Source organism: Lysobacter sp. 05T417 (assembly GCF_056396405.1).
The window spans coordinates 341,732-399,402 of sequence record NZ_JBFTLK010000001.1 but is presented as its reverse complement, the minus strand read 5'-3'; the positions used below and the strand labels follow the sequence as shown (position 1 = coordinate 399,402).

Annotated in this window: 46 protein-coding genes, 2 tRNA genes and 1 pseudogene (2 of these 49 running past the window's edge); 22 read left to right on the top strand and 27 right to left on the bottom strand. The window is 67.0% G+C overall.

Annotated elements, in window-relative coordinates; genetic code table 11:
- A protein-coding gene (moeB, locus tag AC1DER_RS01785) for a molybdopterin-synthase adenylyltransferase MoeB (RefSeq protein ID WP_477243941.1) crosses the window boundary here: on the top strand, positions 1-668 show its 3' portion. It extends 496 nt beyond the left edge of the window; only the last 668 of its 1,164 coding nucleotides appear in the window; its start codon lies beyond the left edge, outside the window; it ends in the stop codon at positions 666-668.
- Positions 669-672: 4 nt separating this feature from the next.
- Here the strand turns inward: moeB and AC1DER_RS01780 are convergent, their stop codons facing one another.
- A complete protein-coding gene (locus tag AC1DER_RS01780) occupies positions 673-1,443 on the bottom strand; it encodes an alpha/beta hydrolase (protein ID WP_441816218.1) in 771 nt (256 codons plus the stop codon).
- Positions 1,444-1,445: 2 nt separating this feature from the next.
- Positions 1,446-1,757, bottom strand: coding sequence for a DUF1244 domain-containing protein (locus AC1DER_RS01775; RefSeq protein ID WP_441816219.1), 312 nt, complete (start codon positions 1,755-1,757; stop codon positions 1,446-1,448).
- A 147-nt stretch (positions 1,758-1,904) separates the two neighbouring features.
- On the opposite strand from AC1DER_RS01775, the gene folD reads away from it, so the two are divergent.
- The 4 genes from folD to tadA all read left to right on the top strand — a co-directional run bounded on the left by folD (position 1,905) and on the right by tadA (position 6,513).
- Positions 1,905-2,804 carry a bifunctional methylenetetrahydrofolate dehydrogenase/methenyltetrahydrofolate cyclohydrolase FolD gene (gene folD / locus AC1DER_RS01770; RefSeq protein WP_477243938.1) on the top strand — a complete coding sequence of 300 codons (900 nt, stop codon included), beginning with the start codon at positions 1,905-1,907 and terminating at the stop codon, positions 2,802-2,804.
- Positions 2,805-2,905: 101 nt separating this feature from the next.
- On the top strand, positions 2,906-4,363 hold the full coding sequence (gene guaB, locus AC1DER_RS01765; protein ID WP_477243936.1) for an IMP dehydrogenase: 1,458 nt from the start codon (positions 2,906-2,908) through the stop codon (positions 4,361-4,363).
- 93 nt (positions 4,364-4,456) lie between these two features.
- On the top strand, positions 4,457-6,022 hold the full coding sequence (gene guaA, locus AC1DER_RS01760; RefSeq protein ID WP_477243934.1) for a glutamine-hydrolyzing GMP synthase: 1,566 nt from the start codon (positions 4,457-4,459) through the stop codon (positions 6,020-6,022).
- Positions 6,022-6,513, top strand: a complete 492-nt coding sequence (gene tadA, locus AC1DER_RS01755) for a tRNA adenosine(34) deaminase TadA (RefSeq protein WP_477243932.1) — start codon at positions 6,022-6,024, stop codon at positions 6,511-6,513. Before guaA ends, tadA begins: the two co-directional genes overlap by 1 nt.
- Positions 6,514-6,570: 57 nt before the next feature.
- Here tadA and AC1DER_RS01750 read toward each other — a convergent pair whose 3' ends face one another.
- The gene (locus AC1DER_RS01750) at positions 6,571-7,056 is read right to left on the bottom strand and encodes a DUF2721 domain-containing protein (RefSeq protein WP_477243930.1); all 486 of its coding nucleotides are present in this window, start codon (positions 7,054-7,056) and stop codon (positions 6,571-6,573) included.
- Between the two features lie 82 nt (positions 7,057-7,138).
- On the opposite strand from AC1DER_RS01750, the gene orn reads away from it, so the two are divergent.
- Positions 7,139-7,696, top strand: coding sequence for an oligoribonuclease (gene orn, locus AC1DER_RS01745; RefSeq protein ID WP_441816225.1), 558 nt, complete (start codon positions 7,139-7,141; stop codon positions 7,694-7,696).
- Positions 7,697-7,708: 12 nt separating this feature from the next.
- Here orn and AC1DER_RS01740 read toward each other — a convergent pair whose 3' ends face one another.
- Complete coding sequence (locus AC1DER_RS01740; protein ID WP_477243927.1) at positions 7,709-8,599, bottom strand: mechanosensitive ion channel family protein; 891 nt, start codon at positions 8,597-8,599, stop codon at positions 7,709-7,711.
- A gap of 89 nt (positions 8,600-8,688) precedes the next feature.
- Positions 8,689-11,079 carry a phosphoenolpyruvate synthase gene (ppsA, locus tag AC1DER_RS01735; protein ID WP_477357595.1) on the bottom strand — a complete coding sequence of 797 codons (2,391 nt, stop codon included), beginning with the start codon at positions 11,077-11,079 and terminating at the stop codon, positions 8,689-8,691.
- Positions 11,080-11,228: 149 nt separating this feature from the next.
- Here ppsA and ppsR point away from each other — a divergent pair, with 149 nt between their 5' ends.
- The 5 genes from ppsR to AC1DER_RS01710 all read left to right on the top strand — a co-directional run bounded on the left by ppsR (position 11,229) and on the right by AC1DER_RS01710 (position 13,556).
- Positions 11,229-12,050 (top strand): posphoenolpyruvate synthetase regulatory kinase/phosphorylase PpsR, encoded by an 822-nt coding sequence (ppsR, locus tag AC1DER_RS01730; RefSeq protein WP_441816228.1) that lies wholly within the window; start codon positions 11,229-11,231, stop codon positions 12,048-12,050.
- A gap of 142 nt (positions 12,051-12,192) precedes the next feature.
- Positions 12,193-12,708 carry a DUF1249 domain-containing protein gene (locus tag AC1DER_RS01725; RefSeq protein WP_441816229.1) on the top strand — a complete coding sequence of 172 codons (516 nt, stop codon included), beginning with the start codon at positions 12,193-12,195 and terminating at the stop codon, positions 12,706-12,708.
- Between the two features lie 47 nt (positions 12,709-12,755).
- A tRNA-Ala gene (locus tag AC1DER_RS01720) sits at positions 12,756-12,831 on the top strand.
- A gap of 58 nt (positions 12,832-12,889) precedes the next feature.
- Positions 12,890-12,965 (top strand) — tRNA-Glu (locus AC1DER_RS01715).
- Positions 12,966-13,145: 180 nt separating this feature from the next.
- Positions 13,146-13,556, top strand: coding sequence for a DUF6197 family protein (locus AC1DER_RS01710; protein ID WP_477243923.1), 411 nt, complete (start codon positions 13,146-13,148; stop codon positions 13,554-13,556).
- A 15-nt stretch (positions 13,557-13,571) separates the two neighbouring features.
- On the opposite strand, the gene AC1DER_RS01705 is transcribed toward AC1DER_RS01710, so the two are convergent.
- From AC1DER_RS01705 to AC1DER_RS01695, 3 genes are read right to left on the bottom strand one after another with little or no spacing between them, the layout of a single operon-like run.
- Positions 13,572-14,144, bottom strand: coding sequence for a TetR/AcrR family transcriptional regulator (locus AC1DER_RS01705; protein WP_477243921.1), 573 nt, complete (start codon positions 14,142-14,144; stop codon positions 13,572-13,574).
- 46 nt (positions 14,145-14,190) lie between these two features.
- Complete coding sequence (locus AC1DER_RS01700; RefSeq protein WP_477243919.1) at positions 14,191-15,234, bottom strand: HlyD family secretion protein; 1,044 nt, start codon at positions 15,232-15,234, stop codon at positions 14,191-14,193.
- Positions 15,231-16,820: an MFS transporter gene (locus AC1DER_RS01695; protein WP_477243917.1), complete on the bottom strand. Its 1,590-nt coding sequence runs from the start codon at positions 16,818-16,820 to the stop codon at positions 15,231-15,233. Before AC1DER_RS01695 ends, AC1DER_RS01700 begins: the two co-directional genes overlap by 4 nt.
- A 336-nt stretch (positions 16,821-17,156) precedes the next feature.
- Here AC1DER_RS01695 and AC1DER_RS01690 point away from each other — a divergent pair, with 336 nt between their 5' ends.
- The 4 genes from AC1DER_RS01690 to AC1DER_RS01675 all read left to right on the top strand — a co-directional run bounded on the left by AC1DER_RS01690 (position 17,157) and on the right by AC1DER_RS01675 (position 25,735).
- Positions 17,157-20,459 (top strand): YadA-like family protein, encoded by a 3,303-nt coding sequence (locus AC1DER_RS01690; protein WP_477243915.1) that lies wholly within the window; start codon positions 17,157-17,159, stop codon positions 20,457-20,459.
- A 107-nt stretch (positions 20,460-20,566) separates the two neighbouring features.
- Entirely contained in the window at positions 20,567-22,351 is a 1,785-nt protein-coding gene (locus AC1DER_RS01685) for a S8 family peptidase (protein WP_477243913.1), read from the top strand.
- A 92-nt stretch (positions 22,352-22,443) separates the two neighbouring features.
- Positions 22,444-23,211 (top strand): protease inhibitor I42 family protein, encoded by a 768-nt coding sequence (locus AC1DER_RS01680; RefSeq protein ID WP_477243911.1) that lies wholly within the window; start codon positions 22,444-22,446, stop codon positions 23,209-23,211.
- Between the two features lie 130 nt (positions 23,212-23,341).
- Entirely contained in the window at positions 23,342-25,735 is a 2,394-nt protein-coding gene (locus AC1DER_RS01675) for a winged helix-turn-helix domain-containing protein (RefSeq protein WP_477243909.1), read from the top strand.
- Positions 25,736-25,762: 27 nt separating this feature from the next.
- On the opposite strand, the gene AC1DER_RS01670 is transcribed toward AC1DER_RS01675, so the two are convergent.
- From AC1DER_RS01670 to AC1DER_RS01635, 8 genes are all read right to left on the bottom strand, one after another.
- Complete coding sequence (locus AC1DER_RS01670) at positions 25,763-26,554, bottom strand: copper resistance protein B (RefSeq protein WP_477243995.1); 792 nt, start codon at positions 26,552-26,554, stop codon at positions 25,763-25,765.
- Between the two features lie 53 nt (positions 26,555-26,607).
- The gene (locus tag AC1DER_RS01665) at positions 26,608-28,437 is read right to left on the bottom strand and encodes a copper resistance system multicopper oxidase (protein WP_477243907.1); all 1,830 of its coding nucleotides are present in this window, start codon (positions 28,435-28,437) and stop codon (positions 26,608-26,610) included.
- Between the two features lie 126 nt (positions 28,438-28,563).
- Positions 28,564-28,998, bottom strand: coding sequence for a CopL family metal-binding regulatory protein (locus AC1DER_RS01660; RefSeq protein ID WP_477243905.1), 435 nt, complete (start codon positions 28,996-28,998; stop codon positions 28,564-28,566).
- Between the two features lie 91 nt (positions 28,999-29,089).
- Positions 29,090-31,204 (bottom strand): amylo-alpha-1,6-glucosidase, encoded by a 2,115-nt coding sequence (locus tag AC1DER_RS01655; RefSeq protein ID WP_477243903.1) that lies wholly within the window; start codon positions 31,202-31,204, stop codon positions 29,090-29,092.
- A gap of 9 nt (positions 31,205-31,213) precedes the next feature.
- A complete protein-coding gene (locus AC1DER_RS01650; protein ID WP_477243901.1) occupies positions 31,214-32,269 on the bottom strand; it encodes a glycosyltransferase family 4 protein in 1,056 nt (351 codons plus the stop codon).
- A 147-nt stretch (positions 32,270-32,416) separates the two neighbouring features.
- Positions 32,417-34,273, bottom strand: coding sequence for a hybrid sensor histidine kinase/response regulator (locus AC1DER_RS01645; protein WP_477243899.1), 1,857 nt, complete (start codon positions 34,271-34,273; stop codon positions 32,417-32,419).
- Entirely contained in the window at positions 34,255-34,464 is a 210-nt protein-coding gene (locus AC1DER_RS01640) for a hypothetical protein (RefSeq protein WP_441816284.1), read from the bottom strand. Before AC1DER_RS01640 ends, AC1DER_RS01645 begins: the two co-directional genes overlap by 19 nt.
- Positions 34,461-35,783 carry a sigma-54-dependent transcriptional regulator gene (locus AC1DER_RS01635; RefSeq protein WP_477357592.1) on the bottom strand — a complete coding sequence of 441 codons (1,323 nt, stop codon included), beginning with the start codon at positions 35,781-35,783 and terminating at the stop codon, positions 34,461-34,463. Before AC1DER_RS01635 ends, AC1DER_RS01640 begins: the two co-directional genes overlap by 4 nt.
- 271 nt (positions 35,784-36,054) lie before the next feature.
- Here AC1DER_RS01635 and AC1DER_RS01630 point away from each other — a divergent pair, with 271 nt between their 5' ends.
- Positions 36,055-36,408 (top strand): hypothetical protein, encoded by a 354-nt coding sequence (locus tag AC1DER_RS01630; protein ID WP_441816286.1) that lies wholly within the window; start codon positions 36,055-36,057, stop codon positions 36,406-36,408.
- A gap of 150 nt (positions 36,409-36,558) precedes the next feature.
- Here AC1DER_RS01630 and AC1DER_RS01625 read toward each other — a convergent pair.
- From AC1DER_RS01625 to AC1DER_RS01605, 5 genes and pseudogenes are all read right to left on the bottom strand, one after another.
- Positions 36,559-36,879, bottom strand: a pseudogene (locus AC1DER_RS01625) (CBS domain-containing protein); the annotation flags it as partial.
- Between the two features lie 160 nt (positions 36,880-37,039).
- Positions 37,040-37,666, bottom strand: a complete 627-nt coding sequence (locus tag AC1DER_RS01620; protein WP_477243894.1) for a response regulator — start codon at positions 37,664-37,666, stop codon at positions 37,040-37,042.
- Positions 37,667-37,806: 140 nt separating this feature from the next.
- Positions 37,807-41,244 carry an SbcC/MukB-like Walker B domain-containing protein gene (locus AC1DER_RS01615; RefSeq protein WP_477243892.1) on the bottom strand — a complete coding sequence of 1,146 codons (3,438 nt, stop codon included), beginning with the start codon at positions 41,242-41,244 and terminating at the stop codon, positions 37,807-37,809.
- The gene (locus AC1DER_RS01610; protein ID WP_477243890.1) at positions 41,231-41,932 is read right to left on the bottom strand and encodes a DUF4194 domain-containing protein; all 702 of its coding nucleotides are present in this window, start codon (positions 41,930-41,932) and stop codon (positions 41,231-41,233) included. The genes AC1DER_RS01615 and AC1DER_RS01610 overlap by 14 nt, the downstream gene beginning before the upstream one ends.
- Positions 41,929-43,257 (bottom strand): Wadjet anti-phage system protein JetA family protein, encoded by a 1,329-nt coding sequence (locus tag AC1DER_RS01605; protein WP_477243888.1) that lies wholly within the window; start codon positions 43,255-43,257, stop codon positions 41,929-41,931. The genes AC1DER_RS01610 and AC1DER_RS01605 overlap by 4 nt, the downstream gene beginning before the upstream one ends.
- Before the next feature lie 356 nt (positions 43,258-43,613).
- On the opposite strand from AC1DER_RS01605, the gene AC1DER_RS01600 reads away from it, so the two are divergent.
- From AC1DER_RS01600 to AC1DER_RS01580, 5 genes are all read left to right on the top strand, one after another.
- The gene (locus AC1DER_RS01600; protein WP_477243887.1) at positions 43,614-44,333 is read left to right on the top strand and encodes a MarC family protein; all 720 of its coding nucleotides are present in this window, start codon (positions 43,614-43,616) and stop codon (positions 44,331-44,333) included.
- A 552-nt stretch (positions 44,334-44,885) separates the two neighbouring features.
- Entirely contained in the window at positions 44,886-48,128 is a 3,243-nt protein-coding gene (locus AC1DER_RS01595) for a TonB-dependent receptor (protein ID WP_477243885.1), read from the top strand.
- 132 nt (positions 48,129-48,260) lie between these two features.
- Positions 48,261-48,995, top strand: a complete 735-nt coding sequence (locus AC1DER_RS01590) for a SapC family protein (RefSeq protein WP_477243883.1) — start codon at positions 48,261-48,263, stop codon at positions 48,993-48,995.
- Positions 48,996-50,015: a cupin-like domain-containing protein gene (locus AC1DER_RS01585; RefSeq protein ID WP_477243881.1), complete on the top strand. Its 1,020-nt coding sequence runs from the start codon at positions 48,996-48,998 to the stop codon at positions 50,013-50,015.
- A gap of 22 nt (positions 50,016-50,037) precedes the next feature.
- Positions 50,038-51,573, top strand: a complete 1,536-nt coding sequence (locus AC1DER_RS01580; RefSeq protein WP_477243879.1) for a tryptophan halogenase family protein — start codon at positions 50,038-50,040, stop codon at positions 51,571-51,573.
- A gap of 30 nt (positions 51,574-51,603) precedes the next feature.
- On the opposite strand, the gene AC1DER_RS01575 is transcribed toward AC1DER_RS01580, so the two are convergent.
- Both AC1DER_RS01575 and AC1DER_RS01570 read right to left on the bottom strand, forming a co-directional pair.
- Positions 51,604-52,401, bottom strand: coding sequence for a hypothetical protein (locus AC1DER_RS01575; protein ID WP_477243877.1), 798 nt, complete (start codon positions 52,399-52,401; stop codon positions 51,604-51,606).
- A gap of 182 nt (positions 52,402-52,583) precedes the next feature.
- On the bottom strand, positions 52,584-53,387 hold the full coding sequence (locus AC1DER_RS01570; protein ID WP_477243875.1) for an SDR family NAD(P)-dependent oxidoreductase: 804 nt from the start codon (positions 53,385-53,387) through the stop codon (positions 52,584-52,586).
- A gap of 172 nt (positions 53,388-53,559) precedes the next feature.
- On the opposite strand from AC1DER_RS01570, the gene AC1DER_RS01565 reads away from it, so the two are divergent.
- A complete protein-coding gene (locus tag AC1DER_RS01565) occupies positions 53,560-54,462 on the top strand; it encodes a GlxA family transcriptional regulator (RefSeq protein ID WP_477243873.1) in 903 nt (300 codons plus the stop codon).
- 25 nt (positions 54,463-54,487) lie between these two features.
- Here the strand turns inward: AC1DER_RS01565 and AC1DER_RS01560 are convergent, their stop codons facing one another.
- The 4 genes in view from AC1DER_RS01560 to AC1DER_RS01545 are tightly spaced (at most 50 nt apart) and all read right to left on the bottom strand, a layout consistent with a single transcriptional unit that may run on beyond the window.
- Positions 54,488-55,813: a sensor histidine kinase gene (locus AC1DER_RS01560; protein ID WP_477243871.1), complete on the bottom strand. Its 1,326-nt coding sequence runs from the start codon at positions 55,811-55,813 to the stop codon at positions 54,488-54,490.
- A complete protein-coding gene (locus AC1DER_RS01555) occupies positions 55,810-56,550 on the bottom strand; it encodes a response regulator (protein WP_477243869.1) in 741 nt (246 codons plus the stop codon). The genes AC1DER_RS01560 and AC1DER_RS01555 overlap by 4 nt, the downstream gene beginning before the upstream one ends.
- A gap of 50 nt (positions 56,551-56,600) precedes the next feature.
- A complete protein-coding gene (locus tag AC1DER_RS01550) occupies positions 56,601-57,146 on the bottom strand; it encodes a thioredoxin family protein (protein ID WP_477243867.1) in 546 nt (181 codons plus the stop codon).
- A 15-nt stretch (positions 57,147-57,161) separates the two neighbouring features.
- Positions 57,162-57,671 carry the 3' portion of a cytochrome c biogenesis CcdA family protein gene (locus tag AC1DER_RS01545; protein WP_477243865.1) on the bottom strand. The gene runs 207 nt beyond the window's last position, so 510 of the gene's 717 nt are visible here — the last part of the coding sequence; the start codon falls outside the window, past its right edge; the stop codon is at positions 57,162-57,164.

The window sequence follows — 57,671 nt, the reverse complement described above, 5'->3', positions numbered from 1 at the left end:
ACCTGGCTGCGGCCGGCATCGGCACGATTGTTCTGGCCGACGACGACGTGGTCGACCGCAGCAATCTGCAGCGGCAGATCCTGCACACCGAAGACCGCATCGGCGTGGCCAAGGTGGAATCGGCGCGCATCGCGCTGTCGGCGCTCAACCCGACCGTCACCATCGAGGCATTCCCCGAGCGAATCACCGCCGACAACGTCGAACGGCTGATTGCCGAGGCCGACGTCGTCATCGACGGTGCGGACAACTTTCCGGTGCGCTACCTGCTCAACGATGCCTGCGTGAAGCTGGGCAAGCCGCTGGTGTACGGCGCGGTGCACCGGTTCGAAGGCCAGGTCAGCGTCTTCGACGCCGGCCGCCACCGTGGCCAGGCGCCGTGCTATCGCTGCCTGTTCCCCGAGCCGCCCCCGCCGGAGGCTGCGCCCAACTGCGCCGAGGCCGGCGTGCTTGGCGTGCTGCCGGGCGTGATCGGCATGCTGCAGGCGACCGAGGCGATCAAGCTGGTGCTGGGCCTGGGCGATTCCCTGGCCGGGCGCCTGCTGGGCTTCGACGCACTGGCGATGAAGTTCCGCGAGACGCGTTTGTCGGCGGATCCGCAGTGCCCGGTCTGCGCGGCAGGACGCGAGTTCCCGGGCTACATCGACTACGTGCAGTTCTGCGCCGGGTGATGCGCTACAGCATGAACTTCTGCAGCGCCTGCTCGAATCCCGGGTCGGTGCCGATGGTGTTGTGATCGGCCTTGGGCAGGTCGATCACCTGCGGCGGACGGCCCAGCGATCCGATCAGGCGATTGGTGCTGGAGGCCGGGATCACCTGGTCGCGGCCGGCGCGGATCACCATCACCGGGCCCTGGTAGCCGTGCAGGTAACCGGCCGAGTCGAACCGGTCCTTCACGATCCAGCGAATCGGAAACATCCGGTAATGCGCCTGTGCGACCGCCGCCAGGCTGTCGAACGGCGCCACCAGCACCAGCCGGGACACGGGCCGCCTGGACGCCACGTAGCTCGCCACGCCGCTGCCGAGACTGGAGCCGATCACGCTGACGGCCTCGCCCGGATGGCGTGCCTGCACGTCATCGAACACGGCCAGCGCGTCGGCGAACAGGGCCGTTTCGCTCGGCGCACCCTCGTTGGCGCCGTAGCCGCGATAGGCGACCAGATAGATGCTGCGCCCCGGCAGCACGCGTCCGAGTTGTTCGCGCCGGTTTTCCACGCGCTCGGCGTTGCCGCCGAAATAGATCACCGGCTCGTGCCGGGCCGGGTTGACCACCCAGCCGCGCAGGCGGACGCCGTCGCGCTCGATGGCGAAGTCGGTCTGCGCCGCGTCGACGCGGGTGTCCTGCGGCAGGTAGATCAGTTCGCGCTGCTTGGCGAACAGCCAGGCGCAGATGCCGGCGTAGCCCAGGATCGGCAGTGCGGCCCAGCCGAGCAGCTGTTTGCGCATGCTCAGCCCTCGTGCCTGCGCCGCGCCGCTTCGAACGCGGCGAGCTGTTCGGGGGTGGCGTCCTTCTGGTGCTCGGCCTTCCATTGCGCGAAGGGCATGCCGTACACCGCTTCACGCGCCTCGTCGCGGGTCATGGTGATGCCGCGATGCTCGGCGGCATCGCGGTACCAGTCGGACAGGCAATTGCGGCAGAAGCCGGCCTGGATCATCAGGTCGATGTTCTGCACGTCGGTACGCTCGACCATCAGATGCTGGAGCAGGCGCCGGAAGGCCGCGGCTTCGATCTGGGTGGTTTCGAAATCGGTGTCGGTCATGGGGGTCTCCGTTGCGGGCGGAGCAGGGCAGTGGGGGGGTGTCGAATGGGTGCGGGTCGAACAGGCGCGCCTCGAACAAGCGCGCCTCGAATAAGCACGCGTCGAATAGGCGATAATGCGCGGCCTCGACTGTAACCCAGCGACCGCATGACCGCCTCGACATCCACTGCCCGCATCCTCGACGGCAAGCGCATTGCCGACGACCTGCTCGACAACCTCAAGGCCCAGGTCGACGCGCGCGTCGCCGCCGGCAAGTCGCGCCCGGGCCTGGCGGTGGTGCTGGTCGGCAACGATCCCGCGTCCAGCGTCTATGTCCGCAACAAACGCCGTGCCGCGGAAAAAGTGGGCATCCGTGCGATCGACTACGACCTGCCGGCCGACACCGGCAACGACGAACTGCTGGCCCTGATCGACCGGCTCAACGCCGATCCGGAGGTCCACGGCATCCTCGTGCAACTGCCGCTGCCCGACCGCCGCGACGCTACCGGGCTGATCCACCGGATCGATCCACGCAAGGATGTCGATGGCTTTCATCCGGAGAACGTCGGTCACCTGGCCTTGCGCCAGTTTGGCCTTCGCCCGTGTACGCCGCGTGGAATCACCACGCTGCTGGCCTACACCGACAAGGCCGTGCGCGGCCAGAGCGCGACGATCGTGGGCGTGTCCAACCACGTCGGCCGGCCGATGGCGCTGGAACTGCTGATCGCCGGCTGCACGGTCACCAGCTGCCACAAGTTCACCCCGCCCGACGTGCTCGAAGCTTCGATCCGCAACGCCGACATCCTCGTGGTCGCCGTCGGCCGCCCGGGCCTGATCCCGGGAGAGTGGGTCAAGCCGGGCGCGGTGGTGATCGACGTCGGCATCAACCGCCTCGATGACGGCCGCCTGGTCGGCGACGTCGGTTTCGCCGCCGCGGCTGAACGCGCCAGCTGGATCACGCCGGTCCCGGGCGGAGTCGGACCCATGACCGTGGCCACGCTGATGCAGAACACGCTGGAAGCGGCGGAGGCGGCCGATTCGGGTCGCGGCTGGTCACCGGTGTCTTGAAGCCCGGAATCTGAGTCGACCACAGCGTTCCAGCCGCGATGTGCGCATTAAGGTGGCCTTCCGGGTTACAATTCATTGCTTCATCCTCCCGGCCCCTGCCCATGCTGCGCATCCAGGCTGAAGCACTGACCTACGACGACGTCTCCCTCGTCCCGGCCCATTCGGTCGTCCTGCCCAAGGACGTCTCGCTCACGACCCGCCTCACCCGCGACCTCAACATCCGTCTGCCAATCCTGTCGGCGGCGATGGACACGGTCAGCGAAGCACGCCTGGCCGTTGCGATGGCCCAGCTGGGCGGCATCAGCATCGTCCACAAGAACATGAGCGTGCAGGCGCAGGCCTCGCAGATCGCCTCGGTCAAGAAGTTCGAGGCCGGCGTGATCAAGGAGCCGTTCACCGTCGGCCCCGACACCACGATCGCCGAAGTGCTCAAGCTCACCCGCGCCCGCAACATCTCCGGCGTGCCGGTGGTGGAAGGCGGCCATCTGCTCGGCATCGTGACCAGTCGCGACATGCGCTTCGAGAAGAAGCTCGACGATCCGGTCCGCCACATCATGACCAAGAAGGACCGCCTCATCACGGTGCGCGAAGGCGCCACCGACGAGGAAGTCCTGAACCTGCTGCACAAGCACCGCATCGAAAAGGTGCTGGTGGTCAACGACGGCTTCGAGCTGCGCGGGCTGATCACCGTCAAGGACATCCAGAAGAAGTCCGACAACCCCAATGCCGCCTACGACAGCAGCGAACGCCTGCTGGTCGGTGCCGCGGTAGGCGTCGGTGGCGACACCGAGGCGCGCATTGAAGCGCTCGCTGCCGCTGGCGTCGACGTGGTCGTGGTCGATACCGCGCACGGCCATTCGCAAGGCGTGCTCGACCGGGTCAAGTGGGTGAAGAAGAACTTCCCGCAGCTGCAGGTCATCGGCGGCAATATCGTCACCGGCGATGCGGCTCTGGCGCTGATGGACAACGGTGCGGACGCGGTCAAGGTTGGCGTTGGCCCGGGCTCGATCTGCACCACGCGCATTGTCGCTGGCGTCGGCGTACCGCAGATCACCGCCGTGGCGATGGTGGCCGAGGCGCTGCAGGACCGCATCCCGCTGATCGCCGACGGTGGCATCCGCTACTCGGGCGACATCGGCAAGGCGCTGGTCGCCGGTGCCTCCACCGTGATGGTCGGCGGCCTGTTCGCCGGCACCGAGGAAGCGCCGGGCGAAGTCGAGCTGTTCCAGGGCCGCAGCTACAAGAGCTACCGCGGCATGGGCAGCATCGGCGCGATGGAGCAGGGCTCCAAGGATCGCTATTTCCAGGACGCTTCGGACGCCGACAAGCTGGTGCCGGAAGGCATCGAAGGTCGCGTGCCGTACCGCGGCCCGCTGCGCAACGTCGTCCATCAGCTCGCCGGCGGCCTGCGCGCGACGATGGGTTATGTCGGCTGCGCGACGATCGAGGACATGCGCAAGAAGCCCAGCTTCGTGCGGATCACCAATGCCGGTGCGCGCGAGAGCCACGTGCACGACGTGCAGATCACCAAGGAACCGCCGAACTACCGCGCTGGGTGATTCCGGCGCCGTCCGGCGTTTGTTGTTACTGCCGCAGTAGACCGTCATTCCCGCGAAGGCGGGAACCCAGCGACTTTGCCCTGCCGAATTCCGATGACCGACATCCACAGCGACAAGATCCTGATCCTCGACTTCGGCGCGCAGTACACGCAGCTGATCGCCCGCCGCATCCGCGAGATTGGCGTCTACTGCGAGATCTGGGCCTGGGACCACGATCCGGCCGAGATTGCGAAGTTCGGCGCCAAGGGCATCATCCTCTCGGGTGGCCCGGAGTCGACGACCGAGCAGGGTGCGCCCGCCGCGCCGCAGGAAGTGTTCGATTCCGGTTTGCCGATCCTGGGCATCTGCTACGGCATGCAGACCCTGGCCGCGCAGCTGGGCGGCGCCACCGAGGCCGCCGATGCCCGCGAATTCGGCCATGCCGAAGTCGAGCTGGTCGCCCGTGACGCGCTGCTCGGCGGCCTGTCCGATCATGACGGCGAGCCGCGCATCGACGTGTGGATGAGCCACGGCGACCACGTCGCCAAGGCGCCGCCGGGCTGGACCGTCACCGCCGTCACCGACCGCATCCCGGTCGCGGCCATGGCGCTGGAGTCCAAGCGCTGGTACGGCGTGCAGTTCCATCCGGAAGTGACCCATACCAAGCAGGGCACGACCCTGCTGCGCCGCTTCGTCACCGATATCTGCGGCTGCAAGACGCTGTGGACCGCCGAGCACATCATCGAGGACCAGATCGCCCGCGTGCGCGATACGGTCGGCACCGATGAGGTGATCCTCGGCCTGTCCGGCGGCGTCGATTCCTCGGTCGTCGCCGCGCTGCTGCACAAGGCGATCGGCGAGCAGCTGACCTGCGTGTTCGTCGATACCGGCCTGCTGCGCTGGAACGAAGGCGACCAGGTGATGGCGATGTTCGCCGAGCACATGGGCGTGAAGGTCGTGCGCGTGAATGCCGCCGACCGCTACTTCAACGCGCTCAAGGGCGTCGACGATCCGGAGGCCAAGCGCAAGATCATCGGCAATCTGTTCGTCGAGATCTTCGACGAGGAGTCGTCCAGGCTCGCCAACGCCAAGTGGCTGGCACAGGGCACCATCTATCCCGATGTGATCGAGTCGGCCGGCAGCAAGACCGGCAAGGCCCACGTCATCAAGAGCCACCACAACGTCGGCGGCCTGCCCGAGAACATGAAGCTGGGCCTGGTCGAACCGCTGCGCGAGCTGTTCAAGGACGAAGTGCGGCGCCTGGGCGTCGAGCTCGGCCTGCCGCGCGCGATGGTCTATCGCCATCCGTTCCCGGGCCCGGGCCTGGGCGTGCGCATCCTCGGCGAGGTCAAGCGCGAGTACGCGGAGCTTCTGGCCAAGGCCGACCACATCTTCATCGAAGAGCTGCGCAAGGCCGACCTGTACGACCGCACCAGCCAGGCATTCGCGGTGTTCCTGCCGGTGAAGTCGGTCGGCGTGGTGGGCGATGCGCGCGCTTACGAGTGGGTGATCGCACTGCGTGCGGTCGAGACCATCGACTTCATGACGGCCCACTGGGCGCACCTGCCGTACGACTTCCTCGGCAAGGTTTCCAACCGTATTATCAATGAGTTGCGCGGTGTTTCTCGCGTTGTCTATGACATCAGTGGCAAGCCGCCCGCGACCATTGAGTGGGAGTGATGTCCTCGTTCCAGCCGCCTGCGGAATCTGATGCCGACGAGCGCTGGATGCGGCACGCGCTGGCGCTGGCCGACCGCGCCGAGCACGAGGACGACGAGATTCCGGTAGGCGCGGTACTGGTGTCGGCCGAAGGCGAAGTGCTCGGCGAAGGCTGGAACCGCAATATCACCGAGCAGGACCCGAGCGCGCACGCCGAGATCGTGGCGATGAGGCAGGCCGGTCGCCGCCTCGGCAATCATCGCCTGCTGGGTGCGACCCTTTACGTGACCCTGGAGCCGTGCGCGATGTGCGCCATGGCGATGGTGCATGCGCGTGTCGCACGCGTGGTCTATGGGGCGACCGATCCCAAGACCGGCGCTGCAGGCAGTGTGTTCGACCTGCTCGCCGATCCCAGGCATAACCATCGCGTGCAGGTGCAAGGCGGCGTGCTGGGCGAAGAGTCCGGCGCGCGGCTGACGGCTTATTTCCGGCGCAAGCGCGGAAAGGCCTGAGCCTCTCATCCGCCCTTCGGGCACCTTCTCCCGCGAGCGGGAGAAGGGAGCGACCCGTCAGTCGTTCCTGAGGTCGATCTTGTCCTTCGCCAGCTGCTCGTTGAGTTCCAGGTCGAGCATGTCCAGGCCGAGCTTGGCCTCCCGGCCCAGGCAGAGTGAGGCGGCGAACATCAGCAGCACGCCGATCATCGCCAGCCCGGTTGGCAGCAGGTCGAGCCGGTAGCCCAGGAAGGCGTCCACGGCGATGCCCAGGCTGGTACCGACGAAGGCGCTGATCGCCGCATAGAGCATCCGCACGGCCGCCAGCACCAGGTAGGAGCGGCGCCGGTGCGTGGCGATGCGCGATTCCAGTGCGACCCGGGCCGGCCCCTGCTCGGTCGCGCGGAGCACTTCGATCTCGCTGCGCATGCGGTCCACGACCCGGGCCAGGCGGTTGTTCGACGAGATCAGCAGCGAACTGGCGGCGGTCAGGAAGAACGCGGGCGTGATCATCGCCGAGACGACGGCGTAGTGCGACGGGTCGATCGCGACGGGTGCGGGCATGCGGGATTCCGTGACTGCGTTGCGGAGGGCGCCGGCGGGGGCTGCCTGTATGATGCTACCGACATCCCTTCAGTGCGAGCCCATGGCAGCGACCAACGACGAGCATCTGATCTGGATCGATCTGGAAATGACCGGCCTGGATACCGACAACGATTCGATCCTCGAGATCGCCACGCTGGTGACCGACAAGCAGCTCAACATCCTGGCCGAAGGGCCGGAGCTGGCGATCGTGCATCCGGTGTCGCGCCTGGAAGCGATGGACGAGTGGAACCGCAACCAGCACGGCAAGTCCGGCTTGTGGAAGCGCGTCGTCGAAAGCCGCGTGACGCTGGCCGAGGCCGAAACCAGCACGCTGGCGTTCCTGGCGCACTGGGTGCAGGCAGGCCGTTCGCCGATGTGCGGCAACTCGATCTGCCAGGACCGCCGCTTCCTGCATCGCCTGATGCCGAAGCTCGAACGCTATTTCCACTACCGCAATCTCGACGTCAGCACGGTCAAGGAACTGGCGCGGCGCTGGGCCCCCGAAGTGCTCGCCGGCGTCGCCAAGGACGCACGGCATACGGCATTGAGCGACGTGCACGATTCCATCGCCGAGCTGCGCCATTACCGGCAGTCGATGGGGAAGCTGGGCGGGCTGTAGGCCCGCCGGCGGCTACTCCGGCTTGGCCGGCGTCGGAGTCACGACTACCTTCACGCCCTGGTCCTGCGCCACGTGGTGGTACATGCGCACGTCGCGCTGGGGGTAGGGGATGCTGATGCCGTCCTTGTCGAAGGCGGCCTTGATGCGCTCGTTGAGATCGCACTTGGTGTTGAAGTGGTCGGCGTTGCTGACATGGCAGCGGATGCCCAGCTTGACCGCGCTGTCGGCCAGTTCGTAGACGACCACGTCCGGGGCCGGCTCGGGCAGGATCCGCTTGTCGGCATGCATGATCGCCAGCACCGCCGCGCGTGCCGCCTCGATGCTGTCGTTGTAGCCGATGCCCACGACCAGCTCGATGCGGCGCACCGTGTCGGGCGTGAGGTTGATGATCGGGGCGGTGGTGATCAGGCTGTTGGGCAGCACGATGGTCTGGTTGTCGGCGCCGCGCAGCTTGGTCTGGAAGATGCTGACCGATTCGACCCGGCCGCTCTTGCCACCGAGATCGACGATGTCGCCGACGCGAAATGGCTTGAGCGTCACCAGCATCACGCCGGAGGCGACGTTGGACAGCGAATCCTTCATCGCCAGGCCGATCGCCAGGCCGGCGGCGCCGAGCACGGCGAACAGCGAGGCCGGCGAGACCTTCAGGCAGATCTGCAGGATCGCCAGCACGAACACCATCAGGATCAGCACATAGGTGACGCGGCTGAGGAACTGCTGCGCGGTCGGTTCGACGTGCGCGCGCGTCAGTGCACGCGAGACGGCGCGGGCGAGCCACTTGGCGATCTGGATGCCGATGTAGAGTGCCAGCAGCGCCGCGCCCAGGCGCACGCCCCATTCGATGGCGACGTCGGTCCAGCCTTCGGACTTCTGCAATTCGTTGATGAGCTGTTCGGGAGTCAAGATTCACCTCCTGCAAAATGCGACGCCCCGCAATAGCGGGGCGTCAGGTTCAGTGCAAGTCTAACCGCAACCACGTTACCGGTTCGTGGTCACACCGCTTTGGACTTGTTGGCCTTGGCCTTGGCCAGGCGCAACCAGGTGTCGACAACGGTATCGGGGTTCAGCGAAACCGACTCGATGCCCTGGTCCATCAGCCACTCGGCCAGGTCCGGGTGATCGCTCGGGCCCTGGCCGCAGATGCCCACGTACTTGCCCTTGGCGCGCGCGGTCGAGATGGCCATGGCCAGCAGCTTCTTCACGGCCGGGTCGCGTTCGTCGAACAGCTTGGCGACGATGCCCGAGTCGCGGTCCAGGCCCAGGGTGAGCTGGGTCAGGTCGTTGGAACCAATCGAGAAGCCGTCGAAGATGTCGAGGAATTCGTCGGCCAGCAATGCGTTCGACGGGACCTCGCACATCATGATGATCTTCAGGCCGTCCTTGCCCTGCTCAAGACCGTTGGCCTTGAGTACCTCGACCACCTTGCGGCCCTCGTCGAGCGTGCGCACGAACGGGATCATGACCCAACAGTTGGTCAGGCCCATTTCCTCGCGCACCTTCAGCACCGCCTGGCACTCCAGCGCGAAGGCGTCGGTGAAGCTCGGGTCGACGTAACGGCTGGCGCCGCGGAAGCCGATCATCGGGTTCTCTTCGTGCGGCTCGTAACGGCTGCCGCCGATGAGGTTGGCGTACTCGTTGGACTTGAAGTCCGACAGGCGCACGATCACCGGATGCGGCGCGAACGACGCGGTGATGGTAGCGATGCCTTCGGCCAGGCGGTCGACGTAGAACGCGACGGGGTCGTTGCCGTAGCCGGCGATCTTGGCGTCGATCTGCTTCCTGGTCGCGGCGTCCTGCTGGCTGTACTCGAGCAGGGCCTTGGGATGGATGCCGATGTGGCTGGCAATGATCATCTCCAGGCGCGCCAAGCCGACACCGGCGTTGGGCAGCATGGCGAAGTCGAAGGCGCGCTCGGGGTTGGCGACGTTCATCATCACCTTGAGCGGGGCCTCGGGCATCTTTTCCAGGTCGGCGGTATGGCGCTCGAAGGGGAGGGCACCGTCGTAGATGAAGCCGGTGTCGCCCTCGGCGCAGCTGATCGTGACTTCCTGGCCGTCCTTGATCGTCTCCAGCGCATTGCCGGTGCCGACCACGGCGGGCACGCCCAGCTCGCGGGCGATGATCGCAGCGTGACAGGTGCGGCCGCCACGGTTGGTGACGATCGCGGCCGAGCGCTTCATCACCGGCTCCCAGTCGGGGTCGGTCATGTCGGCGACGAGGACATCGCCAGGCTGGACGCGGGCCATGTCGGCCAGCGAGCGCACCACGCGGGCAACGCCGGTGCCGACCTTCTGGCCGATCGCGCGGCCTTCGCAGATCACCGGGCCACGCTGGGTGAGCTGGTAGCGCTCGATCTGGGTGGCCTTGGCGCGCGACTTCACGGTCTCCGGGCGTGCCTGGACGATGAAGATCTTGCCGCTGACGCCGTCCTTCGCCCACTCGATGTCCATCGGGCGGCCGTAGTGCTTCTCGATGACCAGCGACTGCTTGGCGAGTTCCTGCACGTCCTCATCGCTGATCGAGAACGAGTTGCGCAGATCGGCCGGAGTCTCCTCGATGCGCACACGCTCGCCGGGGACGTCCGAATAGACCATGCGCTGCTGCTTGGCGCCGATGCTGCGGCGCAGGATCGCCTTCTTGCCCTGCAGCAGGGTCGGCTTGTAGACGTAGAACTCGTCCGGGTTGACCGCGCCCTGCACGACCATCTCGCCCAGGCCGTAGCTGGAGGTGATGAACACCACCTCGCGGAAACCGGACTCGGTGTCGAGCGTGAACAGCACGCCGGAAGAACCAACGCCGGAGCGCACCATCAGCTGCACGCCGGCCGACAGGAACACGTCCTCGTGCTTGAAGCCATGGTGCACGCGGTAGGCGATGGCGCGATCGTTGTAGAGGCTGGCGAAGACTTCCTTGACCTTGTGCACGACGTCGTCGGCACCGGTGACGTTGAGGAAGGTTTCCTGCTGGCCGGCGAACGAGGCGTCCGGCAGGTCTTCGGCGGTTGCCGAGGAGCGCACGGCCACGGCGACTTCGCCACCGCCGTTCTCGTCGCACAGCTGCTTGTAGGCGGTGCGGATGTCGGCTTCCAACTGCGGCTGCAGCGGCGCATCGATCACCCACTTGCGGATCTCGCCACCGGCCGCGGTCAGTGCCGGCACGTCCTCGACGTCGAGCGTGGCGAGCTTGTCGAAGATGCGCTGGTGCAGGTTGTTGTGGGCGATGAAGTCCTTGAAGGCCTCGGCCGTGGTCGCGTAGCCGCCCGGGACGGAAACACCGAGGCCTGCGAGGTTGCCGATCATCTCGCCGAGCGAGGAATTCTTGCCGCCGACACGGGCCAGATCGGTAAGGCGCAGTGCGTGCAGCCAGAGGATGTTCTCGTTCAAGCGGGCGGTCTCCAGGGGGCGGGGCGCATGCGGCGCAATGATCAGGATTTCAGTGATCACGATATGATCGCCTCTGCGTCGGATCCATACAAGCTTGATTCGACGGGGTTTTTCATAGTGTGAACGGCCAATTCAGACGGAGTCGGACCATGGCAGGCGTGAGACCGGTGTTCTACGTGTCAGACGGAACGGGCATCACCGCCGAAACCATCGGCCACAGCCTTCTCACCCAGTTCACCGATACCCGGTTCGTGACCGACCGGATCGCCTTCGTCGACAACGTCGAGCGGGCCCGGGAGGTGGCGGAGAAGATCCGTGGCGCGGCCGAGGTCCATGGCGTGCGCCCGGTGGTCATCAACTCCTGCATGGACGCCGACGTCAGCCTGGCGCTGGCCGAGAGCGGGGCGCTGATGCTGGACGTGTTCGCGCCGTTCATCGAGCCCCTGGAGCGCGAGCTCGAACAGACCCGCCAGCGCCACATCGGTCGCGCCCACGGCATGTTCGACTTCGAGACGTATCACCGCCGCATCAACGCGATGAACTTCGCCTTGACCCATGACGACGGCCAGGCCGTCGACTACTCCGACGCCGACCTGGTGCTGGTCGCGGTGTCCCGGGCCGGCAAGACGCCGACCTGCGTGTACCTGGCGCTGCACTACGGCATCCGCGCGGCCAACTACCCGTTGACCGAGGAAGATCTCGAGCACGACCGCCTGCCGCCGCGCCTGCGTCCGTACCGCAACAAGCTGTTCGGGCTGACGATCGATCCGGTACGCCTGCAGCAGATCCGCCAGGAACGGCGGCCCAATTCGCGCTATTCCCAGCTGGAAACCTGCAAACGCGAGGTTGCCGCCGCGGAGACGATGTTCCGCGCCGAACGCATTCCCACGCTCAGCACGACCCACACCTCGATCGAGGAGATCTCGAGCAAGGTGCTGACGACGCTGGGGATCCATCGCGACATGTTCTAAGCGCCGTTGCGGCGCCGATGCCTGGATTGGGGCCGGAAACGAGGCGCCAAAAAGCATCGCGATGAATGCTTACCGTAGGCCTACCGGCGCGCGTCGTCAACGCTGCCGCGCAGGCATTCCGGCGTGTAGGATCGGGTCCATGATGACGTCCCTGGCCACGCGCCCTGCACGCATTCCCCGGCTCAGCCGTTTCGGCTGGCTGATGGGCCTCTACGCGGAAAACCACACCCGCCTGCTGCGCATGTTCGAACCGGCCGGACTGGCCGTGGGCAGCTATATTTCCAGCGCCGGCGACCATCTGGACCTGCAGCTGGACGTGATCGAGCAGCACCGCTACACGACCGAACTGCGCCTGACCTACGCGATGCGCGACCCGATCACCGGCGAGCCCGATCCGTCGGCCTATCTGCGCCTGTACAACGACGCCCGCCAGCTGGAAGTGACCCACTGCTACGTGGGGCGACGCTGGCAGGACGCGATCGGGATGTACCCGCCGCCGGCCGAAGTGCTCGACCACCGGACGCAGATGAACACGTTTCTCGGAAAGTGGCTTGAGTATCTAGCGGAGCGGGGACATGGTGTGGCAACATTGCGCCCCGTTGACGCCGGCACAGCCGCTGGCGGACGCGAAGAAGAAAATCTGGCAGCGAACGCTTGACGACATCGCTGAACGCCCGCTAGAATTTTCGTCTTTCCAGCACACGTGGGGCCATAGCTCAGCTGGGAGAGCGCCTGCATGGCATGCAGGAGGTCGGCGGTTCGATCCCGCCTGGCTCCACCATCTCTTCGACGGGATTCCTCCGACGAGATGTGTGCCAAGAGTTTCACAACCAAGTTTTGTCCCCATCGTCTAGAGGCCTAGGACATTACCCTTTCACGGTAGCGACCGGGGTTCGAATCCCCGTGGGGACGCCAGTTGAAAACACTCAGGGCTGCCGAAAGGCGGCCCTGAGTGTTTCTGGCTGTGTGCTTGTGCGAATGCGATCTGCTTGTGCGAGTGCGTGCATCATGAGGCAACAGCAACGGGGCGCAGTTCTAGTGAATGATCCGCATCGAACCAGACATCCGGTCTTCGCATTCGCGCTGCTCGCAGTGATGGCGATCGTTGCATTGGCTGGCTGCGCTTCGGCGCCACAGCCGGCATACGAAGATCGCGATCAGCCCGTTTCCGTCCAGGACATCGAGATCCTCGACAAGGCCGACGCGCTGTTGAAGAGCGAAGCCGACTGGAGCCGCAAGGACACGCGCGAGTGCCAGCCCGATGCAACGACGCTGAGCCTGTTCTGCGCGCTGCAGAAGGCGAGCATCGGTGTGCTGGGTGCGTACGACCACAGGCGGGTCGCGCTGCAGGAAGTCCGCTTCGCGATCGAAGATGTCTCGGGTGGGCGCGAGTTCGAGCATCGCATGATGGATTTCAACAACCTTCCCGAAACCAGCTTCGCCGACGTGAAGAAGGTGCTGAGCATCGCGCGCGACCGCGTCTCGAAGCGCTTGCAGACGCCGTAGCCAAGCCGGCGCGGCTTAGTCGAGCCAGTCGATCGCGGCCTGCAGAATCTCCTCCGACAGCGCCTCATCATCCACCGCGCGCGCAAGCGACATCGCGCCAGACAGACAGGCCAGCGTCGCCAGTGCGCGATCGCGTCGCGCCTTGGCATTGCGCCCGGGCACATGTGCGGCCAGCAGTCCGACCAGCGATTCGACGCCCTGGGTGAACGCGGTTTGCATCGGCTGATCCTGGCGAGCCGAATCGGCGCCCAGCGATGGCATGGGACAGCCTTCGCCGGGATTGTCGCGGTGACGTGTCGACAGATATCCCTCGACGAAGCGCTTCAGTGGCGGCACGTCGCTTTCGCCAGGCTCCAGCAAGCGCGACCAGCGCCGCTGCTGCAGGTCATCGAACGCCAGCGCGCAGGCCTCGGCCGCGAGCGACTGCTTGGACTGGAAATGCTTGTAGAAGCCGCCGTGGGTGAACCCCGCCGCCTTCATCAGGTCGGCAACGCCTATGCCATCGACGCCGCGTTCGCGAAACAGCGTGGCGGCGACTTCGACGATCCTTTCCCGGCTCTGTTGCGCGGCTTCCTTCGAAACTCTCATGTCGTGCGCTTCCTGTTGGGGGCGGTTGCACTGTTGGATTGTCGCTTCAGATCGGGTCGGCCTTGCCGTCGCGTACGCGTACTGTCGCCGACATGCCCGGCCGCAGGCTGGCCAGTTCGGGCTGGTCGAGCAGGGCGATCCTGACCGGGATGCGCTGGACGATGCGGGTGAAATTGCCCGTGGCATTGTCTGGCGGCAGCAGCGCGAACTGTGCGCCGCTTGCAGGGGCCAGGCTGTCGAGGCGGCCATGGAAGGTGATGCCAGGGACGGCGTCGATGATGACCTCGACCGTGGCGCCGGCCTGCATGCCCTCGAGTTGCGTTTCCTTGAAGTTGGCCACCACCCACAGTTCCGTCGGCACCAGTGCGATCAGCTGAGTGCCGGCCTTCACGTATTGGCCGACGCGGGCAATGCGCTCGCTGACGCGGCCATCCACCGGAGCACGCACGACGGTGCTTTCGACGTCGAGTGCGGCCAGGGACACGGAGGCCTCGGCGGCGCCGATGTCGGCGAGCAGTTGCGGGCGCTGGCTCTCGAGCACGGCGATGCGCTGCCGGGCCGCCGCCAGGTTGGCCTGGGTTTCGGCGACACGGGCCACGGTCACCTGCTCGGCCGATTCGGTCTGGTCGAGCTGCGACCTCGAGATGAGCTGGTCGCTGACCAGCTGGCGCGCACGCGTGGCGTCGCGCCGGGAGCGCTCGGCCTCGGCCTGGGTCTGCTGCACGCCGGCTTCGGCCTGGTGGATCAGCGAGCGCTGCAGGCCGAGTTGCGCGTCCAGATTGCCCACCGCGGCCTTGCGCGCGGCGAGCGCGGCGTTGGCCTGCGCCAGGCGTGCCTGGAAGTCGCGGTCGTCGATGCGGAACAGCACGTCGCCGGCACGCACCGGCTGGTTGTCGTGGACGACGACCTCGGTGACATAGCCGGAGATCTTCGGGCTGATCTGGGTGATGTCGCCGCGCACATAGGCATTGTCGGTGTAATGCCGGTCCAGGCCCTGCACGACGCCGCCGGGCGACACCATGGTGGCGGTGACCGCCGTTGCGGTTCCGGCGACAAGCAGGCCGACGAGGGTGGCGGTTCGGAGTTTCACGGTGCGACTCCCTGGGGCGATCCCAGGCGGGGAAGGGGAGGGGAACGGCCGATCAGGATCGAGGCGAAGGCAACCACGGCGATCAGGATTGCGACCAGCGCGTAGGCATCGTTGATGGCCAGCAGCCAGGCTTCGCGGCGCACGTTTCCGGCGATCAGTCCGACGGCGCGGGCGCTGGCTACGGTTTCGTCGCCGATCCGGCTGGTGATGGCGCCGGCCAATGCCGAGAGGCGGTCGGATGCCTGCGGGTCGAGCCAGGACACGTGCTCGGTCAGCACGTTGGAATGGAATTTCTCGCGTTCGGTGACGAAATGGGTGACCAGGCCGGTGCCGAGCGTGGTGCCACCCAGCGTGGTCGCGTTGAAGGCCAGCGATGCGGTCGGCAGGTCCTCGGGCTTGAGCGAGCTGGCGCCGATCAGCAAGTCGAGAACCAGGAACAGCATCTGGCCGACGCCGAACAGGGCGAGGGTCCAATGCAACTGTTCGGCGCCGTCCTGGTTGCTGGCAAATGCGGCAAGGCCGGTGCCTATGGCGCACAGGAGCAGGCCGAGGATCATCGGCACGCGGCCATCCACGCGCTGCAGCACACGCCAGACCAGCGGAAACACCGCGACCTGCGGCAACAGGCACCACAGCAGCGCGGCCGAGGTCTGCAGTGGGCGGTAGCCCTGGGTCAACGCCAGCTGCTGCGGGACCAGGTAGACGGTCACGGCGAAGCTGGCGCGGAACAGCAGGTTCATCGCGATCGGGATGGCGAAACGCCGGTCGAGGAACTTGGCCGGGTTGAGAATCGGCGACGGCGAGTAGCGGCTCATGAAGAAGAACCCGGCCCAGGCGCCGATGCACAGCGCGGTCGCCCAGGCGATCGTCGGGTTGTCGAGCCAGAAGCGGCGCGTGCCCTGATTCAGCACCAGCATCAGCGCGGCCAGGCCCGCGGCCAGCAGCGCCATCGCGCCCCAGTCGGTCTTGAGCGCATTCCAGTTCAGCGCGCTGCGCGGAAGCCACGCCAGGCCCGCCAGGACCATCAGCGCGCTGAGCCAGAACTGCACGAGGAACAGTCCGCGCCAGCCCAGCAGCGATTCGACCAGGCCCGAAAGCACCGGGCCGGCGGTGACGGATACCAGCAGGACGAAGGCCAGCAGCGACAGCGCGAACGGCAGGCGCGGCCCCTTGAACAGCGTGAACACGGCCAGGAACGCCAGCGGTCCGAATCCGCCGGCCGCAACGCCCTGGATCCCGCGAAGGACCGCCAGCTGCGGCACCGCCGTGGCGAGGGTGCACAGCCAGGCGCAGGCGGCGAATATCGCGGCGGTGGCGAGGTAATAGCGGCGCAGGCCGAAGGTCCGGGCGAACGGCCCGGAAACGATGATCCCGACGAAGCTGGTCATCGTGTAGACGGTGGAGATCCACGACACCTCGTCGGCCGACGCGCCCACGCCACCCTGGATATCGGCCAGGTTGGTGCCGGTGAACTGCGCGGTCATGGTGGCGATGAACGACCCGCCCAGGGCGGTCAGCAGGACAAGGCCGTCGCGTGGAGCGGCGGGCTCGACGCTTTCGCTGGTCCTGACGCTGACGGTGTCCATGGGGTGGTGGTGGAACGGGAGGGGGTTGGGGGGAGGATGCGCGTTAGATTATGAACATAATCTAACTCGCACGGGCCATTGGCAGGCGCATGGGGCTGGCGGCGGGAACCCGTCAGCGAGGCCGCGAGACGGGTGCCCGCAGGGCTGCAACCTCCAAACCCAGTGAATTCATGGACTTGTTGTTGCTCTGTTATCGGTTTGTTATGGCTTCGGCGGGATTTGTAAGCGCGCTTTCATGTTCGCAGGGCAGGGGCTTGCCACGGTGGGCCGGGGATTTTCGGCAGGGGGGCGCAACGGCGCCGGCGCCGACCCCGCCCAATCCATTCGAGAGCCGTCATGCCTATCCACAGCAACCAGCCGCGCCACCTGCAGCGCCGCGTCCTGACCATCGCCCTGTTGTCCGTCCTGTCCGCGCCCGTGTTCGCCGGCGCCAACTGCCAGCTCGTCGACGACGCCAACGTTCCGATCCCGGTTGACAGCACGTCCCCGGGCGCCGACTCGCTGGCCTGCGGGCCGCGCGCCAAGGCCATCGGCGACCGCGCCAATGCGATCGGCGACGAGTCCAAGGCGACTGGCAAGAACACCACCGCAATCGGTTCGTGGATCGACCTGGACGGTGACGGCCTGGTCGACGCCAACGAGATCACCTGGGCCAATGGCGACAATGCGACCGCGCTCGGCGCTGCCGCACAGGCGCTGGGACGGGGAGCGGTGGCGATCGGCGTGCAGTCCGTGGCCGGCCCCGACAACAGCGTTGCCATCGGCAACCAGTCCCAGACCCAGGCGCAGCGCACCACGACGACCACGACCACCGTCCAGGGAACGCCGAACACGGTGACTACCACCACGACGGCGCCAACCGCGGCCGCGGGCAACCAGACCAATAGCGTCGCCATGGGCAACCAGGCGCGCACCAACGGCGCCAACAACATCGCCCTGGGTACCGGCGCCACCACCGAGATGGTGATCAGCGGCGTCTCGGCTACGACCACGGCCGGCGTGACCACGATGGTCCGCACCGACCTCGCAGGTCCGGTTGCTAACGCCATCGCCATCGGCAACGGCGCCCGCGCCAACGGCAACGGCACCATCGTGATGGGCACCAACGCCCGCGCCGAGGCGCTGGTTTCCTCGGTCGTCACCGGCTTTGGCCAATCGTTCGTGGTGAACACCCCGGGCCCGGCCACCAATTCCACCGTGATCGGCACCAGCGCCGCGTCGCAGGGCACCAACAACGTCGTGATCGGCAACGGCGCACAGACGATGGGCGACACGATCCTGCCCAAGGTCGACCCGGTCAAGGGCACCTACGTTGTCGATCCGGTGACCGGCCTGCAGCTGTTCGACCCGGTGATCAAGGACCAGAACTCGACCGTAGTCGGCGGTACGGCAATCGCCGTGCGCGGCTCGGGCACCGCGCTGGGCTACAGCGCCTGGGCCTACGGCAACAAGTCCACGGCCATTGGCCTGAACTCCTATGCCGTCGGTCCCAGCTCCACCGCCATCGGCAGCTACCTCGACATCGGTGCGGCCTTCGGCAATACGCCCAAGCCCAACGCCGGCACCAGCCCGTACGGCCGCGCGGTCGCGCTGGGTATTGGCTCGCAGTCGCTGGGCGGCGGTTCCTACACCTGGGCCAACTACGACGTTGCCCTGGGCGGCGGCGCCAGTACAGGTGATCGCGACACCACCAACACCAGCTTCCCGACGGGCATGTACGGCTCGACCGACCCGACCGTGATCAACGGTTCGGTGGCGCTGGGCTTTGTCGCCAATGCTGGCGGTCATTCCAGCATCTCGATCGGCCAGCAGAGCCAGGCGCACGATGCCAAATCCATCGCCATCGGCCCGGAGAGCGTGGCCTGGGGCATGGACAGCCTGGCCATCGGCGACTTCGCCATCGCCACCTGGAAAGAAGACATCGCCATCGGCATGAACGCCGAAGCATGGGGCGGTTTCGGTACCGGCAACACCGCATTCGGCAACGGCGCGCACGTCGGCAGCAGCGGCGCGAGCGGCGACATCAACAATGCGCTGGCCATTGGCGGCCAGGCTGCGGCGATGGCGGACGGCGCGATCGCGCTTGGCACCGGCGCCAGTGCCGAAGGCGTCAATGCGCTCGCCGGCGGCAACGCCAGCATCGCCGCGGCCGATTCGGCCACGGCCTATGGCGACAACAGCCAGGCGTTCAACCAGTACTCGACCGCGCTGGGCTCCTATGCGCTGGCCTCGGGCGACTACGCCACGGCGGTGGGCACCAATGCGTTCGCAGTGGGCACCAACAGCCTGGCTTCGGGCTACAACAGCTTCGCCGGTGGCGTCGACAGTGTCGCCCTGGGCGCCACCGCCGCGGCCATCGCCGACAACAGCGTCGCCATCGGCGCCGGTGCGGTGGCTGACCGCGACGGCACCGTCTCCGTCGGTGCGCTCGGCGCCGAACGCCAGATCGCCAACGTCGCCGCCGGCACCGAGGCGACCGATGCGGTCAACAAGGGCCAGCTCGACGTAGCCATCGCTGGTGTCGGCGGTGCGGTCGGCGACCTCGATGCGGCGGCGGTGAAGTACGACGATGCGGCCGGCAAGGAGCGCGTGACGCTCGGCGGCAGCGCCGGCACGGTCATCGCCAACGTTGGCAACGGCGTCAACGCGGGCGATGCCGCCAACATCGGCCAGCTCGAGTCGATCGCGTCGCTGGTCGGCGGCGGCACCGCCCGCAATGGCGCAGGCCTGTGGAGCGTGCCGACGTTCGCCATCCAGGGTGGCAGTTTCCACACGATCGGCGATGCGCTCGGTGCGATGGATGCCGCGCTCAACGGTCTGGGCAATCGCGTCAACGTGATCGAGCAGTCGTACCAGGCTGGCGAGGGCGGTGGCGCGCCGATGGGCTCGGGCAACGGCCTGGCCGTCGGCAACGGCAGCGTCGCCACCGACACCGGCGATACCGCGATCGGCACCGGCGCAACGGTGGCCGCCGATGGCAGCACCGCGGTGGGCAGCAACGCCACGATCGCCGCTGCAGCGACCAATGCCGTCGCCGTCGGCGCCGACACGTCGGTGACCGCCGCTTCCGCCACGGCCGTCGGCCAGGGCGCATCGGCCACGGCCGCAGGCTCGGTGGCGCTGGGCCAGGGCTCGGTTGCCGACCAGGCCAACACCGTGTCGGTCGGCAATGCCGGCAGCCAGCGTCGCGTGACCAATGTCGCCGCCGGCACTGCTTCGACCGACGCGGCCAACGTTGCCCAGGTCCAGGCCGGCGATGCGCAGACGCTGGCTACGGCCAACGGCTATACCGACGTCACTGCGACGCAGACGCTGACCAGCGCCAACGCCTACACCGACAGCCGCCTGCAGGGCCTGTCGGATCAGTTCACCGATCTCGACTACCGCATCGGCAAGCAGGACCAGCGCATCGACCGCATGGGCGCCATGAGCGCGGCCATGATGAACATGTCGATCAACGCCGCCAACTCGCGCAGCCCCAATGGCCGCGTCGCGGTCGGCGCCGGCTGGCAGAACGGCGAAAGCGCGCTGTCGGTGGGCTACTCCAAGGCCATCGGTGATCGCGCCAGCGTGAGCATCGGCGGCGCCTTCAGCAGCGACGACCAGTCCGCCGGCGTCGGCTTCGGCATCGATCTGTGATCTGACCTGCAGCGCGGGCGGCGTCCACACGCCGCCTGCGTTGCGACCCGACTTTCGCCATCGGCGCCATCCCGGCGTACGTGGCAACCATCATCAGGAATTCCATCATGACCATTCGTCGTACCGTTCTGAGCCTGCTGCTCGCCAGTGCCTGCGCACCGGCCCTGGCCGCTGGCGCCCGCATCGATCTGACCTCGATCGACGATGCCACCATCTCGCCGCGTTTCATCGTCAAGTACCGCGACGGCAGCGCCGAGCGCGTGCAGCCGGCGGCACGCCAGCGTGCGCTCGATGCCGCCGCCACCCGCGCCCGTCCGCAGATGGGCGCCAGGGTGGCCGGACTGAAGGGCACTGCCGCGCTGCGCGTGAGCACCCTGCGCGCGACCTTCGGCGGCAAGCATGTCGTCAAGGCGTCGCAGCCGCTGCAGCGCGCCGAGGCCGAAGCGCTGATGCGCGAGATCGCCGCCGATCCGAACGTCGAGTACGTCGGCGTCGACGCGATCATGCACGCGACCGCGTTGCCGAACGACCCGGTGCTCGCCACGCACCAGATGTGGCATTACGGCACTGGCGCCGGCGGCGCGCGCGTGACCTCGGCCTGGGACGCGGGCGCCAGCGGCGCCGGTATCGTCGTGGCGGTGATCGACACCGGTGCAACCGCGCACGCCGACCTGGTCGGCAATCTGCTGCCGGGCTACGACTTCATCACCGACGCCTTCATGTCGCGTCGTGCCGACGACACCCGTGCACCGGGCGGCTGGGACCTGGGCGACTGGGCCAGCGCCGGCGATTGCGGTGCCGGCTCGGCAGCCAGCAACAGCAGCTGGCACGGCACCCACGTGTCCGGCACGATCGCCGAGACCACCAACAACAGCATCGGCGGCGCCGGCATCGCCTACAACGCCAAGGTCGTGCCGGTGCGCGCACTGGGCCGTTGCGGTGGGTACACCTCCGACATCAACGACGCGATCGTGTGGGCCGCCGGTGGCACCATCGAAGGCGTGCCGAACAATCCGAACCCGGCCGAGGTCATCAACATGAGCCTCGGCGGCGCGCACGAGTGCGAAGTCGAAACGCAGGCGGCGATCGACAAGGCGGTGTCGCTGGGTGCGACGGTCATCGTTGCGGCAGGCAATGACAACTCCGACGTTGCCGGCCATGCCCCGGCCAGTTGCGCCAACGTGGTGACCGTGGGTGCCACCGGCTATTCCGGCCAGCGCGCCGGCTACTCCAACTACGGCGCGGGCGTCGACCTGGCCGCGCCTGGCGGCGCCGGCACCGAAGGTTCGCCGAACGGTTACATCTGGTCGACGCACAACACCGGCAACACCTCGCCGGAAGGCGACCGCTACGTCGGCATGACCGGTACCTCGATGGCGACGCCGCACGTCTCGGGCGTGGTCGCGCTGATGCAGAGCGTTGCGCCGCAGCCGCTGACTCCGGGCGTGATCGAAGGCATGCTGAAGGCTTCGGCGCGTCCGTTCCCGGTCAAGCCCGAGGCAGGCAAGCCGATCGGCGTGGGCATCCTGGATGCAGCGGCTGCCGTGCAGCGCGCCAAGACGTTTGGCCAGCCGCTGGTGGCGCGCCCGCTGACCGCCGGTGCGCTCGAGTCGCTGCCGCCGTTGGCCGCGGGCCAGAGCGAGCTGTACTCGATCGACATCCCGGCCGGCAAGACCCGCATCGAGATGCTCACGCTGAGCGGCAAGGGCACGCTGCAGGCCTACGCCAACTTCGCCGCCGAGCCGACGCCGACCGAGAACATCGGTGCATCTGTGCGTCCGGGCACCAACCAGTCGATCGTGATCAATGCACCGGCTGCCGGTCGCTATTACTTCAAGGTCGTCGCCTCCGCCGACGCCTCCGGCGTCAAGCTGCAGGTCAAGGTTTACTGAGTCCTGCGAGCGGCCGGGGCGCGATGCCCCGGCCGCCGCAACCGATCGAAGTGAGCGTGATGAGATTCTGGCAACACAGTGGGATGGTTCTGGTGCGCCTGGTTGCGCTTGCGGCTGCGCTGGTCCTGGTGGCGTGCGATGGCAGGCACAGCGTGCAGGGTGCGGGCGTGGCGGGTCAGGAGCATGTGCTGGGACGTTACGTCGGCTGGCTGCCGTGCGCCGATTGCACGGCGATCCGCGCCGACCTGCAGCTGTATGCGAACGGCGATACCGGGGTGCCGACGCGTTATTCGCTGCGCACGATCCGTGTCGTTCCGGGAGCGGCCGTCCGCGCCGACGAAGACCAGGGCCGCTGGAACATCGAGCGATCGAGCGATCGCGGCGACAGCGTGGTGTACCGGCTCGACCCCGCTGGCGGCCGGCAGCCGCTGGACCTGCGTCGCCTGGACGACGGCAGGCTGTGGGTGCCCGGGCCGCATCGCGGTGGCATCGACCCGGTGCTGTACCGGGTTCCGGGGCAGCGGCAGGCGGGGCTGGTCGATATCGGCGCCGGTGATGTGTCGATGCCGGTAACGCTCCAACAGGGCCAGCAACTGCGCGTGAACCTGAGCGGCAGCCTCGCTTCGGGTCGTCGCTGGGAGCTGGCGGATGCCGACCCGGGCCTGCTGCGCATGGAACAGGACCCCGGTCCCGGCCCCATGGAAGCCGGCGGGGCCAGCAAGGGGCCCGGCGCGACCGACACCTGGTTGTTCAGGGCGGTCGGCAGGGGCTCGGCGCATCTGCGCTTCGTCTATCGCCGCGACTGGGAATCGCCGCAGGCGGCGGCGCAGGTCGCTGAATTCAGCGTCAGCGTGCTGTGAGCTTCGTGTTGTGATCAGCACGCCGTGACCTTCCGCCGGAGCATGGCAGGGGGCGTATGACTTACGATGGAGTCCGACGCTGCCCGGTGCCTAGAGCGACGCCGGGGCGAACAGAAGGCAGGTCGGGCGCATGCGCCTTACGCGGTACCGGTTTGGCGAATTCGAGCTCGATCCCGCATCCCGCGAACTCAAGCGCGCAGGGTTGCGTGTCGCGTTGCCGCCGAAATCGTTCGACTGCCTGGCCTACCTGATCGCCAACCGCGAGCGCGCGGTTGGGCGGGACGAACTCATCGCGGCGGTATGGGGCAAGGTCGACGTCAGCGACACCGTCGTCGCACAGACGATGCTGCGTGCGCGCAAGGCGCTCGACGACACCGGCAACCGCCAGTCGATCATCCGCACCGTTTCGCGCTTTGGCTACCACTGGATCGCACCGGTGGAAGAGGCCGAGGTGGAGGTGTTCATGCCGGCGTCCAGTGCTGACGCCGCCATTGGCGAACCGGCAACCGCTGCGGTGGTGGACGTGCCGACGGAGCTGCCCTCTGCGGCGGTCCAGCCCGCAACGGCACACCCCCCGGCAGTTCAGCAACCGCCACTGCGACCCCGCGAGCGCCGATACCTGACCGTCATCGTGCTCACTGCGCTGCTGGCGGCTGTCGTCGCCGCCGGCTGGGCCTGGTACTCGTCGCGCGCGCCACAGCCGGCGTCGATGGCTCGGGCCCCGCAGGCCGGCACCGTGATGGTGCTGCCGGTGAGGGTCACGCCGATCGAAGCCGAGTCGACCTGGGTCCGCCTGGGCGCGATGGACTACATCGCCAGCCGGCTGCGCAGCAGCGGCGTGAAGGTGTTGCCAAGTGACCACACCCTGCACCTGAGCACCCAGAGCGGTTATCCATCCGCAGACGGCAGCACCGCGCTGCAGAAACTGGAGCAGGGCAGTGGCGCGCAGTGGATCCTCGCGCCGGAGGCCATGCATGACAGCCGCGGCTGGCGCATCCGCCTGCGTGTGTTGCAGGCGGGCAAGGAGCACGTCATCGATGCGCAGGGAACCACGCCGCTGACAGCGGCAGCGGCGGTGACCGATTCGTGGTTGCAGCGCACCGGCCGGCACAGCGGCGAACACGGTGCGCCCAGTCCGTTGACCGAACGCGTGCAGCGGATCGATGCCGAGCTGATCTCCGGCCAGCTGGCCGCGGCGCGACGCCTGATCGAGACCGCGCCGCCTGAACAACGCCGCGAGTCGCGCCTGCGCGTCCGTGAAGGACAGCTGGAGTACCGCGCCGGCCGCGCCGACGAAGCCGCCGCGATTTTCTCCTCCATCCTCGAGACACGTCCGATCGACCTCGAAACCGAAGCCAAGACGCGCATGGGCCTGGGCGCGGTCGAGATCCGGCGCGGCAACTTCGCCGCGGCGCAGACGCGCTATACCGAGGCGCTGTCGGTCCTGGAGTCGAGCCGGGACGCTTCCATCGATCCCAGCCTGCTGGGCAACGCATACAACGGCCGCGGCGTCGCCCAGGTCGAGCAGGAGAAGATGGCCGGCGCCGTCCAGGACATGGGCCGTGCGCGCATCGCCATGCAGCGGGCGGGCGACCTGGTCGAGGCGGCGATGGTCGACACCAACCTGGGCATCATCGAATCCAAGCGCGGCCACTTCGAGCAGGCCTTGCAGGAGTTCGATCGCGCCATCGCCGTGTTCGAGCGCTTCGAGGTGCACGACTACCTGGCGGCAACGCTGAGCTCGCGGGCTGCGACCGAACTGAAGCTGGCGCAACCTGCGGCCGCGCTGGCCACGATCGAGCGATCGGGCGAACTGGCCAAGTCGCTGGAAGACACTGCGCTGGCAATTTCGATCGGAACGATCCGGACACGGGCATTGCTGGCCAATGGCCGGCTCGACGCAGCAGCGCAGAGTCTGGATCGCCTGCGTGCGCTGCAGACCGGCGACGCCAATGGCCTGCTGATGGAGTTGCAGTTGCAGCTGCTGCTGGCCAAGGGCGATACCACCCGTGCCGGTGCGATCGCGCGGCAATTGCCTGATCCGTCTGCGCCTACTCGAGGCGCACTCGCGCTGGCGGCGGTGCAGGCGGCGCTACGCAATGGCGACGTCGCAACCGCGCGCCAGTGGGTGTCGCGCGCGCAGGCCGGCAACGCTGGTGTCGAAATCGATTCAGTGGCCTGGGGCATCGCCCGCGCACTGGTCGACGACGCCGCCGGCGATCATGCCGCCTCCGTCCTGGCGATGCAGCGCGCCGCCAGCCAGGCCGAACAGGGCGGCAGTCCCGACGACCGCGTGAGTGCGAATGTCGCCCACGCCCTGCTGCTGCTTGATGCCAAGCAGGAGCAGGCGGCTGCTGCGGTGCTGGGCGACCTCAGCACCTTCGCCGGCAGCGATTACCGTGTGGCATGGGCGATGCTGGCGCTGTATCGCGCCCTCGACGACCGCGCCCTGGCCGAGCAGGCGCAGGCCGCCGCGCAGTCCTTGCGCGGGCAACGCGACCTGGCGGTCAGGCCGGTGCTGTAGCGCCCAGCGCCCGGCTCAGAGCCCGGCTCAGAACCAGAACCGGACACCGGCCACCCAGCGGGTGTCGCGCGAGTCCTCACCGTCCTGGCGGCGGAAGTCAGCGGTGTCACCGAAGGCGCGCTCGTGGCTCACGCCGATGTAGGGCGCGAACTTGCGGGTGAACTCGTAGCGAAGGCGCAGGCCGGCCTCGACCGTGCTCAGGCCCGAGCCGATGCCGCGACGGGCGTCGTCCTTGCCGTATACCTCGGCCTCCAGCAACGGTTGCAGGATCAGCCGGTTGGTCAGCAGCACGTCGTACTCGACCTCGAAACTCGCTGCGCTGCGACCGCCTTCACCCAGGTACGCCGTGGCCTCGATCTCGAATTTGTAGGGCGCCATGCCCTGCACGCCGAGCGCAGCCCAGCTCTGCGAATCGCCGGGTTTGAAATCGTGCTTCACGCCGGTCACGACATCCCACCACGGCGACACACTGTGGCCATACAGAAGCTCGACGTCCGCGGACTCGGTGTGGCCGCGCGCGCGTTCGCCTTCGCTGCGCAACCAGAGTCGATTCACGTCGCCGCCCAGCCATCCCTGCAGCTCCCAGGCCTGGCCGCTGCCTTGGTCGAGATCGACGGCCTCGAAACGGTCGACCAGGAGGTAATGGTTGAAGTCGGACGCGTGCTGCATCGAATGGCCGAGCTCGGGAAATGCGGCGGCACGGTCGGCATCGGTCAACGCGGGAATGGGCTGGACCGGTTGCTCGACCTTCGGCGATGGCGCGGGAGGCGCATGGCCGCCGTGCTGTGCGTGATCCTGTGACCACGCCGGCGCAGCCATCGGCAAGGTGAGCGCGGTGGCCAGTGCGTACCGGCGGAACGAATGGCGCATGCTCATTCCTCCACCCGCACTTCGCGCATCATGCCCGCTTCCATGTGGTAGAGCAGGTGGCAGTGGTAGGCCCAGCGGCCGAGCGCATCAGCGCGCACGCGGTAGCTGCGCTTCGTGCCGGGTGGCATGTCCACGGTGTGCTTGCGCAGGTGGAAGTTGCCGCCTTCGTCCTCGACGTCGCTCCACAGTCCGTGCAGGTGGATCGGGTGGGTCATCATGGTGTCGTTGACCAGCACGATGCGCATGCGCTCGCCATAGTTCAGGCGAAGCGGTTCGGCGTCCATGAACTTCTGCCCGTCGAAGGACCAGGCGAACTTTTCCATGTGCCCGGTCAGATGCAGTTCGAGCGTGCGGCTGGGATCGCGTCCGTCGGGATCGTCGAACAGGCTCTTCATCGCCGCGTAGGTCAGCACGGTACGGCCGTTGTCGCGCAGGCCGATGCCGGGATCGTCGAGCCTGGGTGCCGGCGCCATCGTCTGCATGTCGACCAGCGGATTGCCTTGCTCGCTGGCCGGGTGCGCCTGCATGCCGCCGCCGGAGTGGTCCATGCCGGCCATGTTGGACATGCCAGCCATGCCGGACATGTCGTGGCCCATGTCGTGTCCGACGTCCTGTCCCACGTCGTGTCCCACGTCGTGTCCCATCTTCCCGCCGCATCCGCCTTCCATGCCCTTGCCGTGGGCGCCGTGGCCCATGTCGGACATCGTCAGGATCGGGCGGGGGTCTTGCGGCGGTAGCGGTGCTTCCAGGCCCTGGCGCACGGCGAGGGTGCCGCGCGCGTAACCGGTGCGGCCCATGTCCTGGGCGAAGATGGCGTAGGCGTCCTGGCCGCCCGGCTCGACGATGACGTCGAAGGTCTCGGCCACGGCGATGCGGAATTCGTCAACCGTGACCGGATGGATGTACTGGCCGTCGGCGGCCACCACGGTCATCTTCAGTCCGGGGATGCGCACATCGAAATAGCTCATCGCCGAGCCGTTGATGACGCGCAGCAGCACCTTTTCGCCGCTGCGGAACAGTCCGGTCCAGTTGCCGGCCGGCGCCTGGCCGTTCAGCAGATAGGTGTAGGTGTTGGCGTTGACGTCGGACAGGTCGGTCGGCGTCATCCGCATCCGGCCCCAGTCGCCACGGTCGCGCAAGGTCGCCGAAAGGCCGTCGCGGCCGGCATCGCGGAAGAAATCGCCAACCGTGCGCTTGCGCCGGTTGTCGTATTCCGACATCTGTTTCAGGCGCCGGAACAGTTCGGCAGGATCCTTGTCGGTCCAGTCCGACAGCAGGATCACGTGCTCGCGGTCGTGGCGGTAGGGCGCCGGTTCGCGCGGGTCGATGACGATCGCGCCGTACAGCCCGGCCTGCTCCTGGAACAGGGAATGGCTGTGGTACCAGTAGGTGCCCGATTGCCTGATGTCGAAACGGTAGACGAAGGTTTCGCCCGGATGGATGCCATCGAAACTCAGCCCCGGCACCCCGTCCATGTTGGCCGGGAGCAGGATGCCGTGCCAGTGGACCGAGCTGGTAACGCCCAGGCGATTGGCCACGCGCAGCGTCACCGTGTCGCCTTCGCGCCAGCGCAGGATCGGCGCCGGCAGTGAGCCGTTGACGGTGACCGCCGGACGCGTGTGGCCGGTGAAATTGACCGGCGCGCTGCCGATGGAAAGGTCGAACTGGGTGCCTGACAGTTGCTGCGGCGCGGCGGCAAGGCCTGCAGCGGCCATGGCGGGCAGGCGCCACAGGCCAAGGCCGGTGGCAACGCCGCCGGCCGACAAGCCGGTGACGAAGCGGCGGCGCGATTGGCTCGGCGCCGAATCCGGGGCAGAGGGATCAAACGACATCAGAAGTACTCCGTGCAAAGCGGTCGAGTGCGTGGGCATCGATGGGGCGCGACGCGGTCCCGGGAGTCAGGACAATTCGCGAGCGCGGCATCGAAGCCATGAAACCGGCACCTGGGTGCCGGGCACTCAACCGATCGGAGGTCGGATCGGGTTCGCCAGCGCCGGTGCGGCGTGGCTGCAATGCATCGCGCGAACGTCCGGTGCGCGGACCGCCATCGAGGGCAGCACCGGAACCTGGGCGAGCGTGGCCGTTGCATGCTGCAGCCAGTCGCAGGCGCACTGCGATGACTGGCAGCAATCCGGTGCGGCATGACGGGTGACAGCGTCATCGCACGCGGCGGCATTTGTCGCCATGTCGTGCATGCCGGACTGGCCGGCGTGCTGGCCACCTTGCTCGTGGCACGGCGGAGCGGCATCGTGCATGTCGGCGGCGGCAATTGTTGAATGCACCGTGGCCATGTGCGCCAGATGCATCTGCGTGGACGCGACCGCGTAGCCCGATCCGTTCAGGACCAGGCTCAGAATCAGCAGCACGCGGAGCAGGAGGGCACGCGGGGACATGGCCGCAATTCTAGCGCGGGCCGGCCGAGGTGGCGACCGCAGCGCGCCACGGCCATTCATTTCGCCTGGATCTGCATCGATCGTTGCGTTGTCAGCCCTTGATGCGCACTGACACGCTGTCGGTGCCGGGCCCCTCGACGAAGACGCCTACGCGATTGTTGAGGCGCTTCAGCACCAGGTGCACATGGGTCGCCGCGATCGGCACGCGCCGCACGACGATCTCGTCGATGCCGATCGGCAGCTGCGGGCGATCGAGCTGGATCTGCGCGTGCGCGCCGTCGATGCTGATGCCCAGGCAGGCCTGCACCAGCATGAAAGCCGAACCGGCCGCCCAGGCCTGCGGCAGGCAGGCGACCGGGTAAGCCACCGGGGCGCTGCCGTGCGAGCGCGGGAAACCGCAGAACAACTCGGGCAGCCGCATGTTGAAGTGCACCGCCGCTTCGAAGGCGCCGCGCAACAGCCGCACCGCGCCCGAGCGTGGCCCGTAGGCAGCGATGCCGGCGGCGCAGATGGCCGAGTCGTGCGGCCAGACCGAGCCGTTGTGGTACGACATCGGGTTGTAATGGACCTGGTCCTGCGCCAGCGTGCGCACGCCCCAGCCACTGAAGAACGGCGCGTCGAGCAGTTGCGAAGTGACGGCGGCTGCGCGGCGGTTGTCGGGCAGGCCGCTGTAGAGCAGATGCCCGGCGTTGCTGGCCCGCACGGCGCACAATTCGCCGTTGCCGTCGATGGCGATGCCGTAGAACTTGCTGGCGGGCATCCAGAACAGGCGCTCGACTTCGGCGCGCAGGCGCTCGGCGCGTTGTGACCAGGCCGCGGCCCTGTCGTCGAGTCCGCGCATGCGCGCCATCTGCGCCATCGCGCGCAGCGCCGCGAAGGCGTAACCCTGCACTTCGACCAGGGCAATGGGCCCCTGTGGCGCGCGTCCATCGGCATGGAACACCGAGTCGGAACTGTCCTTCCAGCCCTGGTTGGACAGGCCACTGCTTTCGCCACGCGCGTAGTCGAGGAAGCCGGACGGATTGGCGTCGCACACGCGCTCGATCCAGGACGTGGCCGCCTTCAGCGCCGGCCAGATTGCATCGATGAGGAGGCGGTCACCAGTGCGCTCCAGGTAGGCGCCGGCCAGGCCGACAAATAACGGCGTGGTATCGACGCCGCCGTAGTAGCGGCCAAACGGCAGCTCGCCCAGCGCCGACATCTCGCCCTTGCGCGTCTCGTGCATGATCTTGCCCGGCGAGGAATCCATGAACGAGGATTCTTCCTGTGCCTGGTGGCGGGCGAGGAACGTCAGCACGCCGCGCGCCAGCTCCGGGTCCAGCCACAACGTCTGCAGGGCGGTGATGACGGCATCGCGCCCGAACGGCGTGGAGAACCAGGGGATGCCGGCGTAGGGGTAGGGGCCGGTATCGAGCTCGCTGGTCAGCATGGTCAGGTCCGCGCGCGAGCGTTCCATCCAGTCGTTGAACAGCGGACCTTCGCTGCAGACCCGGGCACTGCGCCGGTTGCGCAGCCGCATCCGCTTGCGCGCCTGCGCGGCGGCGGTGCGGAACCGGCTGCGGTCGACGCTCGCCAGCTCGCTGCCGACCTCGACGAAGACCACGCGCCGCGCGCCAGGGGCAAGCGCGATCACGTAGCTGGCTTCGGACGCATCCAGGTGGTCGGGGCGGTCGGAGAAGCTCACGCATGAAGTGCGCAGTTCCTGGTCGAGGCCGCGGTAGCGGAACACCTGGCCGCGTTCGAGCACCTCCACCGGCAACAGTTCGCCGCGGCGCTGGCGAGTGCTGCCGCGAACCTCGAACATGTCGGAGAAGTCCGCGGCGATCTCCATGCACAGCGGTACATGCGCCGGTTGGCTGCCGTAGTTGAGCAGCTTGATGCGCTCATACATCCGGTCTTCGTGCAGGAAGCGCACGCGCTTGATGTAGACCAGTCCTTCGCCGGTGGACGTGCCGCCCAGTGGCGGCAGCAGCCGGTTGGTCATGTGCGCGACGAAGAACACGTTGTCACGCGTGACATAGGAACTGAGCAGCACTGGACTGGTGTCGCCAAGGCGCAGGCAGAACCGCGACAGCATCCGGGTGTCGTTGTGGAAATGGCCGTCGGCGCCGCCCTCGATGTCGCCCTGGCGGTTGGCGACGACGAACGTCTCGCCTTCCTTCAGGACGTAGCCGGTGTTCAACGATGCCGCGGCCGCCGGGTCCATGCCTGTCCCTCAGCCGGCGCGGCGCTGCTGTGCGGCCTCACGCAGCAGGCGCCAGTACACCTCGACATAAGCCTTGGCCATCACCTGGGCAGTGAACCTGCGCTCGAAGCAGTCGCGGATCCTGCGCCGGTCCAGCGCCAGCAGTGCGGCGAGCGCGGCGACGGCCTGCGATTCGGACGTCACGATGCATCCGGACACACCAGGCTCGATCACCTCCGGTACCGATCCGCAATCCCAGGCCAGCACCGGCGTGCCGCAGGCCATCGCCTCGATCATCACCAGACCAAACGGCTCCGGCCAGTCGATCGGGAACAGCAGGGCGAGCGCGTCGCCGAGGAAGCGGTTCTTGTCGCTGTCGGAGATTTCGCCGATGTACTCGATTCCGGGCGCGTCGAGCAGGGGCTCGATCCGGGTGTGGAAGTACTCGCGGTCGACGGCGTCGACCTTGGCGGCGATGCGCAGGGGAAGGCCGGCCCTGCGCGCGATGTCGATCGCGCGGTCGACGCGCTTCTCCGGCGAGATGCGGCCGAGGAACGCGAGGTATCCGCCGCGTGGTTGCGGCGAGTAGTCGTAGAGCGCTTGTGGCAGGCCGTGGTGGATCGTCGAAATCCAGTTCAGTGCTTCCATCGAATGCCGCTGGCTGTCGGAGATCGACACCAGCGGAAACTGCGGCCAGCAGCCGTAGCCATTGGCCAGGTCCTTGAGGTCCAGGCGCCCGTGCAGCGTGGTGACGGTCTTCTCGGCACAGCGCTCGAAGAACGGGAAGTGGATCAGGTCGACGTGGAAGTGAAGGATGTCGAACTCGTCGGCGCGCCGGCGAACTTCGTGCAGCATGGAAAGGTGCGCGGCCAGGTCCGACTTCAGGGGCGCCGGGTCCAGTCGGATGGCCTGGTCGCGCATGGCTGCCAGTTCGGCGCGGGTGCACGTGTCGGCCGAAGCGAACAACGTGACCTGGTGACCCTCCTCGACCAGCGCATCGGTGAGATGCGCAACCACCCGCTCGGTTCCACCGTAGAGCAAGGGCGGTACGGCCTCATAGAGAGGGGCGATCTGGGCAATGCGCATTGGCTCACGTTACGACGCCAGCGGTGTACGTCGCGTCGTTCTTTTGCGTGTATCCGCGCGCGGGAATCGCGCCTTAACGGGGCTTTGAGGGGACGCACGGAATGTGTTTCGCCCCGGCGCAACGCTTGCCGGGCCGCGAGCCGGTTGCTAGGACGTGATTGCGGGTTTGCTGGCGCCACGCACCGGCCGCTGGCCAGAGTGCAAACCCTCGTCGATGGCGGCAAGGATCTCGGCGATGGTCGCCGGCTTGACGAGGTGCTTCTGGAAGCCGGCCAGGCGCGTGCGGTCGCGGTCGCTCTGCTGGCCGTAGCCACTGTAGGCAATCAGGTAGGGAACCTTGTCCGAGTCGAGCATCATCCGCGCCACGTCGTAGCCCGACAGCCCCTCCCTGAGTTCCAGGTCGCACAGGACTACGTCGGCGGGATCCTCGCGCACCATCCGCAGCGCGGAGTCGGCATCGGTGGCGATGCTCGCCCGGTGGCCCTCCAGCTCGAGCAGGGTCTGCAGCGCCTGCGCGTTCTCCAGCTCGTCCTCGACGATCAGGACATGGGCGTGGACGGCCGGAGCGATTCGCAATGGCTCGTCGTCGCAGCCGCACGCCTCGGGCGATGATTCGCATGGAAGCTTCAAGGTGAAGTACGCGCCGCGACCGGGGCCATCGCTGTGCACGCTGACCTGGCCACCGTGCAGCTCGGTGATGTGCTTGACGATGCTCAGGCCCAGGCCGAGGCCACGCGATTGCCAGGTAGGCGACTGCACGAAGGGATCGAACATGCGCGCGACGAAGTCCTGATCCAGGCCCTGGCCTTCGTCGCCTACGGTGATGATCGATTCGCCGTCGTGCTCGTCGACCGACATGAAGACGCGCTGGCCGCGCGCGCTCGCCTTGATGGCGTTGGACACCAGGTTGTCGAGCACCTGCCGCAGGCGCGCGTGATCGCCGCGGACGTGGCACGTTCCTTCATGGGTCGGCGGTACCAGGACCACGCCATGCTGGGCGGCGATGGGCACGTTGTCGCGATGCACTTCATCGAGCAGCTCGCCGATCTCGACCAGGCTGCGCCGCAGCTCGACCTTGCCCTGGGTCACGCGCGAGATGTCGAGCAGGTCCTCGACCATCCGCCGCAGGTGCTGGCTCTGGCGCTGCAGGGTCGCCAGCGCCTGCGTCCGCTGCGGCACGTCGGTGTCGTCGCGGCGCAGGATCTCCGAGGCGGTGGTGACGCCGGCCAGCGGGTTGCGCAGTTCGTGGCTCAGCACGGCGAGGAAACGGCTGATGCGCTGATTTGCCAGCGCCAGCGTCTCCACCGCACGCTTCTGGTCTTCGATGTCGGTGCTGGCGCCGTACCAGCAATGCACCTTGCCATCGGCGCCGATGATCGGAACGCCCTTGACCAGGTGCCAGCGGTAGCTGCCGTCGGCGCGACGGAAGCGCATCTCCAGGTTGAGCGGTTGCGCTGTGGCCATCGAATCGCGCCAGGCGTCCATGCCGGCGTGCATGTCTTCGGGGTGGACGATGGCCTGCCAGCCCTCGTCGCCGCTCAGGCCGGTGTACTCGAACCAGTAGCGGTTGTGGTAACGCATCGTGCCGTCGGGTTCGGCGACCCAGACCATCTTCGGAAGGTGGTCAAGCAGGGCGCGCTGCTCGCGGTCGGCCTGGAATCGCTTGAGCACGTCGCCAGGTCTTCGGCTGGCGCGCACTTCGCCGGCGAGCCAGACCAGGACGCCGGCGACCGCGGCAAAGGCCGCCATGTCGATGGGGCCGGCATCGGCGTGCCCGCGCACCAGCACCATGGTGACCATGGCCACGACCGTCAGGAATCCGCAGCGGTGACCGAACATGGCGGCGGCCAACAGCACCGCCGCGTAGCCGGACGTCATCGGCAATTGCGGCGACGGCAGGCCATAGGCGAGCGAACCCAGCGCGCCCAGCAGCAGCGCCACCACCACATCGCCGACCAGCAGCGCGATGTGCGGGAGCGGCTTGCTCAGGTACTGTCCGGCCATTCCTGGACCAGGTCGCGGCAGCGCCGGGACGCTGCCTCGGCACGGGCGAGGTGCTCGCGCACGCGCGTGAGGCTTTCACCGTGCTCGATCAGGGCCGACGCTGTCGAGGTGGCCATGATGATGACGTTGAGTTCGTTGCGCAGACTGTGACGCCAGCGCCGCACTTGTTCACTCGCAGGGGCGTCGCTCATGCCCGCGGGTCGCCATCGCCGCGCAGGCGTGCGAGCTGGTTCTGGATCGTTCGCACGCTGACTCCCAGCGCCTGCGCCGTGCGGCTGCGGTCGTTGTCGTAGTGGGAAAGGGTGCGCACCAGCATCTCGCGCTCGACCTCGGCGTAACTCATTCCGACGCCGAAGCCGATCATGCCGCCAGCCATTGCCATGGTCCGTGCCCGCTGTTCCAGCGCCCGGATCCGCACCAGCGGCCCGTCGCTGCACAGGTACGACCGTTGGATGGTGCTGCGCAGCTCACGGACGTTGCCGGGCCACGGGTGCCGCATCAGCACGCGCTCGCTGCCATCGGCGAAGCGCCTGGCGGTGCCGTGGCGGGCGTTGAGGCAATCGAGGAAATACTGCGCCAGCAACATCACGTCGGTCGCACGCTCGCGCAGCGCAGGCATCGTGATCTGGAAGTCGGCGAGGCGATAGAACAGGTCCTCGCGCAGGTTGCCGGCGTCGAGCGCCATCTGCGGATCGCGGTTGGTCGCGGCAAGCACGCGCACATTGGTGGCGATAGCTTCGGTTCCGCCGACGCGCGTGACCGTCCCGGTCTCCAGCACGCGGAGCAGGTAGACCTGCAGTGCCGGCGGCATCTCGGTGATCTCGTCGAGGAACAGCGTGCCACCGTGGGCCTGTTCGAAATAGCCCGCATGACGGTGGCTGGCGCCGGTGAAGCTGCCGCGCTCATGGCCGAACAAATGGCTGGCCAGCAACTCCGGTGCGATCGCACCGGCATTGACGGCGACGAACGGTCCGGTCCTGCCACTGGCGATGTGGATGGCCCTGGCCACCAGTTCCTTGCCGGTGCCGCTGGCGCCGGATATCAGCACCGATGCGTCGGTTGCGGCGACGCGATCGATGTCGTCGTGGATCCGGCACATCGCTTCGCAGCGGCCCACCATTCCATGGCGATCGGTGACCGCGGCGGTGACGCCGCGCGCCGCCGCCTGCTTGAGCAGGGAGTCGAACTGGATCGGGCACAACGGCTTGAGCAGGTAATCGACCACGGGACGGGAGACGGCCTGGATCGCCGACTGCACCGAGGGCTGGCCGGTCACGATGATGGCCTGGCCGTGCTCGGGCATCGCCGGATCATCGAGCAGCTCAAGGCCGTTGCCATCCGGAAGCTCGAGATCGAGCAACAGCAGGTCCACCGGTGGCAGGTGGCTGAACTGGCGCGATTGCTCCAGCGAGTGGGCAACGTAGGGGCGGAAACCGCGCAGTCGGGCGAAGTCGGCTGCCGATTCAGTGAAGTCGCGGTCGTCGTCGACGATCAGCAGCGATGCGGGCATCGGTCGAGCTCCAGCGGTTCGTCCCGGAAGACTATTCCGATCGCGGTGAACGCGCATTGAAGGCGTACGGCCCTGGTCAGGCAACATTTTCCCTTGCGCGGAAAAACCTGCATCTCGATCGCAACGCCGGGTGAACCACGACCGCCGCAGCGCGGCTGCAGGGGGTCAGGGGATGGCACGGTAGTTGCGTCGAGCTTTCGCGCCGGTCCGTCGATTCTTCGTCGGCCCGATGCGGAAGCACTGAACCAAGAGGCATGCAACAGGAGGCAGGATGAATACGAATCTGTTCTATGGCACGCGTTCAAACGTGGTTGAGGTGGTCGATATCGAGCGCGAGATCGCGTCGTGGATGCGGCACTACCGTCAGTACGTGGTCGTGTTCCGCAGTGACGACTACCTCCCCGCCGTCAAGCTCGGTCTCAGTGCCTACCTCCGCGGTCAGGCATTCGACGACTGCCTCGACGAACTGGAGCAGAGCTACCTCCGGGTCCGCGGAAGCTCGCGCCTGGACTGGTACGAAGCGCAGCCGGTGGCACGCGCAGCATGGACGCGGCTGATGGAGCAGCAGACAGGGAAGGGCGCGCGCAGGCCCGCGGAGCAATGTGGCCTGGACAACGCCGCTTGAGGCGAAAGGCAACCAGGGGACGGTGCATGCGGCGGCTTCGGCCGCCGCATGCGTCGCTGACGCTGGAAAACACGCTTAATGCGGACGGGCAACGCCCTTGAGCAACTCTTCCGAGGAGTCTTCGTCGCCGCTGTAGGCAAAGTCGGCCAGCGACACGAACCCCACCAGCTGGCGCTCGCGATTGATGACTGGCAGTCGCCGCACCTGCAGGTCGGCCATGTTGCGCGCGACATCGTCGACGTCTTCGTCGTCGTAGCAGTAATGGATCGCTTCGCTCATCACATCGCGGACCAGAGTGTCCGATCCCAACCCGTTGGCCACTGCGCGCATGGCGATGTCGCGGTCGGTGACGATGCCGACGATCCGGTCGCCTTCGCCCACGGGCAGGCTGCCAACATCCATCCGTTTCATGGTCTCGGCGGCCTCGCGGATGCTCTTGGCCGGGTCGGTGAGGACCACATCGGTCGTCATGATTTCGCCAACTTTCATATCTGCACTCCTGCGATCTCGTGGGTCCAACCTCGCACAGCCGAACTTCCAGCCGCGTGAAAGTTATGCGGATCAGGACGTAACTGAAGGCACGAAGGTTGCCGCGCGTGAGCGCGACGTGAGCGAATTGTCGTCGACGCCGCTATAGCAGCCCGTGCTCGCGCGCGTAGGAGTACAGGTCGATGTCGTTCTCGATCCCGAGCTTGGCCATTGCATCGACCTTCTGGCGGCTGACCGTCTTGACGCTGCGGTTGAGCTGCCTGGCGATCTGCGACACCGTCAATCCGGACGCGAACAGGCGGAAGACTTCGACTTCACGGATCGAGAGCGCGATCTTCTCCTTGTCCCCCTCACTCTCCTGCAGCAGCGCCCGTTCCATCGCGGCGCCTACGTAGTTGCGTCCCTGCGCCACGGCCTGCACGGCATGCGGCAGTTCGTCGAGCGCCTCGGTCTTGTTGACCAGGCCGCGTGCGCCGGTGGAGAGGATCGAACGCAGCACGCCGGGATTGCTGACGATGGTCAACACGATGACCGGCAGCGCGGGCCACTTGCGGCGCAGCATTCCAAGCAGGCTCAGTCCGTCGGACATGCGACCGCCTGGCATGTTGAAGTCGGTGATGATCAGGTCGCATGGCGCTGCATCCAGGACGCGATGGAGTTCATCGGCGGAGGCAGCCTCGGCGACCACTTTCAGACCGTGGTCGCGCTCCAGCAAGGTGCGTACACCATTGCGAATGATCGGATGATCGTCGGCCAAGACGATGCGCATGTTCGCCTCGGATGGCTATGGGGAGCGACCCGAGGATAAGGCATTTCCTCGGGGTCGCCGCGATTCTGTCCGATATGTTGCCGAATGTGGCCGGCGTTTTGTGCGTATACGGCACGTGCTTTGCGTTCTTGCCGAATCCGCTAGGCGCTCTCAGGTTCCAGCGTGAGTCGCCTGATCTCGGCGTCGAGCAGTTCCGGATGCAGCTGGAACTGGTCGCTCTCCAGCAGTTCGCGGCCACGACCGTGCACGACGACACGCTCGACCTGCAGCAACGGCCCGTCACGGAACAGCTCGATGTAACTGTCGAGCACGCCACTGAGTGTGCCCTGCGCCGTGTCGGGTGCGGCCACGATCAGCTGCAACCCGAGTGAACGCAGGTAGTTGGTCGTGGCGCGCGCGTTCTGTGCATCGATCTTGTCGCCGAACTCGTCGAGCATGATCACGCCCAGCCCGCCTTGCTGGCCCTCGGCCTTGCCGTAGGCGGCCGCCAGGGCGGCGCCGGCGATGACGTACAGCGGCGCACGGTGTTCGCCGCCCGAGCCCGATCGCATGCGCTCGCTGAGCGTTCCGATGACGTTCTCGTCCTGCTTGATGACCACTTCGAAGCTGAAGAACCGCCGGTAATCGTCGAGCGGCGACGCCATGGTTGCGCCCTTGCTGCCGACCTTGTCATCGATGATGTCGCGGAAGGCCGGCGGAACTTCGCCGGCGCTGCCGAACAGCGTGTCGGTCTGGCCGACGTCGGCGGCCTTGTTGATGAAACGGTGCAGGTCGCGGAACTCCGGAGCGACGTCGTACTTGAACTGGTAGCGCTCGTTGTTGGAGAACGCCGGGCTGCGCTGCAGGGTCCGGTTGAGCGTGTTGATCTGGTGCCGCAGACGGGTGAAGTTGTCGTACAGCGCCGATGCGACGTTGGAACGGAAGGTCTCCACGGCCGTGACATAGGCTTCGTCGGCGGCGGCCTGGTGCTGGACCAGCTCGGTGCCCTTGAGGTGCTCGATCTCCTTGTGCAACAGCGCATTGGCCTGGCGCCATTGCCCCGGCTCCAGGTCGAGCGCCAGGCCGTGATCCTTGCCGTATTGCGCCAGGCCGCGCCAGGCTTCCGGAAGCAGGCCGTTGAGGATGCGATCGCTGTCGTCGGCGCGGGTCTGGCAACGCTGCTGGCGTTCGGCGAGCGTTGCGACTTTCTCGTCGAGCTCCTCGCGCTGGTGCTCGACCAGATTGGCATCGACGTCGGGATGGGCGAATGCCGAACTGGCCAGGCGCGCGATCGCATCGCTCTGCTCGAGCAGTGCCTGCAGGGCAGCTTCGGCCTCGGCGCACTTGCCGGTGGCGACGGCTTCCTCGCCGACGAGGCGCTCGACCAGGTCTTCCAGTTGCTGACGCCGGCGCTCCCATTGCTGGGCCTGTTCGCTGAGACGGATCAGGTCGGGATCGCTGGCCGCGTCCTGGTTGTCCTTCAGGGCGCGATAGCGCGCGGCTGCCTGGCGATGCTTCAGCAGCAGCTCGTGGGCGTCGCGCGCCATGTCTTCAGCACTGCCGATGCGGGCCAGGCCGGTGGCGCTGGCGTGCACCGGGCGCCATTGGGCCTCCAGTTCTCCGATGCGGCTCTCGGCGTTGTCGAGTTCCTCGCGCAGCATCTTCTGGCGCTCGCGACTGCTCGATGCGCCAATCTTGAGTTCGCTGGCGGCGGGCAGGCGCATGCGTTCCACACCGCCGCCCTTGGCGACCAGCCCGTCCTGGCTCAGGCCATGGCGGCTGCGCACGACTTCGGCTTCGGTGGCGACGCAGCGCAAGTCGCCGAGTTGCCGGCGCAGATAGGCGAGGGCGTCGGCATTGTCGCCGGCCAGCAACGCGGCGACCTGGCCGGCGGCCGGCGTTGTGTCGGCCTTGGGCTGGCGCGCATGGCTGCACAGGGCCAGCTTGACGCCATAGACCGAACGCGCGCCCTGCAGCGATCGGTACAGGCGCACCGCCTGCTCTTCGTGTTCGGCCGGGATCAGCAGCGCTTCGACGTGGGTGCGCAGGTAGCCTTCGATGGCGCGTTGCCAGGCCGGGTCGGTGACCTGCACCAGGTCGCAGACCGGCTGCGCCGGCACGCCGGCGTCGGCGAGGTAACTCATCAACCGGGCGACGTCGGGTCGCAGTTCGGATTGGCCGGCATTGAGCCGGGTCAGGTTCTGGCGCGCGGTCAACGCCGTCTGCCGGGCCTGGTCGAGGGCGTTGTGGCGTTCGCGCTCGTAAGCGGTGACCGCGGCGATGATCGGCGCGGCCTGCTCGAGTGCCCGGCGCAGTTCGTCGTGCAGGGTTTCCGGCGCTACCAGGATGTCGGCATCGGCGACGAGGGCGGCCAACTGGTCGTACAGCGATTGCCAGGGCGTCAGGGCGGCCTTGAGCAGGTGCGTGTCGACGCCGGGCAGGCCGAGCTTGCCCACGGCCAGCAACTGGTCGCGGACGAAGCCGGCACTGCGCATGAGTTCCTTCTTCAGGCGCGCCAGTTCTTCCTGATAGGGAGCGGTCAGCTGCTCGAACGAGGCCTGCTCATGGTAGCCGCGCGTGCCCTGCAGGCGCTTGCTGGCTTCATCAGCGGCCAGGCGGGCGTTCTCGCGATCGCTGCGGGCCTGGGCCAGGGCGAGGCGCTTGTTGCGCAGGGACTGCTGCGAGTCGGCGAGCGCGAGTTCGGCGGCATCGACGCGTTCGGAGTGGAGGTCGCGCTGGTACTCGGCACCGAGCGCGCGGTAGGAGGCCGCCCGCGTCGCCTGGTGGGCGACCTTCTTGTAGTGCTGCTCGACCAGTTCGGCTTCGTCGATGCGACGCGCCACCTGTTCGATCTTCTCCTTGATCAGGCGGAAGCCGTCGAGCAGGGCGCGGAACTTGCCGATCTCGGTCGGCCGTTCCTCGGCGACCAGCGTGCGCACGAACAGGTCAACGTCGCTGACCCGCTGCAGGTTGAGTGCGTTCTGGAATGCCTTGCGGTACGCCGTCGCGTCGAGCTGCGAGGTCGGACCCGGGCGCAGGCGGTACAGCAGGTCCTTGATGAAGCGGTCGCTGCTGCTGTGCAGCTCGGCCTTGCTGCCGGCGGCCTTGCAGCGTTGTGCGATCAGCTCGCGGAAGCGCGACCATTCCTGCGGCAACTGCTCGCCCTTGAGCGTCTCGAGATGGTCGTCGAGGGTCAGCGCCACGCGCGGCAACAGGTACAGGCCGTTGACGCGGTGGTCGGGCTCGGCGGCGGAAGCCGCCAGCGCGATGCCCGCGGTGAGTGTCTCGCCGCTTTGCTGATCCTCGAAGACCAGGCTCAGGTACGTCGTGGCGGTGTCGCGGTCGCGGCCGTCGTCGCCGGAGCGGTATACGCCCAGGCAGTAGTCGCGGATCGTGCGGGCGCGGTGGCTGCCGCCGGCCTGTGCGTTGAAGCGGATCTGGTTGCGGTCGCCGCCGAGCATGACGATCTGCAGCGCATCGAGCAGCGCGCTCTTGCCGGCGCCGTTGGGCGCGATGATCGCCGTGCTCAGGTCGAGTTCGAGCGTCTGCGCCTGGAACAGGAAGAACTGGATGAGATGGACGCGCTTAAGCTGATACATCGTCAGCCTCCATGCTTTCTTCACTGCCGGGCTCTTCACTGGCGGGCTCTTCAGCGTCGGCCGCGTCGTTGTCGGCGGCCGCACCGGTGTCCTGGTCTTGCAGGTCCTGCTGATTGTGCTGATCGAGGCGCTGCAGCCACTGCGCGCCCACTATCTCCACGATTGCCGGCCGCACCAGGATCCGGAATGGCTGCGGGTCGCCCGGCTCGCAATCCATCGTCCGGCAGACCGACCAGCGCTTGAGTGCGCGCAGCTGGCTGCGCAGCGCGCCGGTCTCGGGCAGCTCGCGACCGGTCAGCGACTGATAGGCCTCCTGCAGGTCGGGCAGCTCCACCTGCACGTCGCCGTGGTCCTCGACCTGGCCCTGGCGCATCGCCTCGTCGTAGCGCTGGCGCAGCACCAGGATCAGCAGAGTTTCATCCAGGCTCACCGCGGTGCCTTCGCCGTGGACCGGCAGTGCGGTGACGTAGCGGAAGTGGGCGTTGCGCTCCAGGCGGATGCCCAGCGGTTCCAGCGCGGCGGCGAAATCGGCCAGATAGGTTTCGACCAGGTGGTAGGCATTGCGCGACTTGCGGTCTGCGCTGTAGAGCACCTGTTCGGTGACCAGGCGGTAGGCCGCCCGCTCGAAGTCCTGGGCGGTGTACATGCCGCCGGCGAGCTGGCTCAACGTGGCCCATGAGCGTTTCATGCGGCATTCCTCGTGCGGTGCAGGACGAAGCGGGGCGACGCCAGGAAGTCGTTGGCGGTGTGTTCGCCATCGCTCAGCTGGATGCGGAAGCCCTGCAGCATCTTGTGGATCGGATCGTCGCGACGCAGGCCGCCCCGGCGGCTGCTGCGCAATGCGAGCGTGATGAGGGTCTGGTAGGCGCGGAAATCCTCGATGCTGGCGATTTCCATGGCCTCCGAATCGATGCGGCCGTTGGCATCCAGGTGACGGTCTACGTAGCGCCGCAGGTCCTCTGGCTTGACCAGGCGCGAGCGCGTCATCTGCCGCAGCAGGTTCAGTCGCGCCAGCTGTTCGGGCGTGGGCTCGCGGCTGGTGTTGGCCGTTCGCGGAATGGGCCTGGCCCGCTGCTGCGGCGCGCGCAGCCTTTGTTCGTCCATCAGCGGGCCGGGTGCGACCGGCAGGCGCAGCGACTCTTCAGGCGCCTGCAGCACACCTCGACAGGCGCGGCGCAGCAGCACGTCGAGTTTGTCGGGCGCGCGCAGCCGGTAGTCCAGGAACGCCAGCGCACGGCGATTGGCCTGTCGGATGTCGTCATCGAGCCGGGCCAGGTACTCGTCGATGCGATCGATCTCGTACAGGCGTCGCAGGCTGCGCTGCAGGCGTTGCTCGGCGCGGACACGATCGCCGCCGGTGGCGCGTTCCTGGTACCACGCGATCAGTTGCCCGCGCAGATCGGACTGTTCGATGTCGCGAACCATGGTCAGGATCGCGGTACGGCGGGCGAGAGGATGGTCGGCGTTGTGCAATTGCGCATAGTCGCCAACGAACAATTCGCCGACGTAACGCTCGAACAGCTGCCGCGCGAACTGGGCTGTGCTTTCGGCCTTGATCAGCTCCGGCATCAGGTCGCGGACCTGCACGCTGATCGCGGCGACATAGGACAACAGCTGCCGCGACTGGTCGGCTGCTTCGTCCAGGCTGTCGCCGCCGGCGTTGCCGGCCACCACCTGCTGCAACTGCAGCTCGATCGAGCGCACCTTGGCGCCGAAGAAGGCCGGACCGCGTTCGGCGAAGTCCATCAGCGCCACCAGCAACTGCGCCACGGCGTGGGTCATCGCCACCATCTCGCGCGCACCGACCCGCTCCTGGCGCAGCCAGCCGGCGGCGCGGAAGCGCTCGTAGATGGCATTGGCCCGCATCGCCAATGGCGCGTCCGGGGCCTGCCCGTCGTCTTCCCAGGGGTCGTCGGTCAGCAGGTAGCGTTCGATGGCCGAGGTGATTTCGCGGCGCGGGAAGCCGATGCTCGGCGGCATCGGCGCGTCGGGACCAAAGAACTCAGCGAACAACTGGCAAAGCAGTTGCCAGTAATGCAGGCGGTTGGAGGAGGCGAGGGGTCCGAAAAGACCGTCAGGAACAACAGCGAACAGCGGCGGAGCCGGCGAACTGTACTCAGTCAAAAAAAAACTCCGATGCCGGTCCTGGTTGCCGTTGCTGGTCCTGATGCGGGCGGCCGCTGGTGGTCAGGGCGCCGCGTGGAAGGAAATGTATCCCGGCAGGGGTTGGGTGGGAATCGCGCTGCATGGCGATTTGCCACAGCGCATTTGATATGTGCTGTAAGTGACTGATATCTGGTAAGTGATGCCCGGTGTCGCGAATGCGTCGGCAGGCGTCGCCGGGCCCATTCCTCACGCTGTTGTGATTGATGCGCGCCAAGACTCGGTGCTCCGTTTGCCGGAACCGAGGGGGCGAGAAGTCGCCGACGCCGATGGCCCAGGTCACTCTCTTCTTCAGTCTGTTCACGACCCTGCTGGCCATCATCAATCCGCTGGAAGCCATTCCGGTGTTCCTGGGCCTTATGGATGGCAAGGGCGATGAGGAACGGCGCAGGATCGCGCGCAAGGCATGCATCAATGTCCTGCTGCTGTGCCTGTTCTTCCTGTTGTTCGGCAACGTGCTTCTGCGCTTGTTCGGCGTGCCACTGAGCATGGTGCGCGTGGTGGGTGGCGTGATCCTCATGCGGATTGGCTTCGACCTGTTCTCGCCGAGCCAGAACAGCATGCTGTCGGCCGGGAAGGGCAACAGCGGCGATATCTCCTTCATTCCGTTGGCCATGCCCATCATGTTTGGCCCCGGCGTGATTGCCACGGTGATCGGCTTGACCTCGTTGATCCGCAAGTCCGATCAACTGGTGATCTCCTTTGCCGTGGTGGTCGCGGCGATCGCTGCTGCGGTGGTGTGCACCTACGTCTCGCTGCTCTATGCCAAGAAGATCCTGAGCAGGATCGGCGCGCAGGGCGTGGACGCCGCGACCAGGATCGTCGGCTTCTTCGTTTCCGCGATGGGCGGCGGCCTGATATTCCACGGCACAGTGGAATTCCTGCAGTCCTATGGCGTGCTGCTGGGCGGGCCGGCGGCGAACTGACTGGCTGCGCCGCCAACGCCGTGCGCTGCACCGGCCCGATGCACGTCCTCTGGCCTGCCAGGCCGCCATCGGACGTACGGGACTGATAGCGCTCTCAGTCAGATGGGGATCCGGGCGCGCGCGGGGGGATCGTTGCGAATGAAACCATCACACAGCACGGGCGGAAGGGTGTCCGTGACACTCAATTTGGCGATTCATTAGCCAAACTTTGCTGCAGTGCACGGTGACATGTATGGAAACTTAATGTTTAGTCTGCGGCCAGATGATAGCGCTATCACTCTTGCCCGCCCCAAGCGGGTCCCGGAGGTCCACCGAGCCACCACCGACGCACGCGTACCTGAAATCGAAATGAAGTGTCACGCCAAAGCAATATCTGCACGGGCGGTCGCTTGAACGCTCGTTCTGGAACTAGCAGGCAGGTGCCTGCAGGGGCCCTTAGACAGGGCGACATCCATTGATCGAAGTTGAGGGGGAAGACCATATGAGTCGGTTTCGGTGCCACGTTCTGTGGGCGTCCTTGGGCGGTTCCCCTTCAGTTGGGAGGACCTTGCAATGAGCCATCTGTCCAGGCAGTTCAAGAAGCGCTTCAAGTCCACCGCGATGTTCACCTTCGTCGGTGGCGTGCTCGTCATCAACCCGGCGTACGCGCAGGACGCCAGCACCGTGGCCGCGCAGGCCACGACTGCACAGACAACCAGCGCGCAGGCGACGACTGCACAGGCAACGGCGGCGCAGGCCACAACCGCGCAGGCCGGGCAGACCAGCTCCGACCAGGCCACGACCCTCGATACGGTCACGGTCACCGGCATGCGCAACAGTCTCAATCAGTCGATGGAGATCAAGCGCGACGCAGCCGGCGTGGTCGATGCGATCAGCTCCGAGGACATCGGCAAGTTCCCTGATACCAACCTTGCCGAGTCGTTGCAGCGCATCACCGGCATCTCGATCGAACGCCGCGACGGCGAAGGCGCGCAGATCACCGCGCGTGGCTTCGGCCCGCAGTTCAACATGGTCACCCTCAACGGCCGCACCATCCCCGGCGCGGACGCCTTCGGTGCGCCCGGCCAGGTGCCGATCGGCGGCGTCGACGGCGGCACGCGTGCGTTCAACTTCGCCCAGCTTGCGTCCGAAGCGATCACCACGCTGGAGGTCTACAAGACCGGCCAGGCCAGCGTGCCCAGCGGCGGCATCGGTGCGACCATCGATATCCAGACCGATCGTCCGTTCAACCACCAGGGCCTCGTCGGCTCGGCCGGCGTGAAGGCGGTCTACGACGAGTCGGAGCCTTTCGATACCGACTTCACGCCGGAAGTGTCCGGCATCTTCAGCTACACCAACGACGACAAGACCTGGGGTGTCGGGCTTTCGGCGAGCTACCAGAAGCGCCACGGCGGTTCGGTACAGGCGACCGAGAACGCCTGGAACATGCAGCGCTGGACCGGTACGGACCCGGCCCTGCGTCCGGACGCGGTGGTGACCAATGCACCGGCCATCGGCCAGCTGTATGGCATGCCCAACGACCTGCGCTATGCGTTCGCCGACTTCGAGCGTGAGCGCATCAACGGCCAGGCCGTGCTGCAGTTCGCGCCGACCGATGCGCTGACGCTGACCCTGGACTACACCTACTCGACCAATCAGATCAAGGAAGACCGCGGCGAGCAGACCATCTGGCTGCAGCGCGCCAACAGCTTCACCGATCTGACGTTCGATACCGGCCAGTCGGTGGCCACGCCCATCTACATCCGCGACATCGTCGGCACCAAGGACTTCGGTTACGAGCAGCAGCACCAGGAGCAGGAGTACAAGCTCGACTCGCTGGGCTTCAACGCGGCCTGGGACGTCACTGACCGCTTCCGCCTGACCTTCGACGCGCACAACACGACGTCGGAGAGCGTGCCCAACGATCCGGTCACCGGCGGTGGCTCGACGTTCTTCAGCATCGCCGGCACCAACAACTGCACCGTCGGTCCGTACTGCGGCGGCAACTGGGCGCAGGAGCTGAGCTTCAACAATGGCCTGCCGATCGGCGCCCGTACCTGGTACCCGACCTCGGGCGACGCCATCGCCGGCACCAACGGAGCGGTGAACCCGGACTTCCCGCCGGAGCAGATCGGTTCGCAGGTGCTGCGCATCAACTACCAGCGCCAGGAAACCGAGATCAAGCAGGGCCGCATCGACGGCGAGTACGTGTTTGACGACGGTCGCTTCCAGTTCGGCGTCGATTCGTCGCAAACGACGATGACCCGCCACCAGGCCACTGAAGCCTATTCGACCCTGGGCGACTGGGGCGTGGCCAACACCGGTAACGAGCCGGGCCTGGCGGCGCTGATCCGCCCGATCGACATCGTCGGCATGTTCGACGACTTCAGCGCTCCGGGCGCCGCCCACGGCGCCTGGCAGGGAAGCGCCACGGCCGGTGCCTTGTGGGCCGGTGATTTCTACGGTGCGACCACCCGCTACAACCCGCAGCTGGCTGCCGACAACCGGGTGAAGGAAGACACCGACGCGGCGTATGCCCAGTTGGACCTGGACGGTACGCTGGGCGACTTCCCGACCCACACCCGCATCGGTGTGCGCTACGAGAAGACCTACCTGACCTCGACCTCGCAGGTTGCCCTGCCCAGCGCCATCCAGTGGCAGGCCAACAACGACTTCCGCATCCTGCGCGGCGACGACCAGGTGCCCTTCAGCGAGACGCACAGCTACGACTTCGTCCTGCCGAACCTGGACTTCTCGCTCGACTTCACCGACGAGATCAAGGGCCGCGCATCGTTCAGCAAGACCATCGCGCGCGCGCCTTACGGCAATCTCTACGCGGGCCCGACGCCGAACCAGCCGACCGGTTCGATCCTGATCAACCCGTCCACCCGCGCCAATGGCGAAGCGCAGAATCCGGCGCTGGATCCGCTGGAATCGGACAACCTCGATCTTGCCGTTGAGTGGTACTTCGCCGATGCCAGCTTCATCTCGGTGACGTTCTGGAACAAGGACGTGAAGAACTTCATCGGCACCTCGGTGGTGCGTGAGCCGCTGTACGGGCTGACCGATCCGACCTCCGGCCCCGATGCACAGGCGGCACTGGCCTTCCTGACGAGCGCGTCGTGCGCCTCCCAGGTCGGCGCGGCCGGCAACGACGTGTCCCAGGCCTGCTCGGCCAACGACACGGCGCTGTTCGCCGCAGTGGCGATGCTGCGCAACCCGGAAACCGGCGGCCTGGCGGCCTACAACGGCAGCTCGGCGCAGTCGCTGGCGATGGAGAATGCCTACGACCTGGTGGGCGAGGCCGACGATCCGCTGTACGAGTTCGACGTCAACCGCCCCGTCAACCAGAACGACGCCAACCTGCACGGTTGGGAAATGGGTGGGCAGTACTTCTTCGGCGAGTCCGGGTTCGGCGTGTTCGCGAACTACACCCTGGTCGACGGCGACGTCGCCTTCGACAATACGGTGATCGAACGCGACCAGTTCGCGCTGCTTGGACTGAGCGACACGGCCAACGTGATGCTGATGTACGAGAAGTACGGCTGGTCGGTGCGCCTGGCATGGAACTGGCGTGACGAGTACCTGATCGCGGCCAACCAGAACGGCTCCAACCGCAACCCGTACTACGTCGAGGCCTACGAGCAGTGGGATACGAACGTGGGCTACGAGTTCAACGACCACTGGTCCGCCACGTTCGAGGCGATCAACCTGACCGGTCAGGACGTGCGCTGGCACGGCCGTTCCGAGAAGCAGATCATCAAGCTCGTCGACCAGAGCCCGCGCTACATGCTGGGGGTGCGCTACAAGTTCTGAGGACCCTCCCAGGGTTTTGAACCAGGGCAGGGCCGCTGCGCGAGCAGCTGTCCTGCCCTTTTTTTTGCAGTGCACTTTCCTTATTCGCCTGGCAAGCGCATAACATCACGCAAACCCGTCCTTGCAGCGCTCATGGCCCAATACGAACTGCTCAACAACATCAAGCACAAGGACCTTCGGGTCGTCACCCGTTTCGGCCGCGAATACGGCGACGAGATCGGCATGGTGGCGGCCTTCCCGACGGAGTTCGCCGAGCTGCAGCGCGAGTACCCGATCTTCTTCCGCAAGGAGAAGGACGAGTGGCAGGCGGTGGCGCTGCTGGGATTCGAACGCAACGAGAACCTGTTCCTGCACGAAGGCCGCTGGAATGCCGCCTACCTGCCGGGGGTGGTGGCAAAGGGGCCGTTCCTGATCGGCTTCCAGGACCAGCGCATCGACGGCGAAGTGCGCCGCGAACCGGTCATCCACGTCGACATGGCGCACCCGCGCATCAGCTTCGGCGAGGGCGAACCGGTGTTCCTGTCGCACGGCGGGCACAGTGCGTACCTGGAGCATGTGTCCACGGTCCTGCGCGGCATTCGCGACGGCGTCGAGGCCGGGCGCGCGATGTTCGCCGCGTTTGAGGTAGCGGGGCTGATCCAGCCGATGAAGCTGGACATGCAGCTCGACGACCAGCACCGCGTTTCGCTGGCGGGCCTGCACGGCATCGACCAGGAGCGCCTGGCTGCGCTGGACGCGGCGACCCTGCACGAGCTGCATCGCGCCGGTTACCTGGAGGGTGCCTTCCTGGTGCAGTCCTCGTTGCACAACCTGCGCCGGCTGATGGCGGAGAAGCAACGCCGCCTGCGCGTGGTCGCGGAGGCCTGAGTGGTCGACGTGGCCGCCACGATCCGGGCCATCGACTGCAGCGACGGATCGTTGCCGATCGAGAAGCTGCTCGCCTCGGGACAGCCGGCCGTACTGCGCGGCCTGGTCCGCAACTGGGTACTGGTGCAGGCGGCATCGCGCTCGCCCGTCGAGGCCATGGATTACCTGCGCCGTTTCTACAACGGCCAGCCGGTGACTTACTCCTGGGGCGGGCCGGAGGTGGCCGGACGGCCGTTCTACAACGCCGATTTCACCGACTTGAACTGCGAAGTGCGGCGCAGCGACCTGGGCCGCGTGCTCGACGAGATCGCAGTCCATGCCGACGACGCGCAACCGCCGACCTATTACGTCGCCTCGCTACTGGTCGACAGCCGTCTTCCCGGAATGCGCGCGGGCAACGACCTGGACCTGGCGGTGCACGGCATCGACGCGCCGCCGAGCATCTGGATCGGCAACCGCGTCATCGCTTCGTGCCATTACGACGCGCTCAACAACATCGCCTGCTGTGCCGTCGGGCGGCGCCGCTTCACGCTGTTCCCGCCCGGGCAGATCGACAACCTGTACCCGGGGCCGCTGGAGCCCACGCCGGGCGGACAGGCAGTGAGCGTGGTCGATTTCGCCGATCCCGACTTCGAGCGTTACCCGCGATTCCGCGACGCACTGGAAGCAGGGCAGAGCGCGGTGCTCGAGCCGGGCGATGCGATCTTCATCCCGAGCCTGTGGTGGCACCACGTGCAGGGGCTGGAGCCGTTCAATGTGCTGGTGAACTATTGGTGGAACAGCGCCGCGGCGTGGATTCCGACGCCGATGCACGCGCTGTACCACGCTCTGTGGACCATCCGCGACCGGCCCGAGCGCGAGCGACAGGCGTGGCGCGAGATCTTCGACTATTACGTTTTCGGCGCGGCCGATCGCGCCGGAGACCATCTTCCTGAAGCGGCGCGGCAGGTGCTCGGTCCCATCGACGAGACCCTGGCGCGGCAGCTGCGGGCCATGCTGATCGGCAAACTCAATCGTTGAGCCGGCGCCGCCGGCCAGTGCAATGCAGGGGGTCAAGGTGGAAAAGGGCAGGATTCGAAGGGTCGTGATCGCCGGTGGCGGTACCGCGGGCTGGTTGGCGGCCGCCGCGTTGACGCACCAGTTCCGCGAACTGCTGGACGTGGTGCTGATCGAGTCGGAGCAGATCGGAACGGTCGGCGTCGGTGAATCGACGGTGCCGCCGATCCGCAATTTCCATCGTTTCCTGCAGATCGACGAACAGGAGTTCCTGCGCTCGGTGGCGGGCACCTTCAAGCTGTCGATCTCGTTCGAGAACTGGCGCCGCCACGGCGAGCGCTACATCCACCCCTTCGGCGTCACCGGTCAAAGCACGCTGGTCTGCGGCTTCCATCATTTCTGGCTGGACAGCCTGCAACGCGGCATCCAGTCGGAGCTGGGCGACTACTGCCTGGAAACGGTGGCGTCGCGCGTCGACCGGTTCGCATTGCTGCAGTCGCCCCAGGTCAACTATTCCTACCATCTCGACGCCGGGCTCTACGCGCGCTTCCTGCGCGCAAAGGCCGAGTCCCACGGGCTCAAGCGCGTCGAAGGCAAGATCCGCGAAGTCAGGCAGAACGGCGGGTCGGGCTACGTCGAATCGCTGGTGCTGGAGGACGGGCAGGTCATCGAAGGCGACCTGTTCATCGATTGCACCGGCTTCCGCGGCCTGCTGATCGAGCAGACCCTCAAGACCGGCTACGAGGACTGGAACAACTGGCTGCCGTGTGACCGCGCGGTTGCCCTGCAGACCGAATCGGTGGGGCCGCCGGTGCCGTACACGCGCGCCATCGCGCACGAGGCCGGCTGGCGCTGGCACATCGCGCTGCAGCACCGGGTCGGCTGCGGGCTGGTGTACTCCAGCCGCCACATGTCCGACGACGAGGCGCGCGACAAGCTGCTGCGCGAAGCAGCCGCGCCGGTCATCCGCGAGCCGTGGCCGGTGCAGTTCCGCACCGGTCGACGCCTGAAGGCATGGAACAAGAACGTCGTGTCTCTGGGCCTGGCCAGCGGCTTCATCGAACCGCTCGAATCGACCAGCCTGCACCTGTCGATGACCTCGATCGTGCGGCTGATCGAATCGTTTCCGTTCGACGGCATCCCGCAGTCGCTGGTGGACCTGTACAACGCGACCGGCCGCGCAGAGATGGAACACGTGCGCGACTTCATCATCCTTCACTACCACGCCAACCAGCGCGACGAGGCGATGTGGAAGCAGTGCCGCGAGATGGAGATCCCCGATTCGCTGGCCATCCGCCTTCGCGCCTGGCGCGAGCGCGCGCACGCCTGGCAGGTTGCGAACGAGCTGTTCCGGGTGGACTCGTGGACGCACGTGATGCTGGGGCAGGGGATCGTGCCCACGCAGCATCATCCGTTGTCGCTGGGGCTGTCCGACGACGACATGCGCAGCCTGCTGCCGGCGATCCGCAAACCCATCGACGAAGCGTTGGCCAAGATGCCTTCGCAGCAGGCGTTCATCGATCAGTACTGCAAGGCCTCGCCCGAGGTGTGGGCGACCAGGAAGCCAGCGGTCCCGGCGTGACGCCGGGGCCGGGGCCAGGCGGCGACGCGGTCAGAACACGAAGCCGAATCCCACCATGGGCCCGCTCATGGTGATGTCGATCTTGCGTCGCTGGTCCTCGAATTTCGCCGTCAGGTACCGGTAGCCGAGCAGCCATTCGCCGTATTTCACCTCGTACTGGCCGATGATGCTGGCGTTCCAGGTGCCGTCGGTCTGTCCGAACGAGCCGTCTCCGCGCAGCGTCACCCGCCAGCGCTGGGCGAAGGCCCACGTGTAGCGCGCACCGAGCATGAAGTCGGCGTAGGAGTCGTTGGGGTTGAGCTCCAGCGAGCCGAAGCGTGGATCGTGCGGGTCGAACGTCACGGTCAGGTCGATGTCGATGTAGCGCAGGCCGCCAAACACCTCGATGCCCTTGAGACGGTCCTCGCCGGGGCTCCACACTGCCGCTGCTTCGAACAGGTAGGCGTCGAGCTGGGAGTCGGTATTGATCCGCTCATAGTCCTGGTCGCCGCCCAGGCCGAAGTAGGTGAAGTCCGCGAACAGGCCGTACGCGCCGTTCTGCCCTTCGACGTGCGCCTGGAAGACGCCGTCGATATCGTCGATGACATTGGTGAAATCCGAGCCGCCCTCGCTCACGGGGAAGGGCGTGTGCAGGTCCGTGCCGACGCTGGCCGCCCACAGGTAGGGCGCGACCATCCATTTCCATTCGCCGGGGTCTGCGCCGTCCGCGTGGCTGTGGTCCTGCGCATGCGAAGACCATGGAACGATGGCAAGGAAGGTCGCCAGGGCCGCTGCAGGTGGGAGGTGCTTCGACTTCACGTGCTTCAACGTCATGCGCTTCAACTTCACGCTGCTTCTCCTCGCACTGATCGATCGCGAGGAGGTGCGCTCCCCGCGTCTGAGGCGCGTGGGCACGCCAGTTGCCGAAGCCTGCGACCGGCGGCATTCATGGCAGGTGAAGAAGCGGCACGGTCCGGGGCTTCCGAACCGTGCCGCTTCTCCGGGCCGCAGCGGGCGTTCGGGAGCGCCAGTCAGCGGGCGATGGCGTAACGCGGTGCGGGCGTGATCCGCGACAAGCCGGGCGCCATTGCGCGGCGTGCGTCTTCGAACGCGGTCCACTGGGCAACGTCGGGCAGGGCGGGAATCGTCACGTGCTCGCCCAGTTCCAGGCCTGCAAGGGCCGCATCGACCATATCCTCGACCGACATGACGATCTCCTTGGGCAGGTCTTCCACCGGGCGGCCGGCGACGCCCCAGAACTCGGTCGCAGTCGCGCCGGGGAGGACCGCCTGGACACGCACGCCCTTGTCGGCCAGTTCGTGCTGCAGCGACTGCGAAAACGCCAGCACGAATGCCTTGCTGCCGCCGTAGACGCCATTGAGCAGTTCCGGGGCCAGCGCGACGACCGAGGCGATGTTGATGATCGTGCCGCGGCCGCGGGCGACGAACGCCGGTGCAACCGCATACGCCAGTCGCGTGAGCACGCTGACGTTGAGCGTGATCATCTTCTCCATGTCGCCGACATCCGATTGCAGCAGCGGCGCGGTGGCGCCGACGCCGGCGTTGTTGACCAGCACGGTGATGCTGGCGTCGGCTGCGAGCGTTGCTTCCACGCGCGCCAGGTCCTGTTTGTCGGTCAGGTCGGCGCGGATGGTTTCGACCGAGCGGCCGGTGCGGTCGGTCAGCGATTTCGCCAGTTCCTGGAGCTTGTCGGCGCGGCGGGCGACGAGGATCAGGTCGTAGCCGGCGCGGGCGAGGCGGTCGGCGTACACGGCGCCGATGCCGGAGGAGGCGCCGGTGATCAGCGCGGTACCGTTGTGTGCATGGGTGTTCATGGCAGGTCCTGGGGGAGAGTCCGAATCCGGCGACATGCCGGGTCGGAGGCAAATGTAGGCCTGCTTGCCCGTGGCGCAAATGTCGTATATACCTCCTTTTGTGCCATACGTCGGTCTGGGAGTGCGGGCGATGATGAGGGTCGGATTCATACTTCCGTCCGGGTTCCAGATGATGGGAATCGCCGCCACGTCGGTGTTCGAACTGGCCAATGCCCACGTCGGCGAGACGGTCTACGACATCCATTTCCTGTCCGAGCACGGTGGCCAGGTGAAGAGCTCGCTGGGGATGTCTGTCCAGACGCGGGCATTGCCGCGAACGCCATTCGACACGCTGATCGTCAGCGGCCTGCTGGAGCCGTCGCCATCGGGCCGCAAGCTCGTTGGCTACCTGCGCAAGGCATTGCCCGTCACCCGCCGGATCGCCTCGGTCTGCACCGGTGCGTTCATCCTGGGCGAAGCGGGCCTGCTCGACGGACGGCGCGTCACCACGCACTGGTTCCACGCGCGGACGCTTCAGCTGCAGGTGCCGCAGGCGAAGGTGGAGGAGGATCGGATCTTCATCATCGACGGGTCGGTCTGGACGTCAGCCGGCATGAGCGCGGGCATCGACCTGGCGCTTGGCATGGTCGAGAAGGACCTGGGCATGGATGTGTCGCGCGCGGTGGCGCAGAAACTGGTGGTGTACCACCGCCGCGCCGGTGGCCAGACGCAGCATTCGGCATTGCTGGAGATGGACGCAAAGTCGGACCGCATCCAGACAGCGCTCGACTACGCGCGGCAGAACCTGCGCGCGGCGCTGACGGTGGAGGAACTCGCCGAAGCGGCGCACCTGAGTCCGCGCCAGTTCAGCCGGGCCTTCCGCGCCGAGACCGGACAGTCACCGGCCAAGGCCGTCGAGCACCTGCGGCTCGAGGCGGCGCGGGTCATGATCGAACAGAGCAGGCATCCGATCGAAGTGGTCGCGGCCGAAACCGGATTCGCCGATCGCGAGCGGATGCGCCGCGCGTTCCTTCGTGCCTTCGGCCAGCCACCGCAGGTCCTGCGGCGCAACGCCCGCGTGATGACGGGGCCATAGGCGTCGCGGGCGCGGCGGTGCGACATCAGGCCCGAGGCAGCGTCACAGTCGCCACCAGTCCGCCACCATCGCGCGTCTTCAGAACAAGCCTGGCGCCGATCGCGATCGCCAGTTGCTGGGCGATGGCCAGGCCCAGGCCGGCGCCACCGGAATCGCGGTTGCGCGAGCCCTCGACGCGATAGAACGGTTCCAGCACCGAATCGAGCTGATCGGCGGCGATGCCCGGCCCGCGGTCCATCACGCTGATGGCGACGGTGCCGTCGTCATCGAGCGACGCGGCAACTTCGGCGGCGCCGGCGTACTTGACGGCGTTGTCGATCAGGTTCCCGACGACGCGCCGCAATGCGCGGGGCCGCGTATTCACCGGCACGCCGGCGTGCGTGATCAGGCTGACCGAACTGCCGGTGTCCTGGTAGTCCCAGACCATGCTGTCGAGGAATGCATCCAGGTCGACCTTGATCAGCGGCTCGTTACCGCCGTGCGCGCTGCGCGCATAGGCGACGCCATCGCGGACCAGGTGCTGCATTTCGTCCAGGTCGCTGGCCAGCTTGGTGGTGGCCGGGGATTCGTCCATCGACTCCACTCGCAACTTCATCCGCGTGATCGGTGTCTGCAGGTCATGGGAGATCGCGGCAAGGATCTGCAGACGCTCCTTGAGGTGGAGGGCGATGCGGTCCTGCATCGCATTGAACGCCGACACGGCCTTGGCCACTTCCGCCGGTCCGCCCTCGGGCAGGTGCGGGCCGTCGCCGGTGGGGCTCAGCGCGTCGGCCGCGCTGGCCAGTTGCGCCAGCGGCCGGGTGATCAGGCGCACGGCCAGCCAGGCGCATGCCAGCAGCAGCACGAGCTGGGCGGCAAGCACGTACGGCAGCCACTGCGCGATCGGCATCACCGACGGCGTGAGTTCGATGGTGACGGGACTGCCGTCGCTCAGATTGAGGTGGACCTGGAGGCGTTCGGGCCGGGTCGAAGTGGTGTTGCCGCGCACGGGGTAGCGGTCGCCGAGCACGCCGCCGATGAGTTGCGTCAACTGCCGCGACCGTTCGGTCTGCAACTCGCCGCCGGGCTCGCCCGGGCCGAGGATGTAGCGATAGGTCCGGCGCGTGAACTTCGGCACCCATGCCGGCCGCTCCGCGGCGGGCAGGCGGTCGAGCATCGCGATCGATGTCGACACGTCCTTCTCCAGGTTGCCGAGCATCATCGACGTCGCCGAGACATAGCGCTCGTAGAACAGCAGGCCGAACGACAGGCCGTGGGCGATCAGCAGGCCGGTGAACAGGATCAGGTACAACCGCGACGCGATCCTGCGCGGAAGCAGGCGCGACCAGAGCGATGGGGCATCGTTGCTCATGCACCCTCATCCAGCAGCGTGACCGGCAGGCTGAACACATAGCCCTCGCTGCGAACGGTCTTGATGTAGGCCGGTTCGCGCGGGTCATCCTTCAGGCGCTGGCGCAGGCGACTGACCAGCAGATCGATCGAGCGGTCGAACAGCTCCGCCTCGCGGCCCTGGGTCAGGCTCAGCAGCTGGTCGCGGCTGAGCACGCGTTGCGGGTGGTCGAGGAACACGCGCAGCAACCGGAACTCGGCGCCACTGAGCGCGACGGCGGTGCCCTGCTGATCGAGCAGGTGTCGCGCCGTGGTATCGAGCCGCCATTGGCCGAACTCCAGCAGCCGGCTGGCCTCGGTCACCTGCAGGTTGGGCGGCAGCATGCGCGTGCGCCGGATCACGGCGTTGATGCGCGCCAGCAGTTCGCGCGACGAGAACGGCTTGGTGACGTAATCATCGGCCCCCATTTCCAGGCCGATGATGCGGTCGGTAGCGTCGTCGCGCGCGGTCAGCAGGATGATCGGGATGGCTTTGTGCTTGCTGGTGCGCAGGTTCCGGCTGAGTACCAGGCCGTCGTCGCCGGGCATCATCACGTCCAGCACGATCAGGTCGATCGCGTTGGTGTCGAGGATCGCGCGCATCTCGCGCCCGTCCGCGGCCAGCGAGGTACGAAACCCGTTCTTGCGCAGGTACTCGGCCACCATCGAGCGGATGTCGTGGTCGTCGTCGACGACCAGGATGTGATCAATGTGTTCCATGCAACGGGTCCTGGCTTGGATGCGGAATGGGCGGGCTCAGATGCACGCGTTCACTTGCTCTGCAGCAGGCGCTTTACCTTGTCCTCGGTCTCGGCATAGTTGCCCTCACCGAAGTGGTGGTACACCACGTGTCCCTCGCGGTCGATCAGGTACAGCGCCGGCCAGTAGCGGTTGTTATACGCCTCCCAGGTTTCGTAGCCGTTGTCCTGGGCAACCGGGTACTCGATGCCGAAGCGTTTCACGGCGTCCTCGACATTGCCGCGGATCTTCTCGAAGCCGTACTCGGGTGTATGCACGCCGACCACGACCAGGCCCTGGTCCTTGTAGCGCTGGTGCAGTTCCTTCACGTGCGGCAGCACGTGCACGCAGTTGATGCAGGAGTAGGTCCAGAAGTCGACCAGGACCACTTTGCCGCGCAGTTGCGCCATGGTCAGCGGAGCACTGTTGATCCAGTGGTTGATGCCCTGGAATTCAGGCGCCTTGGGGGCGGGGGAAATGCTGGTTCCCGGCACGGGATCGGCGCTGGCGCCGGGCGCGCAGGCAACGGCAAGCACGCTCATGCAAAGGGCGGTGAGGATGGGCTTGAGCAGTTTCATGATGGCGGACCGTGGTCAAAGACCGGTTGCGATGGAGGGGAGCCACTGCGTGGCCCAGGCGGAGAACAGGACGTCGTACTGGAACAGCTGCAGCACGGCGACTGCGATTGCGACCGCGCCGAACACGCGGCGGAACAGTTCGGCGCGTCGATTGAGGAAAGCAAGGCGCGAGGTGATCCAGCGACCGCCGTAGGCGATGGCGAGCATCGGAAGGCCTGCACCCAGGGCGTAGGCCGCCAGCAGCGAGGTCGCCTTGCCAGGCGCCTGCGAGCTGGCCGCGAGCGAGAGCACCGATGCCAGGATCGGCCCCGCACACGGGGTCCAGGCCAGGCCCAACGAGGCGCCGACCAGCAATGCGGCCATGCTCCCGCTGCGCTCCTCGCGGGGAAGCGAAGGTCCGGCATGGGCGGCCCGCCATTGCTGCACGCGCGCCACCAGCCAGTTGAACGGCGCCGGCCACAGGCAGGCCAGGCCGGCCATGAGCAGCAGCCAGATCGAGCTGGTGCGGATCGCCTCCTGCAACTC

What these genes read in the sequence shown, in the direction of transcription:
- AC1DER_RS01555 (WP_477243869.1), bottom strand. Translation starts at nt 56,550, where the DNA reads ATGGAACACATTGATCACATCCTGGTCGTCGACGACGACCACGACATC.
- AC1DER_RS01595 (WP_477243885.1), top strand. Translation starts at nt 44,886, where the DNA reads ATGAGCCATCTGTCCAGGCAGTTCAAGAAGCGCTTCAAGTCCACCGCG.
- AC1DER_RS01690 (WP_477243915.1), top strand. Translation starts at nt 17,157, where the DNA reads ATGCCTATCCACAGCAACCAGCCGCGCCACCTGCAGCGCCGCGTCCTG.
- AC1DER_RS01695 (WP_477243917.1), bottom strand. Translation starts at nt 16,820, where the DNA reads ATGGACACCGTCAGCGTCAGGACCAGCGAAAGCGTCGAGCCCGCCGCT.
- AC1DER_RS01670 (WP_477243995.1), bottom strand. Translation starts at nt 26,554, where the DNA reads ATGGCTGCGCCGGCGTGGTCACAGGATCACGCACAGCACGGCGGCCAT.
- AC1DER_RS01640 (WP_441816284.1), bottom strand. Translation starts at nt 34,464, where the DNA reads ATGAGCGACGCCCCTGCGAGTGAACAAGTGCGGCGCTGGCGTCACAGT.
- AC1DER_RS01705 (WP_477243921.1), bottom strand. Translation starts at nt 14,144, where the DNA reads ATGAGAGTTTCGAAGGAAGCCGCGCAACAGAGCCGGGAAAGGATCGTC.
- folD (WP_477243938.1), top strand. Translation starts at nt 1,905, where the DNA reads ATGACCGCCTCGACATCCACTGCCCGCATCCTCGACGGCAAGCGCATT.
- AC1DER_RS01775 (WP_441816219.1), bottom strand. Translation starts at nt 1,757, where the DNA reads ATGACCGACACCGATTTCGAAACCACCCAGATCGAAGCCGCGGCCTTC.
- AC1DER_RS01615 (WP_477243892.1), bottom strand. Translation starts at nt 41,244, where the DNA reads ATGTATCAGCTTAAGCGCGTCCATCTCATCCAGTTCTTCCTGTTCCAG.
- AC1DER_RS01675 (WP_477243909.1), top strand. Translation starts at nt 23,342, where the DNA reads ATGCGCCTTACGCGGTACCGGTTTGGCGAATTCGAGCTCGATCCCGCA.
- AC1DER_RS01580 (WP_477243879.1), top strand. Translation starts at nt 50,038, where the DNA reads ATGCAGGGGGTCAAGGTGGAAAAGGGCAGGATTCGAAGGGTCGTGATC.
- AC1DER_RS01750 (WP_477243930.1), bottom strand. Translation starts at nt 7,056, where the DNA reads ATGCCCGCACCCGTCGCGATCGACCCGTCGCACTACGCCGTCGTCTCG.
- AC1DER_RS01630 (WP_441816286.1), top strand. Translation starts at nt 36,055, where the DNA reads ATGAATACGAATCTGTTCTATGGCACGCGTTCAAACGTGGTTGAGGTG.
- AC1DER_RS01635 (WP_477357592.1), bottom strand. Translation starts at nt 35,783, where the DNA reads ATGCCCGCATCGCTGCTGATCGTCGACGACGACCGCGACTTCACTGAA.
- AC1DER_RS01550 (WP_477243867.1), bottom strand. Translation starts at nt 57,146, where the DNA reads ATGAAACTGCTCAAGCCCATCCTCACCGCCCTTTGCATGAGCGTGCTT.
- AC1DER_RS01590 (WP_477243883.1), top strand. Translation starts at nt 48,261, where the DNA reads ATGGCCCAATACGAACTGCTCAACAACATCAAGCACAAGGACCTTCGG.
- guaB (WP_477243936.1), top strand. Translation starts at nt 2,906, where the DNA reads ATGCTGCGCATCCAGGCTGAAGCACTGACCTACGACGACGTCTCCCTC.
- AC1DER_RS01780 (WP_441816218.1), bottom strand. Translation starts at nt 1,443, where the DNA reads ATGCGCAAACAGCTGCTCGGCTGGGCCGCACTGCCGATCCTGGGCTAC.
- guaA (WP_477243934.1), top strand. Translation starts at nt 4,457, where the DNA reads ATGACCGACATCCACAGCGACAAGATCCTGATCCTCGACTTCGGCGCG.
- orn (WP_441816225.1), top strand. Translation starts at nt 7,139, where the DNA reads ATGGCAGCGACCAACGACGAGCATCTGATCTGGATCGATCTGGAAATG.
- AC1DER_RS01620 (WP_477243894.1), bottom strand. Translation starts at nt 37,666, where the DNA reads ATGCGCATCGTCTTGGCCGACGATCATCCGATCATTCGCAATGGTGTA.
- ppsR (WP_441816228.1), top strand. Translation starts at nt 11,229, where the DNA reads ATGGCAGGCGTGAGACCGGTGTTCTACGTGTCAGACGGAACGGGCATC.
- AC1DER_RS01570 (WP_477243875.1), bottom strand. Translation starts at nt 53,387, where the DNA reads ATGAACACCCATGCACACAACGGTACCGCGCTGATCACCGGCGCCTCC.
- AC1DER_RS01685 (WP_477243913.1), top strand. Translation starts at nt 20,567, where the DNA reads ATGACCATTCGTCGTACCGTTCTGAGCCTGCTGCTCGCCAGTGCCTGC.
- AC1DER_RS01655 (WP_477243903.1), bottom strand. Translation starts at nt 31,204, where the DNA reads ATGGACCCGGCGGCCGCGGCATCGTTGAACACCGGCTACGTCCTGAAG.
- AC1DER_RS01725 (WP_441816229.1), top strand. Translation starts at nt 12,193, where the DNA reads ATGACGTCCCTGGCCACGCGCCCTGCACGCATTCCCCGGCTCAGCCGT.
- AC1DER_RS01660 (WP_477243905.1), bottom strand. Translation starts at nt 28,998, where the DNA reads ATGTCCCCGCGTGCCCTCCTGCTCCGCGTGCTGCTGATTCTGAGCCTG.
- AC1DER_RS01600 (WP_477243887.1), top strand. Translation starts at nt 43,614, where the DNA reads ATGCGCGCCAAGACTCGGTGCTCCGTTTGCCGGAACCGAGGGGGCGAG.
- AC1DER_RS01645 (WP_477243899.1), bottom strand. Translation starts at nt 34,273, where the DNA reads ATGGCCGGACAGTACCTGAGCAAGCCGCTCCCGCACATCGCGCTGCTG.
- AC1DER_RS01665 (WP_477243907.1), bottom strand. Translation starts at nt 28,437, where the DNA reads ATGTCGTTTGATCCCTCTGCCCCGGATTCGGCGCCGAGCCAATCGCGC.
- tadA (WP_477243932.1), top strand. Translation starts at nt 6,022, where the DNA reads ATGTCCTCGTTCCAGCCGCCTGCGGAATCTGATGCCGACGAGCGCTGG.
- AC1DER_RS01565 (WP_477243873.1), top strand. Translation starts at nt 53,560, where the DNA reads ATGGGAATCGCCGCCACGTCGGTGTTCGAACTGGCCAATGCCCACGTC.
- AC1DER_RS01610 (WP_477243890.1), bottom strand. Translation starts at nt 41,932, where the DNA reads ATGAAACGCTCATGGGCCACGTTGAGCCAGCTCGCCGGCGGCATGTAC.
- AC1DER_RS01650 (WP_477243901.1), bottom strand. Translation starts at nt 32,269, where the DNA reads ATGCGCATTGCCCAGATCGCCCCTCTCTATGAGGCCGTACCGCCCTTG.
- AC1DER_RS01560 (WP_477243871.1), bottom strand. Translation starts at nt 55,813, where the DNA reads ATGAGCAACGATGCCCCATCGCTCTGGTCGCGCCTGCTTCCGCGCAGG.
- AC1DER_RS01710 (WP_477243923.1), top strand. Translation starts at nt 13,146, where the DNA reads ATGGCGATCGTTGCATTGGCTGGCTGCGCTTCGGCGCCACAGCCGGCA.